Raw genomic sequence first — 57,671 nt, 5'->3', positions numbered from 1 at the left:
GCTTTTGACAATTGCTCTTGAGACAATTGACATAAAAAATAAGATTGATCCTTATTCACATCTTTTCCTGCTAATAATTGATAAACCTCTGATCCGTTTTTTTCTAAAGTTCCTTTTCTGCAATAATGACCTGTTGCCACATAATCAGCTCCTAAATCCAATGCAATTTTCATAAATACATCAAACTTAATCTCTCTATTACATAAAACATCTGGATTCGGTGTACGTCCCATTTCATATTCACGGAACATATAATCTACAATAAGATCTTTATATTGCTCACTTAAATCTACAACTTGAAAAGGGATCCCTAATTTTTCAGCAACAATCATTGCGTCATTACTATCTTCTAGCCATGGACATTCATTGGATATTGTTACGGAGTCATCATGCCAATTCTTCATAAATAAGCCAATAACTTCGTACCCTTGTTTCTGCAACAAATAGGCCGCTACACTACTATCTACTCCTCCGGAAAGTCCAACAACTACACGTTTCATTTACTTCAAAATTTAAGACTGCAAAGATACGGAATAGTATTTGAATAAAAGCCTATGTTTAAAAGCCTAAAAAAGCTATAAGGAAACTATTTTTTTTGCTTTCTTGCATTTATCTCCTCCATGCTAATTGGCTTTTTCACTACTTTTTTATTCGGTTCTTCAAACCCTGCCAATTCTCCATCAATGTAAAATTCCCAACGACCAACGCGTTTCCCATGATCATAATGCCCCGTTTCTCTAATAACACCAGTATTATGATAATAATATATTTTACCATGGATTTTTCCTTGAACATAAGGAACTTTTTCGATCAATTTTCCTTGATCTGTATAACGAAGACTTTCCCCATCCAATAAGCCATTTTTATAATGACTTACCTCTGTTAACGTACCATCTTGATAGTAAATCTTTTTTTCTCCAGAAAGTTTATCATTTTTATAATTTTCTTCAAGAATGACGCGTTTGCCGGTACCATCATAATAAAGCCACTTTCCTGTTCGTTGTCTACCGATCATACCTCCTACGCTTTGTAGAACTCCTGTGTCTGTAAAAAACTGAACCTTACATACTGGATTTTGACTTTCGTATGTTTTAATTATTGATGGTCTACTTGAATAAGCCTCTGTATAAAATTTAAAAACCCCAACTTCTTTCCCATGAACAAACTGCCCCTTATAGCGGAGATTACCATTAGAATATTTTTTCATCCAAACACCCGTCTTTTTCCCATTAGCATCTAATTGGTTTATGGATTGTTGAGCTGTAACTCTTGGAAAAACAACCAACACAAAAAATAGTAATAATAAGTAGCGAAACATTTTAAAAAAATTAATGCATAATTTTAAACAATAGTTCTTTCAATAAATCATTTTGCGAAATAGAAGCTCCTACTCCCTTGCTCTTTACATCTGCATCTCGCAAGAAACCAATAACCTGAGACACTTTTCTCATCGGATAATTTCTTGAAGCACTAACATAATCATCAACAAAATAAGGGCTTACCCCCAAATTCTTAGCTACATTAGCTTTGGATTTATCTTGCAAACCATGATACATTAACAATTGAGTAAAATAACTATTCAATAAAGAAACAGTCATCACCGTAGGGTTACTTTTGGGATTATTGGAAAAATAATTTATAATCTGATTTGCCTTTACCACATTTCTATTTCCAACAGCTTTTCTAAGTTCAAAATTATTAAAGTCTTTACTGATTCCAATATTTTCCTCAATATGTTCAGGATTAATGATAGTACCTTCAGGCAAAATCAAAACAAGTTTATCCAACTCATTGCTTATTTTACTCAAATCAGTCCCTAAAAACTCAACCAACATTTGAGCAGCTTTGGGTTCCATCTGGTAATTTTTACCATTTAATACTTTTCGGATCCAATCTGCTACTTGGTTCTCGTATAACTTTTTACTTTCAAACACTACCCCAACTTTTGAGGCAATTTTATTTAACTTTTTTCGCTTGTCTAACGTTTTATATTTATAGTTGATCACAAGCACCGTGGTAGGCTGATAATTCTCTACATAGGAAACTAGTTTTTCAATCGTTCTAGAAAGATCTTGAGCTTCTTTCACAATAATCACAGTTTTCTCTGCCATCATTGGGAAACGTTTTGCCTGCGATACAATTTCATCAACGGTAACATCTCTTCCATACAAAACCATTTGATTGAAACCACGCTCTTCCTCTGTCAAAACATTATTTTCAATATAATCTGATATTTTATCAATGTAATAAGACTCTTCACCCATTAAAATATAAACAGGCTTGGCATTACCACTTTTTATATCTGATACAATTTGATTTACCTCATTCATGCGTGTCTATTTTTTAGAAAAAGCATTTCGCCTTTCCTATAAAAAACTTAGTTTTGTTTTATGACAATTTTAAACTTGCCTCCTTGCAAATTCAAATTCAAAAGTAGCGAAAATAAGCGATTCATTTTTGATAACCTTCGAAAAAAATATATCGTTTTAACCCCTGAAGAATGGGTACGTCAACATTTCGTTTCTTTCTTGATTAACGAAAAAAAATACCCTGAATCCATCATGTCCGTTGAAAAGCAACTGACGGTAAATGGACTAAAAAAAAGAACAGATATTTTAATTTTCAACAAACAAGGATTGCCTGAAATTATTGTAGAATGCAAAGCCCCCTCTGTTGAAATTACCCAAAGCACTTTTGATCAAATTGCAAGATACAACCTAAAATTAAACGCGAATTATTTGGTAGTTACCAATGGTCTTTCACATTTTTATTGTCAAATCGACCCTATTAAAGAGGCTTATACTTTTTTAAAAGACATACCTTCCTACAAATAATACATTTCTAATTCTTTTAACTAAGTTGCATGTAACAATACTCGCTTTTTTAAAGTATGTTTGCATTCAACTTTTGAAACAATCGCTATTTGCCTTTCGGGCAACTTATTAAGAATGAAAATCGCTGTAGTCATATTAAACTGGAATGGTAAAAAATTACTAGAAGAGTTTTTGCCATCAATAATAAAACACAGTGAGGGTGCCTCTATTTATATAGCAGACAATGCTTCTACTGACGATTCTGTTTCATTTATCAAGCAGAACTTCCCTACTGTTCAGGTGGTTTCTAATGCAGAAAACGGTGGATTTGCAAAGGGATATAACGATGCTCTTCAGTATATTGATGCACCTATCTATGCTCTTGTGAACTCTGATGTTTCTGTAACAGAAAATTGGTTGGTTCCAATCCAGAAAGAGTTTAAAAAAAACACAAATACAGGAATTATTCAACCTAAAATTCTAGATTACAAAAACAAAAAAAAGTTTGAATATGCTGGTGCCGCAGGTGGATTCTTAGATATTCTTGGTTATCCCTATTGTAGAGGAAGGATTTTCAATTCTTTAGAAAAAGACAAAGGTCAATACAACGACACCATAAATATTAATTGGGCTTCTGGAGCTTGTTTTTTTATTAAATCTGAAATCTACCATCGATTAAATGGTTTTGACGAAGATTATTTTGCCCATCAAGAAGAAATTGATTTATGTTGGAGAACGAGCAATTTGGGCTACGATATTAAATATGTTGGAGCTTCTGCTGTTTATCATGTGGGAGGCGCTACCTTAAGCGAAGCGAACTCCTACAAGACATTTTTAAATTTCAGAAACAGTTTGTACTCTCTATTAAAAAACTTACCCTCCAACAAAGTTATTTTATTTATTTTTATCAGAATGGTACTAGATGCTGTTGCTGGTATTCGGTTTACCCTGCAAGGAAGACCAATCCATATGATTGCGATTATTAAATCGCATATCAGTTTTTACAGTAATCTAAAAAAAATGATTGCCAAAAGAACCTTCAAACACAACAATTTAAAATACTACAATACCACAAGTATTGTATGGAGTCATTTTGTTCTAAACATAAGAAAATCAAAAAACCTTTAGAACCACTGACATAATTCTCAGTTACTTTTTATTATTGCTATGATTAAAAAAATTGCTCTGCTATTGCTACTGGGCTTGAATACCCAACTCTATTCTCAATCGAACTTCTTGGTTCTTGATAATGCGTCAAAAAAAGTTGATTATTCTCTTAAAACTTCTGACCAAATAGCGACTGCTCTTACCAAAAATTTAAAGACGGATCGTGAAAAAGCAAGAGCGATTTACATATGGATTACTCATAATATTTCTTATGATTATCAAATGTTAAAAAGCCGTCCTAAATACACAGGCTCAAAAGATATTGTAAATTATGTTTTAAATAAAAGATCAGGAGTTTGCCAGCACTATGCAGATTTATTTTTGGACATGACAAAGTCTATAGGTTTAAATACTTTTATTTTATCTGGCTACACAAGAAACTACAAAGGAGAAATCGCCGATGTAAGCCATGCATGGAATGCCATTAAGATTGATTCAGAATACTATTTTATCGATACAACTTGGTCAGCAGGTTACATTAAAGAAGATAGATATGTCAGACATTTTAGAGATAAATATTTTTTAATCAAACCCGAAAATTTCATAAAAACACACATACCTTTCGATCCAATTTGGCAATTTCTAGACAACCCTATAAGACAAATAGAGTTCAAGGAAAAAAACTTTGACAAACTAAATGAAAAGGGGGATTATCCATTTGAGGAAATCATAAAAAAGAATAAATTACTTGAGACCGATGTACAACTTGAACAATTGAATCTAAGAATTATTGAATGTGGAGTTACCAACCAAATGACTAAAGATAGATTAGCAAATCAATTAAACACTATTGCCACTATAAAATTCAACAAAGTCGCTGATACCTTAAATTATGCTATCGATAATTTCAATGAATATGTTTTCTCCAAAAACAACAGATTTAAAACACCTAAATTAAGCGACTCTGAAATCGAGCAATTGCTTAACAACTCGAGTAAAGGCTTTCATAAAAGCGAACAACTTCTTTTTGAAATCACTTCAACAAATCCAAAGCTAAACAAACTGATTAATTTTGAAAAAGACAGACTTCCTATGTTGATTCAAAACACCAATCAAGAGAAAGAATTTGTCAAAAAATATTTAAAAACATGGAAACCTCTCAGAAAAACTTTGTTTAAAAGTCAAGGGTACAGCAAAATCCCAAACGCAAAAATCAACCCGTTATTTTAGCATCCTATGCTTAAAGCACCTCTAAACTTCCTTTTCCTTCTCGAATCACTTCCGGCTCATCTCCTGTTAAATCAATCACTGTAGATGCATGATTATCTCCATATCCTCCATCAATAACCACATCTACTTTAGATTGCCATTTTTCATATATTAGCTCAGGATCTGTTGTGTATTCTAACACTTCATCCTCATCATGAATAGAGGTTGAAACAATAGGGTTCCCTAACAAAGAAACCAATTCAATTGCAATTGCATTATCTGGTACCCTTATACCAACGGTCTTTTTATTTTTAAAAGCATTCGGCAACGTTTTACTCCCAGGCAATACAAAAGTATAAGCTCCAGGCAATGCTCTTTTCAACAACTTAAACGTAGAAGAATCAATCTGTTTTACATAATCAGAAAGATTACTAAGATCCTTACAAATAAAAGAAAAATTAGATTTTTCTAATTTCACACCTTTTATCTGAGCTATTTTTTGGAGAGCACTTTTGTTTGTTATATCACATCCCAAACCGTAAACAGTATCGGTTGGATATATAATCAATCCACCTTTTCTTAAAACATCTACCGCTTTTTGTATTTGTCTTGGATTGATATTTTCCTCATATATTTTTATTAACTCAGGCATTTGTCTCTTGTGTATTTACCACAAAAGTAATGATAAAAAACTATCTTCGTAGTACATTAGGATTATTCAACTTGCTAAAACTAGTACCTCATTGGACGAAAAAACAACCAACAATTTACAATACCTAGGTTATCTTGATACCCCTTCAATTTTTACAAAAGAAAACAATCCATTTGAGCAGGAAATATTCCAAATTTCTAAAACCACAGAAACTCCGAAATTTAACATCAGTAAATCTTTAATGCTAGGTAAAAGAGTCGAAGTTTTTTTTCATTCAGAAATTACAACTACCAATCTTTACACCATTTGTTATGAAAATATTCAAATTCAAAAAGAAAAAAGAACTATAGGTGAACTAGATATAATTTTACAGAACAAAAATACTAATCATTTATTCCATGTAGAAATCGCCTATAAATTCTATTTATTCGATCCCAATATTTTAGGGTCTAATCTTGATCAATGGATTGGTCCTAACCGGCACGACAATCTTTCAAAAAAAATCCACAAACTTAGTTCTCACCAATTCCCATTGCTTTTCAAAGAAGAAACTAAAGAAAAAATAAAGCTTAATATTTCATCCATTCGACAAGCTATATTTTTCAAAGCACAACTATTCATTCCCTTTTCATTTGAAATCAAAGAATTTCCAGAGATAAACTCCAATGCAATCTGTGGTATTTATATTTCAATAAAAGATTTCAAGTCTAACCCGTATATAGATTCAACCTTCAACATACCTAGTAAACAAGATTGGTTGGTTCATCCAAAAAACAACAGTAGCTGGCATTCATTTTCTGATATACTTAAAGAAATAAAAGTTCAAATCAACCTAAAAAAAAGTCCCTTAATCTGGAGAAAAGACAACAAAAACAACACACATAAACTCTTTATTACTTGGTGGTGATTTATAAACAGAATCTTAATAAATATTTTAGACTACTAACAGGAACTATTTAGGTCAAAAGTTTATATTTGCTCTTCAAATTTTTAACTATAAATCAAACAACTATGTGGTACGAATGTAAAATAAAATATAGCAGAATTGACGAGGATGATAGAGTAAAAACATTCAACCAGCCCTATTTATTTGATGCAATGTCTTTTACAGAAGCTGAAGCAAGAGTAAATGAGGAAATGGCTCAATACATTTCAACAGAGTTTAAAATTACAAATATCAAGGTTGCTAACTTTGCAGAAATTTGTCCAAATGAAGCGGGAGATAGATGGTTTAAATGTAAATTATCTTGTATCACGATAGATGAAGAAAAAGGATCAGAAAAAAGAGCGAATTCATACATCTTAGTGCAAGCAAATGATGTAAAAGATGCTTATGATGTTTTGGCAGCAAGCTTAACAGATACCGTAAGTAATTATGAAATCCCAAGTGTTGTTGAATCTCCTATTCTTGATGTATTCCCATACTATGATGGTGAAGAAGAAGCTCCGTTAAATGAAGAAGTACCTGAAAACCTTCGTCCGATTGAACCAAGTGATTCATTTGAAGAAATCAGTAACGAAACTGAAAGCGAAGAATTAGAAGAAGAAATCGAAGAGGAAGTAGAAGAATAACAATCTTCAACTTTTAACTATAAAAAAAGCCACTCAATCATTTGAGTGGCTTTTTGTTTTATAAGCATTCTCTTCTTACCAGAACATAGCATACAATGCTACAAGTACAATCATAATAGCAAAAGAACCAATATTAAATAATGGCGAAGTATTAAATACACCTTTACTCAAATCAATTCCTTTAGAATCATCTTGACCTTTATTTTGCATAAAACTAATAGCAATAATAATCGCCATTGTTACTAAGGTTGTCAATCCCATTTGATCCATCCAAGGCATACTTGTCATCTTAAACAATACTGCAACTGGAATAGATAATAAAGCTCCCCAGATAGCTGCTTTGTTCGTTGTTTTTTTCCAAAACAATCCTAACATAAAAACAGCCAAAATTCCTGGACTCACAATTCCTGTATACTCTTGGATAAATTGGAATGCTTGATCAATACCTCCTAACAATGGAGCCATCACAGCTGCAATAGCCAAAGCAACAGCTGCAGAAATACGTCCTACATTTACTGTAGTCTTATCGTTCGCCTCTTTATTTATATATTGCTTGTAAATATCCATTGTAAAAATGGTAGATGTTGAATTCAACATAGACGCCAAAGAAGATACAATTGCGGCTGCTAATGCTGCAAATGCAATTCCTTTTAATCCTGTTGGTAAAAATTGTAACAACCATGGATATGCTTTATCTGCAGCATCAAGGCTTGGCATATTTAATTTACCAACTTCTCCCAAACTTGCCATTAACGCAGGGTCATTTACAATTACGTAAGCCGCTATTCCAGGAATCACAACAATAAAAGGAATGATTAACTTTAATGCAGCTGCCAATAGAATACCTTTTTGAGATTCTTTTAATGATTTAGCAGCCAAAGTACGCTGTATGATATACTGATTGAATCCCCAGTAATACAAGTTTGCCACCCATAATCCTCCAACCAAAACTCCAATTCCAGGTAAGTTTGCATATTGCGGATTACTTTCTTCTAAGATCATATTAAATCTATCCGGAGCTGCCTCATATACGGCCAACATTCCTTGCCATGCTCCTTCTCCTCCAGAAACGGTATTCAATGCTAAATAAGTAGTAATCAGACCACCCAAAACCAAGAAAACAACCTGGATAATATCCGTCCAAGCAACAGCCGATAATCCTCCATATAAAGAGTATGCCGCAGCAAAAAGAGACAAACCAATTACGGCATAAATCATGTCTATACCAATAATAGTCTCAATAGCCAAACCTCCTAAATACAAAACAGAAGCTAAGTTGACAAATACATACAATCCAATCCAGAAAACTGCAAGAATTGTTTTTAAGTTGGTAGAAAATCTTTTTTCAACAAATTCTGGAATTGTATACAATCCTTTTTCAATGAAAATCGGTAAAAAATATTTTCCTACGATAATAAGTGTTAAAGCTGCCATCCATTCATAGGATGCAATAGCCAACCCTAAGGCAAATCCTGAACCCGACATCCCAATAAATTGTTCCGCTGAAATGTTTGCCGCAATTAATGATGTACCAATAGCCCACCACGGTAGTGATTTACTTGCTAAAAAGTAATCTTCTGCATTTTTTTGATGTCCATCTTTATCTCTTGAAACCCATAATCCTACTCCTAGAATTAAAATGGCATAAGCTACAAAAATGAAGTAATCCCAAAAATGAAATCCTGTTGTCATAATATATAATTTAAGTTAGTGTTTAAGCGGCACTAATATATCATTTTTATTTCTCTTAACAACATATGTTTATGATTACAATAAAAAAGAGCTAGTAAAATTAATTACTAGCTCTTTTTTATCTTGTGTTTTTAAGTTTTAACTAAAATACACATAAATTCCGACTACTATCACTAAAATAACAATACTAACTGGTTTTAATATACTCCAAGGCTTGATATCTACCTGCTCTGTATACTCCTGTACAAAATCAACTTCTCTCGGTTTTAACTTACCAATAATAAGCATGATGATGATATTCAACACAAATAAGATTGCCATCACATGTAAAAAATGAGGATAAGCGGTACTTTCTACCATCGCTAATTCTAGCGCATCAGAAACCCCAGAGGCCTTTGCATCAGCAACAGCAGAGCTCACCATCATAGGCTTGATAATAAACTGACTTATAGAATACAATACAACTCCTGAAAACAATCCAACTTTTGCAGCAATTGCAGGAACTCTTTTTGTTAAGTATCCAACCACAATAATTGTAAAAATAGGAATCGAGTAACATCCATTCACTTCTTGTAGGTATGCAAACAACCCTCCTGATGCTTTAATCAACCATGGGGCAATGCACATAGCAGCAATTGCTAAAAAGATACCAAAAGTTTTACCAACCTTAACCACCTTTGCATCAGAGGCCTCTGTGTTAATATGAGCTTTATAAATATCTAACCCGAATAAAGTTACAGAACTATTCAATCCTCCGTTAAATGAACTTAAAATTGCACCAAATAATACAGCAGCAAAGAAACCTACCATACTCGCTGGTAAAACTTGCTTCACTAATAATGGGTATGCCTGATCTTTATTAATAGCATCTCCTGCTGCAAAAAAGTTAAAACTCTCTGGGTGCTGTGCCATATAAAAAGCAATCATTCCTGGTAAAACCAACATTAAAGGTCCCAAGATTTTCAAGAATGCTGCATACAACAATCCTTTTTGCCCTTCTGCTAAATTTTTAGCACCTAAAGCCCTTTGAATAATTGCTTGGTTTGTTCCCCAGTAAAATAACTGAACTAACATCATACCTGTAAATATTGTTCCGAAAGGCACTGATGCATCAGGACCTCCTAAAGAATTTAGTTTTCCTAACGGTTTAGAATAAGATACTAAAACATCCAATCCTTCTCCAATACTACCTGAACCGATAGCCATCAACCCAAAAACAGGAATAGCCAAACCACCTATTAAAAGTCCAACTGCATTGATAGAATCTGAAACAGCTACCGCTTTCAACCCTCCAAACACAGCGTAAAAAACACCAATCGTTCCAATTGCAAAAACCGTAATATACAACCCTGTAAACTCATCTACTCCAAGCATTTGAGGCACATCAAACATTGTATTCACTGCCAACGCTCCAGAATACAAAACAATAGGTAACAATACAACTACATACCCTGATAAAAACAATCCTGAAACTAAGGTTTTTGTCAATTTATCATACCTGCTTTCCAAAAACTGAGGAACGGTAGTAATCCCACCTTTTAGATACCTTGGCAACAAAAATACAGCAGTCACAACCATGGCTATCGCCGCTAAGGTTTCCCATGCCATTACCAATATTCCTTCATCAAATGCAGCTCCATTTAACCCTACAATTTGCTCAGTTGATAGATTCGTAAGTAACAAAGAACCAGCAATTACAGGACCTGTTAAACTACGACCTCCTAAAAAGTAGCCATCAGCTGATTGTTTGTTCTTCCTTGTTGCCAAGTAAGCTATTATGGCTACCAAAGCAGTAAAGCCAATAAATGAAATAATTCCCATGATAATTTAATAATTTAATTCTATTTCTAATTTTTTGTGGCGCTAAATTATAATATTTATCGAAAAAATCTTCTCAAAAAAAACCAACTCACGCAAACCTTGTAGTAATAAATGTAACAAACACAGTTATATTAGATTTTTATCTCTGAGAATAAAGAAAAAAAAGCTATATTTAGACCAATCTAATAAAAAGCTAACAGCCTTGTTTCAAAAGTATAGTACCCCAACCTATCTCATCATTCTTTTATTTGGTTTAAACTCATTATTTGCTAAGAATAGCGACCCAAACACTGACATCATACACCCCACTTTCAACTATATGTCTTTTGTATTTAAAGGAAGTATGATTGATAAAATTATTCACAAAAAGGTCACACAAAGAGAGATGCATACCGTTTCTTCAAAAATAAACAATTCAAAACCGCATGCTACAAATAAAGCAGCTGGCGTTTTTGCCTTTGATTTTGCTACAGATGTCAATTGGGATGGGGCAAGTGCTACAGACCTAATGACAGCCATAGAGGGCCCTGGTGTTACCCTTACTTCACCTGTTATTGCCTTTGGTTCAAACGGCCAATATGGGACTTTTACCAACGGAAACGATATTGGTTTATCAGTGAGTGACGGAATTATCCTGACTTCAGGTAGTGTCGCCAATTCATTCAATGCTTCAAGTTCAGGGAATACTAGTAACAGTTATGCCACAAACCTTCCTTCTGACAATGCAGAACATTCTGATTTTATTCAACTAGCAAGTGATGGAGCTGGTGGTTTCCGAAGTATGAATGATCCAATGATTTTAACTTTTGATGCTGAGTTAGATTATGACGCAACCGTTCTTACGATCGATTATCAATTTGCTTCTGAGGAATATAATGAATATGCATGTACTAGTTTTAATGATGTCTTTGGCTATTTTGTAACCTATTATGAAGAGGATGAGTTTGGGGTAAGAACCTATGGTACAACTGAAAATATCGCTTTAGTTCCAGGAACCATTAATCCGGTATCTATTGCAACTATTAACGATGGAAATGAAACTTATGTTGCGGGGGCTAATGAAGGTGACCCTGACATCTGTGACAATAGACAAGCTAGTTATTTTATAAACAACCCTGCACCTCAAAGCCCGGCTACAGAGAGTGATATTCAAATCCAATATGATGGAATTACAACAAAAATTAGAGCTTCCGCAACTGGATTGGTACCTGGGGGTAAATATGAGGTGAAATTTGCAATCGCAGATGTTTCTGACAGCGCCTATGATTCAGCAATATTTATAAAATTAATCAGTGGTTTCCCGGATACTGATGATGATGGTGTAGCAGATGATGCTGATATCGATAGTGATAATGACGGAATCTATGACATTATAGAAGATGCAAACTTAGACTCAGACAACAATCCTCTAAGTAACCCAACCGACACTGACAGCGATGGTATTCCTAATTATCTAGATCTAGACTCTGACGGTGATGGAATCCCAGATAATGTAGAAGCCCAGACCACTATAAATTATATTGAACCACTCGGAACTTATAGCTTAGATGGTGTTGATGATGCATATACAGCTACCGGCGGACTAACCCCTATTAATACCGATAACACGGATAACCCCGACTATCTTGATTTAAACTCAGATAATCAAGGTGCAGATGATACTACTGAGGCGGGAATCGTTTCATTAAACACAAATGTAGGGACCAATGGGTTAGCTAACAGCCCAGATTATCCCGATACATATACTGATGTAAATGGATCTATAGATATCCCATCAGACCTTCCTGATGATGATGGAGATAAGCTTGCAGGTGGTGATGTTGATTACAGGGACGCCACTAACAGTGGTGACAATGATAACGATGGAATAGATGACATCGATGATATTGACGATGATAATGATGGAATATTGGACACCACTGAAAGTAGTCCATGTACAGGAAGTTTGAACTATGAATTTTATGATGGTTCTTATTCTCCGTCTGTAGACAACATTCCATCAACAGGAAGTCTACAAACAGGGACAGTATCTGATTTTGATGTAACCTCATTACAAGCACTAATAACTCCAGACGATAATGAAACTTTTGGTATACGATATACGGGTTATATAAATATTTTCACCTCTGAGACATACACATTTTCTACCACATCGGATGATGGTTCCAAATTGTATATCGGAGGTATTGAGGTGGTAACCAATGATGGGAACCATGCCCCTAGAAAGGAAACAGGAACAATAGCCTTAACTCCGGGTATTTATACTTTTGAAGTTTTGTTTTATGAAAACTTAATTGGAGAAGAGCTATCTGTAACTTATTCATCATCTAGCATTACAGAAACAAATATTCCTTTTTCAGTCTTATTTGTAAATTGTGATGAAGATAATGATGGGATCCAAAACTTTTTAGATTTGGACTCAGATAATGACGGAATACCTGATAACCTAGAAGCCCAACCCACTAGTAGCTATATCACTCCTTTAGGAACATATAATTCAGTTGGATTAGATGATGCCTACACTGGAACAAATGGATTAACACCACACAACACAACGAATGCTACAGCGGAAGACTACCTCAACACAGACTCTGATAGTGAAGGCGCAGACGACACAGTAGAAGCCGGTTTATCGGATCTTTTAACAGGAGTAATTGGAACTAATGGATTGGACACTTACATCTACCCTTCTAACGATTATTTAGATGTAAATGGTATCATCGATAACTTGACTGGTTTTCCTGATTCTGATAGTGATTTAAATTCTGGAGGTGATGTAGATTTCAGAGATGAATTAATTGACATTACTGCAGGTATAGGAAATACATTATGGCTAAGAGCTGATATCGGAGTAATTGGAGGAACCGAAGTCACCTCATGGCAAGATCAAAGTGACACAAATAACAATGACATTTTTACGGATGATAATAATTTTACTGGAAGTGGCGGATCAGAGCCTAATTCTACACAAAACCTTTTGAATTTCAATCCAGTAATCACATTTACTCCTGGAAATAATGATCGAATGACGATTACAAGTGCAAATATGAATCCTAGAACGATGTATATTGTTTACAACGACGTTTCAACAGCTTCTTGGACAACTCCTTTCACTAATTTAAGTAATAATATTGGTCACGGTCATTCTGACGACACTCAAGTTTTTAACACAACATACACACCAAACGATGTACGCAACAGTGACTTAAACTTTGTAAACGGCTTAAATACAGATTTAAAAACCCATGCTAGACCTGATAATTTTGAATTACATTCTAGAATTTTCGATAGCAATTTATCAAATAACACAACAAATTATTTTATCGGTAGAGATAGAGGGATTGATAATAGAACCATTGAAGGTAGTATTGCTGAAATAATGTTGTTTACTAGTGAACATACGTATGAAGAGAGACAACTAATTGAATCTTATTTAGGGATTAAGTATGGCTTTACGTTAGATCAAACAGACCATAGTAATTCTTCGATAATAGAAGGAAACTACATCTTATCCAATGGCTCAACAATAGTTTGGAATTATCAATCCAACATAGCTTATCACAATAATGTTGCTGGAATCGGTAGAGATGATACTCGTAATTTTAGTCAAAAACAATCAAAATCAATTAATGATGGTGCCCTAATAACCATTGGAAAAACCACCATCGCTGATAGCAACGCTGCAAATAACAACTCTTTTAGTACGGATAAAGATTTTTTGATGTGGGGAAATAACGCAGAAGTTATCACAAACACTACCGTAGCCTCATCTATTCTCTGCAGCACAGCAAACAGAATGTCTCGTATTTGGAAGGTAGTAGAAACAGGAGATGTTGAAACCGTTAAAATTGCAGCCGACGAAACAACTATTAGAAACACACTCAACTCAGACCAAATAGCTATTATCATTGCAGATGATCCAACATTTACTACTAATGTGGAATATGTATCTCTAAGTAGTGAAAACATTAATGGAACAAGCCAACTGACAGGAACTTATGATTTTGATGGAACTAAATATTTTACATTTACCGAAATTACAGGTATCACTTGGGATGGAGCCTCGGAAACTTGGTCAGGAGGATCTAACGGAGGTACACCAGACGATACAGACAACGACTCTCCAGGTAACCTTTTAACTATCGATTCAAATGGAGGTAAAGATGCTATCCTTTCTGCTGATGTTGAAGTTGGATGTTTATGGATTAAACCAGGATCTACTCTAAGTGTAACTTCTGGTCATTATCTTCATGTTGCCAATGAATTGCAACTTGACGGAGATTTAAAAATGATTGGTGATGCTCAATTAATCCAAACACACACTGGTAGCTCAATGGTTTCAGGACTAGGTAAGTTCTACATAGAACAGACTGCTACTGCTGCAACGGTATATCAATACAACTATCTTACTTCCCCAGTAGCAACGTTAGGTCAAATAGACAATTTTACAGTAGGTGATGTTTTAAAAGACGGAACAACACCAATTACACCAAGTACTTTCCCAGATGATATTGTATTTAAATCCTACAACTCAGCAAGTGATTTAGATGGTAGTTTAAAAACAGAAGACACTCCATTAACGCTAGCTAATTATTGGATTTATAGTTACCTTAACGGACTCAGTTCAACTTCTTGGATTCAACAAAAAGAAACAGGTACATTTGAGTCAGGAGAAGCATTTATTTTAAAAAGTCCAGGTGCTCCACAAAACTACACGTTTGTTGGAACACCTCACGATGGTGATTATACAACCCCTATTAGCGCTCAACATAATTCATTAATAGGTAACCCTTATCCATCACCTCTTAATGTTGAAGCATTTTTTCAAGACAACAACCCGGTAGGTGAAAATGCAATTATTTCAACATTATATTTTTGGCAACAATCTGACGGTTCACATGCACAAGGATCTTATCAAGGAGGATATGCGACAAGAACCGCAACCATGGGAACAAGTGCTACTGTTGAAAGCGCAGCCCCAGGTGGAATAGGAGCAGGAACAGACCAACCGAAAGATTATATCCCTGTGGGTCAAGGTTTCTTTGTAAAAGGTGCCGAAACAGCTGGAACAATTACCTTTAAAAACTCCCAAAGACTGCATGCAAATGGAACTGCAGAACATATAGCTGTTGACGGAACGAATTCAATATTTTTCAAAGGAAAAACGACACAACCAAAAACAAAAGAAAATAAAATCGTAGGTATAAAACTTGGTTTTGAGTACACCAATAACGATGGGCTTCTTTTACATAGACAAATTGCCGTAACCTTTGATGAAAGAAATAGCTTCGACTACGATCCGGGTTACGACAGTCAAGTTTTTGATTTAGATGGTACTGATGCTTATTTCCAATTTAACGACGCTAGACAAGCTTATGTAATCGCCGGGATTGAAGAAATATCAGAAGACCTTGAAGTTCCTTTAACAATTAACATGAATTACTCAGGTAAATGTTATTTAATGTTAGATGAAAATTTGAATGTAGAATACCCTATATTTCTTAAAGACCACCTGAATAACACCTACTCTAATATCACAGACAATAATTTGATTTCATTAGAATTGGAAACTGGTAAATATTCAGATAGATTCTCAATTGTTTTCAAAGAAAACGAAGCACTATCTAATGAAGACAATGTAACGATCGAAGGTTTATTTGTACACTATGACTCGGATTCACAACTCATAAAAATAGAGAAGCCAAATTCTTTAAACATACAAGAAATAGAATTAATTAATACGCTTGGAGTTGTTATAGAGAGCTATAAAGATTTATCTCAAATACCAACCGATAAAATTACCAAAGGAGTATATATTATAAGACTTAATACATCCAAGGGAATTGCTTCTCAAAAGATTCCTCTTTATTAATACTGTGAAAAACAACTTTACAGGCGAATATCTGACAGATATTCGCCTGTTTTTTTCGATTATATTCAACACCATATAAAATACTTTATTTGTAACTTTGCATACACCTAAAACAACAGGTTATGTCAGAAGAAGTAATTAAAGAGAATAAAGTTACAAAACCAAAATGGCTACGCGTTAAATTGCCAGTAGGAAAAAAATACACGGAATTAAGGGGCCTAGTTGACAAATATAAATTAAACACAATCTGTGCCAGCGGAAGTTGTCCTAATATGGGAGAATGCTGGGGAGAAGGTACTGCTACCTTCATGATCTTAGGAAATGTTTGTACTAGATCTTGTGGATTTTGTGGAGTTAAAACAGGACGACCTGAAACAGTCGAATGGGATGAACCGGAAAAAGTTGCAAGATCTATTAAAATCATGAAAATTAAGCATGCCGTTATTACTTCTGTCGACAGAGATGATTTAAAAGACGGTGGCTCTATAATCTGGGAAGAAACTATTCAAGCGATCAGAAGGGCAAACCCGAATACAACTCTAGAAACTCTTATTCCTGATTTTCAAGGAATAGAAAAAAACATTGACCGCTTGTTAAGAGCAGCACCTGAAGTTATTTCGCATAATTTAGAAACGGTTAGAAGATTGACACGCGAGGTACGTATTCAAGCAAAATATGATCGTAGTTTGGAAGTTTTAAAATACCTAAAAGATAATGGTCAAAGAAGAACAAAATCTGGAATCATGTTAGGTTTGGGTGAAACCGAGGAAGAAGTGATCGAAACTTTGAAAGATTTAGCAAAAGCGAAAGTAGATGTTGTTACGATTGGACAATACTTGCAACCGAGTAAAAAACATTTACCCGTAAAAGAATTTATTACACCAGAACAATTTAAAAAATACGAAACTATAGGTTTAGAACTTGGTTTTAAACACGTTGAAAGTAGTGCTTTGGTACGTTCATCTTACAAAGCGCAAAAACACATTAACTAAATTTGTTTTTTTGGCACGGTAATTGCAACACTCTTTTCGAAGGGAGTGGTTACCTTTCATTTCATAAATTAAGTTTGGTTAGTAAAAAAGCTCTGATTTCTAAATCAGAGCTTTTTTGTATTTTTTACTATCTTATCATTTTAAAAACCATGCCTTTGAGAAACTGTTTCGCTTTATATTTTTTGATACTTCTATTCTGTTTGGTTAACAACTCTCACATTCAAGCACAAAAATCTTTTTCGAAAGAATTCGGGCTGATCAGCGATAATGATCTTTACACCTCTACCTATTACGATCGATACTACACCAATGGGACCTTTTTATACTTCAGGTACCTTAGTAAGAAGTCCAAACTCAAAAAAATTCATGAATTTAGAATCGGTCAGCAAATGTATACACCTCAATTTGCAAATTCACATTTCCCAGAAGCAATAGATCGCCCTTATGCTGGCTATGCGTTTGCCCAATACAGTCAACTATTTTTTTCGGATAAAAATTATGGATTAAAATCTACCTTAGAGCTCGGTGTACTAGGCCCATCCGCAATGGCTCAAGACCTACAAAACATAATTCATAACCTATATGGCTTTTCTCCTGCAGAAGGATGGCAATATCAAATTGAAAATACACTAGGAATTGGTATGGAGTTTTTATTTTTAAAATCCTTTAGTAAAAAAGTCAAAAAGCGATTCGATTTTACATCAACAACTTCCTTAAAGCTAGGAACCATATTTTCTGAAATAAACACAAATATCTATAGTAGAATCAACCTTTTTAACCGTCCTCTTAACAATTACGCAAACAGTTCACTATTTGCAAGCAACCTAAATAAGGTAGATAAAAATCAAAAAAACGAGCTATTTTTATTTATCAAACCTCAAATTGGATATGCACTTTACAACGCAACCATCCAAGGAAGTCTTTTCAACGACAATAGCCCTATCACTTATGGCATCAATTCAATTATCTATGAATTAGAATTTGGATTGAGATACAGCATAAAAAGATTTGATCTTTCTTACTCTGTGATCAAATATTCAAAAAAAACAGAAACGATTGAAGCAAACACAAACACTTATGGAAGTATTCAAATTTCCTATAAATTCAATTAAAGCTCCTCTATATCTTCATTCTGAAAGCCTAACAAATATAATTTTGTTTTTGCTCTTGTAATTGCCGTATACAACCACCTCCAATAATCAACACTTTGTCCATCCGGTAAATATGGTTTTTCTATAAAAACAGTATCCCACTGCCCACCTTGAGATTTATGGCAGGTCATTGCATAAGAATATTTTACTTGAATAGCATTAAAATATTTATTTTGCTTAATCTCTAAAAGCTTTTTGTATTTTGATTTGATATCCTCATAATCCTTACCCACCTCCTGATACAACCTATTTGATTCTTCATAAGACAAAGAAGGACTCTCTGACATCAATGTATCTAATAAAAGAACTGTTTCCACAGGAGGATGCGATGGATAATCTATCAAACGTATTTTTACTTCAGCAAAACGAAAACCGTACAATTCTTTTGTGTTAAAAATTTCTAACACTTCAAAGGTATCTCCATTTGCCAAAAAACTAATTTCCGCTGAATCTTTTAACCAAAAATAATTATTCTTAACAGCCATAATATGATCGCCAATAGAAATCTCATTTTCTTTATCTAAAATTCTAGTTCTTATTTGTTGGTTGTATTGATTTGCTCTTTTATTAGACCTTACAACAATGGCTGTTTCATCAATGCCATGTTGATCGTAAGAGGTATGAATCGCATCTTGAATATCATAACTATCAATTAACCTAACCACATCTGGATATTCCAAATTAAATTGAAAATCAGCAAAACTATCATTACTAATAAACATTCTTAACTGGGTTGCATTTACCAAAATCCCAGAGTTTTTATGTTGACGCATTACCTCTTCTAATTCAATCAACGAAACAGATTTACTGTAATGAAAACTTAAATTATCTTCATCCAAAGCGGGACTAACTTCCAATTTAACAGGAGGTAATTGAGCCGTATCTCCGATTAAAATCATTTTACAATTTTTACCAGAATATACATAATCCATTAAGTCATCTAACAACGAACCGTTATCAAACAACTTAGAATTACTAGGTGCATCTGGAACCATAGACGCTTCATCAACAAAAAATACAGTATTCGTATGTTTATTTACCTGTCTTGTAAATTCTACGCCACCGTTTGATGTTTTTTTAGGATGGTATATTTTTTTATGAATTGTAAAGGCCTGCTTTTTAGAATATAATGAAATTACTTTTGCGGCTCTACCTGTAGGTGCCAACAAAACTGGTTTTTGACCAATTTTCCATAAATTATTTACCAGCGTACTTATTGTGGATGTTTTACCTGTTCCCGCATAACCTTTCAATAAAAAAACAGCATCAGAATCTTTGGAAAAAAGAAATTCAGACAACATCATTAAGAGCTCATTTTGAGTACTTGTGGGCTCAAAAGGAAAGGTTTTTATCAATTCTTTGTAAAAATTGGAAGAGGTTTTAATCATAGGGTCAAAAAAAAGCAAAGATAGGGATTGATTTGTCCTTAAAAATTTTTATGGTTCAAAAAAAATTGTAGATTTGTCTAATTCAATTTTTAAAACTTAAATCACAATGATAATTACTTTAATTGCAGGGATTGCAGTAGCAGTTTTGTTAGCCATCCTTATTATGAAATTCATTCCTTTAAAACTTCAGTGGCTTGTTTCAATTGTACTACTTGGTGTAGCAGGATATTTAGGTTATTCTATCTATGATAGTATTATGGGACCAATTCGTTTTAACATTGAAAAAAAGGTACGATATGCAAAAGTAATTGAGAATTTAAGAATGATTCGTGATGCACAAGATGCTCATAAAACGATTACAGGTAAATTCGAGAGAAATGGAGAGAAACTTATTAAGTTTTTAGATTCAGCTGAATTTGCTATTACTAATACTCACAACGAAATCAAACAAGTTAACAAAGGAACTAAATGGCAACCAATTATGGTTGAGGTTGAGGAAAAAGTAACGGATACTACCGGATATGAATCTGTTAAAGAAACAGTTTTCAAAGGTAGAGACTATACTCAAATGCTTAAAGTACCTGACACTAACGAAGAATTTAAAATTACAGTTGGTTACATCACTAAAGTAGCAGGATTAGAAGTTCCTGTATTTATTGCCAAAGTTGATAAAGCAGTAATTTTAGAAGGTTTAGACCCACACTTGGTAAGACAAGAAAAAGAAGCTATTGGTGGTGACGAGGTAAAAGGTCCATTTTTATCTGTAGGTTCATTAGAAGAAGTTAATTCAAACGGAAACTGGCCTCCTTTTTATGACAAAAAGGGTAAATAATATCATTTGTAAATCAGTTGAAAACACTGATTTAAAAGAAACTCAATTGTCCATCCAAATTAATTTGGATGGATTTTCTTTTTGCGTCTATTCGCCACTAAAAAATCAAACTATTGTTTTTCAGTCTTTTGAATTTGAAAGCAAAGCGCTTACTCCAGAAACGCTACTTAAAAACATAGAAGCGATTTATGAGGAGAATGAATTTCTTAAGCAAGATTATAAAAAGATAGAAGTTATACATCAAAATGAATTGGCAACCTTAGTACCCGATTCTCTGTTCGACGAAAACAACCTAAAATCTTATTTAAACCATACGGTAAAGGTTTTACCAATAGATTTTATTTGTGCCGATAAACTGAGTAGTATAGACGCAAATACCGTTTATATTCCTTTTGTAAATATTAATAACTTCCTATTTAATATATACGGTTCATTTGAATACTTTCATAGTTTTACCAAACTAATAGAAAGCACAAGCAAATTACACACATCCAATAATTCTGATAAAATTTACATCCATGTAAATGAAAGAAATTTTGAATTGGTAGCCTATAAACAGGATCAACTACAAGTTGTTAATAGATTCGAATTTCAAACCGCCGAAGATTTTATTTACTATATTCTTTTTACTGCAGAACAATTAAAATTTGACACAGAAAAATTGCATTTGATATTAATGGGTAGTATCGAGAAAGAATCGGAATTATTTTCCATTCTTTATACTTACATCAGAAACATTTCATTTCACAAAGCTAAAAACCTACCAAATACTGCCGAGTTTGCTAGCCTGTCTAAACACAACCACAGCTTACTTTTTAACTAATTTGAAATAATTAACAGATTCATTAAACATGAGAATCATTTCCGGAAAACACAAAGGAAGACGTCTAAGTGCTCCTAAAAATCTGCCTGTAAGACCTACGACTGACATGGCTAAAGAATCTCTTTTTAACATCCTAAACAACACGTATTATTTTGAAGATTTAGAAGTCTTAGATCTTTTTAGCGGGACCGGAAACATTAGTTTTGAATTTGCTTCTAGGGGAACAGAAAAAATAACCTCGGTTGACAAACACTATGGATGTATCAAATATATCAACGAAGTTTGTAAAGATTTTGACTTTGATATCAATACTGTAAAAAGTGATGTCTACAAATTTATTGACAAGACGAAGATCAAAGCCGATATTATATTTGCAGATCCTCCTTATAATTTTTCTGATGAAGACTTCTCTAAAATTGCAACTGTTATTTTTGAAAAGGACTTGTTAAACGAAGATGGTTTATTAATCATTGAGCACTCAAAACAAACAAAACTAGACAACCACCCTAATTTCTCCTATGAAAAAAGATACGGTGGGAATGTCTTCAGTTTTTTTGAAAAAGATTCATAAAAAAAAGAGAGCTAGTTAGCTCTCTTTTTTTTATAACTCTTGTCCCCAAAGGTATTTATAATCACAACTTTTGTTGCTTTCATTTATCTTAACAAAGGTTTCAACAACATGATCATTGTACCACTTTTCCATAGCATCCTCTTGCTTTTTTTGCAACGTCATTTGCTGTATCTTCACGTAATCCCTTGTAAAATCTGCTGTATGAGCTTCTCTCTTTTCTCTTAAAACAATTAACTTGAACATCTTTAAACCTTCTCTCGTTTCGTCATAGAAAGGCTCTGTAATATCTCCTACTTTCAAAGAACTAACTCTCCCATACAAACTAGGATCCATTCTGGTCAATTCAAAATTAGAATCATTAGTCTGAGGGTTGATAATAATCCCTTTATTTTGACGTGTTCCTTTGTCTTGAGAGTACTTTAAAACCGCTTTTTCAAAGGTCAACTCATCTGCTAAAATACTATCTCTTATTTGTGTAATTTTCTCTTCTGCCTCTTTCAACTTTTCTTGTGTTACTTTTGGCTGAATTAAAATATGACGTACATCCAACTCCTGACCTTTTATCTTTTCAAGATGAATAATATGATATCCAAAATCAGATTTGAAAGGCTCTGAAATTTCACCTTCATCCAGACTAAAGGCAACCTCCTTAAACTCCTTTACAAACTGACTTTCTCTAGTTAAGGTATATTTTCCTCCATTTTGAGTAACCCCGGGATCCTCTGAATATAATACTGCTTTCATACGCATACTAGACCCATTTAAAATATCTTGACGTATTCCTTTTAACTTCTCGATAACCTCTTGATTTTCTTTCTCAGATGGCTTTATATGCATCACTATTTGGGCCATTTCTATTTCAGCTCCAAATTGAGGCAAATTATTTTGAGACTCCAAACTTCTAAAATATACACGAACCTCTTCAGGAGTTACATTCACCTCTGAAACCACATTCTGTTTTTCTCTCTGTATCAATGTATTTTCTCTCTCAATACGAAGCAATTCTTTTCTCAAATCATCTTCATCATCAAAACCATACATTTTATATACCTTTTCTATAGAACCTAATTGTTGTTTTAAATAAGCGATATTTCGTTCTACACCAGATTCAATTTCAGCATCAGAGACAATCACACTATCAACAACAGCATGATGTGCTAGCAATTTCTGTAACATAATTTGCTCAAGCATCTCACAATCAGACATTGTAATCTTCCCTTCACTATTATTATAAACCTCTTGCTTGAATTTTTCAACATCCGATTCTAATACAATATTTTCTCCTACCACTACGGCAACACCATCCACTTTAATTTTTTGAGCCTGTAAAACCAGCACACAAAAAAGAATTGGTAAAAGTGATATTATTCTTTTTATCATCTTAATAAATTTCAAATTGTTTATTTTTCATGGCATCGTCTACCAACACTTCCTCTACTTTATGAATCATCTGTAACTTTCGCTGCTGCACGACCATCTGCTCAATAGTGTTAGACACGTAGCGTAAAGGTGCTATTTCATTTCTATTCAAAACATCTTTAATATAAATATAATACAGATCTCCCTCGTAGCTTTTTGCAATAAATTTCTTAGGTCTAAGCACCGTTGTATTAGAATAATTTTTCAAGACCGGTAACTTTCGTTGCACATCTTTATATCGAAACCATAAAGAATCGCTTAAGAAGGCATTCTGCATTTTATCTGTCTGTTCATCTAAAATAAACAAATCATTCATTGACTTAGACAAAAGCAAACGCTTGTATTTCGCTTTATTTTTATCATTTGGTTTTAAAGCAATATACTTAAACTTCACCAACTCTTCGTTTATTCTAAAACTTGCTTTATTCTCCTCATAATATTTCTTCAAATCGTCATGAGAAACAACCGTATCCAATTCTTTTAGAACTAAGGCTTTTTTAAATGAGTTGATAAATAAATCTTCACGATAACGAGAGACCAACAATTCTAAATTCTCATTCTGACTTGGCATATTAACTTCTGCCTTTTGCAACAATAATTTTTTCTTAGCCCATGCCAAAATTAAATTATTTGCAACTTCTGCACTATCCTTTTTAGCAACATCATGTGGAAAAACAAGTTCTAAATCTTCTTGATAAAACTTATGGTCATACACCTTAGCTATCAACTTAGAATCCTTATTTTTTTGCGTGGACTGAAAGAAGTCACAACTAGAAAAAACTACAATTAACGATATGTAATAAATATATTTACTCACTGTAAATTTCCATTTGAGAAGCAAGTTTCTTCACGGTCCTTTTATAAATTTTCACTTCATGTTTGGCTCTTAAACCCGCCAACCAGTCTTCTTGAATTTGGTTTTGGAAATCACTTATAACCTTCCCTTTTATATCATCAAATTCTTGCTGTACAGCTTCTTCTTTTTCAAATATTTTTACAATAACAGAATAATCACCTTGCTGATATACATTTGTCTCACCAACAACAAAATTCACCTCTTTAGGAAAAATTGCATTAGTTTTCTCAAAAGAACCAGACTTGATCAAAACACCTTCTTTCTTCTCAACCGCCATAGTAACTTTTGCAATAGAATCTGAATCAGAAACTAATTCCTTCAAAGCCTCTACCTGCTCAGAAATTTTAGTACTCACAACAACCGCATTAAATGATTCTGGCTTGATATAATCTGCTTTGTGAGATTTATAAAACTCTTGTAAACCAATAGTATCGTTTTGAGCAGCATCCCAAATTTTTTCTTTCATCAAATCAAATAACAAAAGTCCATTTTTATACTCTTGAAACAAATTTTTAAATTCCTCATCTGTTTCCTCTAAATGCACTTTATAATACTCTAAAATCTCCTGATCCAAAAAAGGATTAAAATTTTGCATTGCAGTACGATCTCTTCTATTCATTATATAATTAGAAAAATCTTTTTGCGTTAAAGTATCATTTTGAATTTTAATCAACCAAGTATTCAAAGAGTCTACAACTACAAAACTAGGGTTTTCAAATTCCTTTTTTGCAGTTTCATTTATTTCAATGGTATATTCCTTCTTTAATCTTAGAACTACAGGATTTGACAATGTTTTAGACCTACTATCTTTTTTAGTTTTCTGAAGCAATTCCTCTTTCACTTCTTCAAAACTACTTACTGGATAATGGTTTAAATATTTTACTATATGCCAACCATATGCCGTTTTAAAAGGCTTAGAATATTTATTTTCTGGTGTCAAAGCAAAACTAATCTCTCCAAATGGAGGTGGCAACGAACCAACACCAAATCTATTTAACTTCCCTCCGTTTACAGAAGATCTTTTATCATCAGAATATTTTTTTGCCAACTCTTCAAAACTTGTACCTGACAAAAGCTCATCATATACTTTATTTATTGTAGATGTTCCAGGTGCGGTAGTATCCCTAATCATTATATGCGCTACTTCCATCTCTCCCATAGATTCTCTTACATCAACAACCTTTAAGAAATGATATCCAAACTGCGTTCTAAAAACCTCAGACAACTCTCCTTTTGGAGTATTAAAGGCAGCACTTTCAAAAGGGTATACCATTCTAAAAGCAGAAAAATAACCTAAATCACCCGCATTTGTTTTAGCACTTGGATCCTCTGACTTCTCTTTGGCTACAGCATCAAAGTCAGCTCCATCAATAATACTTTGTCTGATCGCAGTGATTTTTTCATAAGCAGCTATCGTATCCGTAGCGTTTTTATCAACTCTTATTAAAATATGACTTGCACGTATTTCTGACAAAGTTCTATCATAAGCTTCTAAAACTAGGCTATCAATTAAACTATCATCATTCAAATATGGCAACACCAACTGATTTCTATACCGTGCCACCTCTTCAATATAAGAACCTATGGTGTCCATTTGAAGCTCTTCTGCCTCCATCAACTTTAACTTATAGTCAACAAAAAGCTGAACATCCTCATCTATACTCGGGGTTTCACCTTGGATTTTTAAATTTTTATTTTTCCCAAACAATCGTTCAAATTCGGAAGCATATACTTTTTCCTTGTCAATTTTCAATAAAACTTTATCTCTATTTTTCTGTGCTATCACAGAAGATCCTATCAATAAAAAAAAGGCAATGGTTTTAATTTTCTTAAGCATAAATTTTTTCATATTTTAAACAAACAATAGGTGGTAAATCTATTCTATTTTCAATCTTGCAAGTTATTCTATGGTTACGTCTTTTTGTGTTAAAAGTATCACAAAGAAATAATACCTTCAATTCCTGAAACTTCTTTGTATTTAGCAATTACCTCATCAGAACTTTTCACAACTTTAGTAATTGAAACACTTACGTATTTGTTTGTCTTTGAATTTTTGGTATTTATCACTACTCCTGGTAAATCAAATACATCTTTCACCTCTTTCAATTGGTTTTTAGTAGTTGGAACTATAAACTTAAATAGATATTTTGACGGAAAAGTGGATGCGTTATCCAAACTTTCTTTTAACTTATCGTAAAATTCTGATTGCTTACTCATTATTCTAGTATTTTCTAAACGATTTCTTCTCTTATTTTAAAGAACACAAAATTACACATTATCGATGACTTGTGAAATGTTGATTTTGTTTATTTTAATACGCTCCAATACAAAGATTACAGCTTTGTTAAGTAACGTTTCAAGTGTAAAAATAGTATGTTTGCAACATGCAGAAAAAAATCATAATTACTGGTGGTCCGAGTACAGGAAAATCAAGCATCATCAATGCTCTTATCTCAAAAGGACAACATTGCATGCCTGAAATTTCTAGGGAGGTTATATTAGAGGCCAGAGAAAAAGGCATTGAACATTTATTCCTAGATTCTCCTATTATGTTTAGTGAAATTTTGCTAAAAAAAAGAATTGAACAATTTTTCAATGCTGATAAAAACGAAACTGAAATTGTTTTTTTTGACAGAGGTGTCATTGACATCATTGCATATCTAAATTTTGCAGACTCCAAACACAAAATAAATTTTAATGATTTTTTAAACAAGCATTCGTATGATCTTGTTTTTATATGTCCCCCATGGAAAAAAATACACACCACGGACAACGAACGCTATGAATCCTTTGATGAAGCAAAAAAAATCCATTCAGAATTATTAAAAAGCTATCAAGATTATGGCTACAAGGTTATTGAAATCCCATTAGACAGCATCGAAAACAGATTAGATTTTATTCTAAAAAACATCAATTAAAAAAACTTTCGTATTTTTAATTATATACATTACGAGGACTGAATACTACTAAAAACATATTAAAAAAATACTGGGGTTTTAATTCCTTTAGACCTTTACAAGAGGAAATAGTCTCTACCGTTTTAGCTAAAAAAAACTGTATTGCCCTGCTCCCTACTGGAGGCGGAAAATCCATTTGCTATCAAGTTCCTGCCTTAGCTCAAGAAGGGGTTTGTTTAGTTATTTCTCCACTACTAGCCTTGATGCAAGATCAAGTTGAAAGTCTACATAGAAAAAAAATTAAAGCGGTTGCGTTAAACAAACCAATGTCGCAAAACGACACGATTATTCTTTTTGACAACATCCAGTTTAACAATATAAAATTTCTATATCTATCTCCAGAAAAACTGCAAACCACATTTATTCAAGAAAAAATAAAACAACTGAATATTTCTTTAGTTGCCATAGACGAAGCGCATTGTATATCTGAATGGGGACACGATTTTAGACCTTCCTACTTAGAACTAAAAATCCTAAAAGAATTATGTCCGGATGCAAATACAATTGCCTTAACTGCTTCTGCCACACCAAAAGTTTTGGAAGACATGTCAAAACAATTAGAAATTGATACGCCACAAATTTTTCAAAAATCATTTAAGAGAGAAAATTTAGCCTATCAAATATTTGAAGTTGAAGATAAAATTTTTAAGATAAAACAAATCCTCACAAAAATAAATGCACCAACTATCATTTATACGAATACAAGAAGAGAGACTAAAAAAATAAGCGATGTTTTAAACACTCAAGGTTTTAAAACCACTTTTTATCATGGGGGACTTAGCAACAATGAAAAACAACTTGCCTATACCAACTGGTTTACAGAAAAAACACCAACAATAATTGCAACCAATGCTTTTGGAATGGGAATCGACAAACCAAATATCCGTGTTGTTATTCATCTAAAAATCCCTAACAGTATAGAGAATTATTTACAAGAAGCAGGTAGGGCTGGAAGAGATGGTAAAAAAGCTTTTGCCGTAATGTTACTTCAAAAAAACGATGTTAATTTATTTAAGAAAAACCATACAGAACAAGAAGTTACAATTGATTATTTAAAAAAGATTTATTTTCAATTGAACCAATTTTACACCATTTCCATAGGTGAACTTCCATTAGAAGAATTCAGCTTTGAAATAAATAAATTTTGCAATACTTATAAGTTACCCTACACTAAAACATATAACGCCTTGAAAACACTAGCTACCCATCAAATAGTTTCGTTTTCAGAAGGACTTCAAAAAAAAACCAGTTTAAAATTTATAACCTCTAGTGATACAGTTTTAAATTACACCCAACAATACCCTTCAGTTGATAAATTCATCACCACAATTCTACGTTCATTTGGCGGGATTTTTGAAAACACTGTTCAAGTGAATGAATACAACTTAGCAAAAAAACTAAACCTTCCCATACAACAGGTTTTAAAACACTTTGAGAAACTAGCTAAAGATGGAATCATCAATTATTATCCTGCTAGTAATTCTGCAAATTTAAAATTTTTAGTTGCTCGAGATGATGATAGAACAATCAACACCATTGCAAAAGCCATATCAAGATTACAACATAACAAAGACTTTAAGGCTTCTGCAATTGCTACATTTGTAGAAAACACAAACAAATGCAGAAGCGTGCAACTCCTCAACTACTTTAAAGAAACTAAAACAGAAAACTGCGGCATTTGTGATGTATGTTTAAAGAATAAAACTAGAACCCCAGAAAAAAACCTTGCCCAGCACATTTTAACCCTACTTTATTCGAGTAATGCTACAACATCTAGAGAACTCGTTTTAAAACTTACACAATATCAAGAAATTGACATTTTAAACACGTTAGGACAACTAGTAGAACAAAATCTAGTTGCACTAAATGACTTAGGATATTATGATATCTCTCACAAACAATAAGTCAATCAAACTTCAATTTTGCAATTAGAACTCTATATTTGCAACATTAGAAATTATCATTCCAATAATTCATACCATGAAAGATTTAAAAATCGTTTTTATGGGTACTCCAGATTTTGCGGTGGCCATATTAGACAAGTTACTTACAGAAAACTATAATATAGTAGGAGTTATTACCGCTCCAGACAGACCCGCAGGAAGAGGAAGAAAACTAAATGAATCTGCTGTCAAGAAGTTTGCCTTACTGAATGATTTACCAGTTCTACAACCAACAAATTTAAAAGACCCTTTATTTTTAGAGGAATTAAAAGACCTTAATGCAGACTTGCAAATTATTGTTGCCTTTAGAATGCTGCCCGAAGCTGTTTGGAACATGCCTAAACTAGGAACTTTTAATTTGCACGCCTCTTTATTACCTGACTACAGAGGAGCAGCACCCATCAACTGGGCAATTATCAATGGTGAAACAAAAACTGGAGTTTCCACTTTTTTCCTAGACGATAAAATTGACACGGGTGCAATCATCCTTCAAAAAGAAACAGACATAGCGGAAGATGAAACGGTAGGGATATTACATGATAAATTAATGCACCTTGGAAGTGATCTTGTGATAGATACTTTAAAACTAATCGAATCAGGCAAAGTAACAACAACGGTTCAACCAGAAAAAATCACAAAAGCTGCCTATAAAATCCATACTGACACTTGTAAGATAGACTGGACAAAACCTTTAAACGAGATTTACAATCTTATTCGAGGATTGAACCCTTACCCTGCTGCTTGGACAAACTTCATAAACGACTCAAAGGAATCAAAATTGAAAATTTATGATGTAGAGAAAGAATTTGAACAACACAACGAAGAAATAGGATCCATAATAACCGATAAAAAATCCCTAAAAATAGCGACTAAAGATGGCTATCTAAAAGTCTTAGACCTGCAATTATCAGGGAAAAAGCGCATGGATTCAGCTAGTTTACTTAACGGTTATACCTTTGAAAAAGGAGCCAAAGCACAGTAGGACTGATAAAAAACTGAAGAAATAGTGTAAAAAAGACAGGTGTTATTAACAATTACCCCTCTTTTATTAACAAAGTAAGGTATTTTTATGTCCAACACTTGCACGAACCCTTATTCCTGCTATATTTGTTAAGACAAAACAAAAAATATAAAACCAATTTTTAATTTTTAAAACTATAATTATGAACAAATCAGAATTAATTAGTGAAATGGCTGCTGACGCAGGAATCTCAAAAGCTGCTGCTAAAGCTGCATTAGAATCTTTAACTGATAACGTAACTAAAACTTTAAAAGGTGGAGGTAAAGTTGCTTTAGTTGGATGGGGAACTTGGTCTGTATCTAAAAGAGAAGCTAGAGAAGGTAGAAATCCTCAAACTGGAGCTACTATTCAAATCGCTGCTAAAAACATCGTTAAGTTTAAAGCAGGAGCTGGATTAAGCGACTCAGTAAACTAATTATAAGAAAATATCTTATCAAAAACTTCCTTGGTTTTCTAAGGAAGTTTTTTTTGTTCCATATTTTCACTATCTTCATATCTAAACCCAAGCATAAATGGACTCATTAGCACCTCATAAAGGGAGACTTTTAGTTGCAGAACCATCTATTTTAAATGATAGTTCTTTCAATCGATCTGTAGTACTACTTACGGAACATTCTCAAGATAGCTCAATTGGTTTTATCCTTAATAAACCACTATCCTATACCCTACGTGATTTAATACCAGATATTGATTGTGATTTTATCGTTTATCAAGGTGGGCCGGTTGAACAAGACAACCTCTATTTTATACATCAAATACCAGAACACATCCCTAACAGCATAGAGGTTGGTAATGGCATTTACTGGGGCGGTAATTTTAATTCTTTAGTAGACTTACTGAATAACAAAAAGATCGACAACAGTAGCATACGTTTTTTCCTTGGCTACTCGGGATGGTCATCCAATCAACTACTAGATGAAATGGACACCAACTCTTGGTTTTGCATAGAAAACAGTTATCCTAATATTTTAAAAGAAAAAAACAATTCGTTTTGGAAAAATCATCTTCTTGAAATCGGTGGCAAATACACGCTTTGGGCAAACGCACCATCAGACCCAAAACTAAATTAAGTTTTAGGCAAAGCTTTAAAAGCTTTTGCTATTCTACTCCCCACTGAAGTTTCAAAATTCTTCTTTCTATATTTAGTTACTGACTGAACACCTACAATGGCATTCGAAACAAAAACCTCATCCGCTTTTTGTAAATCAAAAGGCGAAATAGACTCTTCTTTTAGCTCAAAGGTCTCATCTTTTTCAATAATCTCGATAATTTTCTTTCTAGCAACACCTTTGATACATCCATCTAATAATTTTGGTGTTCTGATCACACCGTCTTTTATTAAAAAGATATTGGCATTTGTTGTTTCAACAAGCATTTTATCCTCATTAATCAAGACACAAGCATCTAAATCGTTCTCTTTGGCATAAATACTAGCTACAACATTCAATAATCTGTTAGAAGACTTTAGAGTAGATAACAATCCTGAGTTTAAATAATGGTCTTTATATAAATCTATCTCATAGGAAGTTTTAACCTCTGCAACCGTATCAAACGCTTCAATAAGAAATTCAATTTCATTCGTTTGGGGTGTATATAATCCACCTTCTTTTCTATAAACAGTGCATTTTACTTTAGTTACAACATCCTCTCCCACTAGTTTCACAAGATTCTGGATTTGTTTTTCTAAATAATCTAGGGTCAACTTCATAGGAATTTCCATACGTATCATACGCATCGAAGCCATCAATCTAAAATAATGATCTTCTAAAAAACATATCTCCCCTTCCTCAATTCTAATTGTTTCAAATAAAGAATCTCCATAGGCAAACCCTCTATTATTTTTAGAAAGATGAAAAGTTTCTTTCTCAATAAGTGCACCGTTATAATTAACCATTTTCTTTTTTTTAGAGCGACAAATTTAAACAAAAAAAACGCCTTGAACAGAAGTTCAAGGCGTTAATATTTTTTCTAACAAGCTCTATGCCCCAATTGTTGACTTTAGATCTCCTATTTGATTTTCCCAAAGTAATTTAGCTTCTTCCATTTCATCTTCTTCCGCAAAATCAGTAACAATCAAAGAAACATCCTTAGTAATAGCATCAATCTGAATTTTAAACTCAAAATAAGAATCTGGATCTTCATCTTCAACCCACTTATATCTGGTTCTTTCATCTGTTTTATCAACTAAACGCTTTGCTTGCTCTTCAGCTCCATCCCATATAAAAGTATACATCGGACCTCTTGAATTTACATTATCAGCAAACCACTCTCCCAGCGCTGAAGGCGAAGAGAAATATTGATACAACATTGTTGGCGAAGCATGAATTGGAAATTCTAATTCAAATTTAATCTTACTCATATTTATACATCTTATGTTCACAATGTATGCTATTTTTTCAATAAAAAAAAATAATTTTAAAAGGTGATATTTTTTTTATTTTTTCCTTGCAATAACTCAAATTTATTCTATATTTGCACCCGCAAAAGGCGTGGTAGCTCAGATGGTTAGAGCGTCGGATTCATAACCCGGAGGTCAGCAGTTCAATTCTGCTTCACGCTACTAAAAAACTCTCAAGATTTCTTGAGAGTTTTTTTTATTTACAAAAAATTCATCTTCTAAAACAGATTGCTTACAATCAATTATTTAGTTTTTTACCCAACACAAAAAAACAGTATTGGAATGTCAAAAAGAGTAAACTCTAGAATCATTTCAATAAAAGAAACTTACTCTTAAAAACAGAAAAACAACTTATATAACAGATTTCAATTCGAAAAGTAAAACCTTCTTAAAACAAAAAAGCCTCTCTAAACAGAGAAGCTTTTTATTTGTACAGGCGGAGAGACTCGAACTCTCACACCTCGCGGCACTAGATCCTAAGTCTAGCGTGTCTACCAATTCCACCACGCCTGCAGCATAATTGCGATTGCAAATATACACAATACTAGTAAACTTCAAAGCAGTTCTCTCCTTTTTTCTTATTTTTGAGAAACATTTTTTTTTAGCCTATGAAAAACAGAAAACAATACATTGATAACCAAAAAGATAGATTTATATCAGAATTATTTGATCTTTTAAAACTTCCTTCTATTAGCGCAGACGCTGCATACAATCAAGATGTTTTGGACACTGCAACCCTTGTAAAGAGTCAACTTGAGCAAGTGGGCTGTGACAATGTTGAAATATGTGACACACCAGGTTATCCCGTTGTTTATGCTGAAAAAATTATAAATCCTGAACTCCCAACTATCCTTGTTTATGGTCATTACGACGTACAGCCTGCCGATCCGATAGAGCTATGGAACTCTCCCCCATTTGACCCTGTGATAAAAAAAACAGAAATCCATCCTGAGGGTGCTATTTTCGCAAGAGGTGCATGTGACGACAAGGGACAAATGTTTATGCATATCAAAGCATTTGAATACATGATTCAACATGAAGAACTACCTTGTAATGTAAAGTTCATGATCGAAGGAGAAGAAGAAATAGGATCGCCGAGCTTAGAATGGTTTGTAAAAGAACATGCAACAAAATTAGAAAATGATATTATCCTAATTTCTGATACAGGAATGATCTCGAATACACAACCATCCATCACCACTGGATTACGTGGACTTTCTTATATGGAAGTTTCAATAACTGGACCCAATAGAGATTTACACTCTGGTTTATACGGAGGTGCGGTAGCAAACCCAATCAACATATTAACACAAATGATTGCTAAACTGCAGGATAAAGATAACCGAATTACAATTCCTGGTTTCTACAATAAGGTAGAAGAGCTTTCTAAAGAGGAAAGAACTGAAATGGCCAAAGCACCTTTTTCTTTGGAGCACTATAAAAAAGCACTTGACATAAATGACATACACGGTGAAACAGGATACTCTACGAACGAAAGAAATTCCATTCGTCCTACTCTAGACGTGAATGGAATTTGGGGTGGATATATCGGAGAAGGTGCCAAAACAGTAATTCCATCAGAAGCTCATGCGAAAATATCAATGCGTCTTGTCCCTGGACAAAATCACGAACAAATCTCTGAATCGTTCACTACTTACTTCAAAAGCTTAGCTCCAAAATCTGTTAAGATAAAAGTGACCCCTCATCACGGAGGTCACCCATACGTAACACCAATTGATTCGATTGGATATCTAGCAGCAAAAAAAGCATATCAAGATACATTTAACACAGAACCAATACCACAAAGATCTGGAGGTAGTATACCAATTGTAGCTTTATTTGAAAAGGAACTAAACAGTAAATCTATCCTTATGGGATTTGGGCTTGACAGTGATGCTATACATTCTCCCAACGAACATTTTGGAGTATTCAACTTTCTAAAAGGGATAGAAACCATCCCTTTATTCTATAAATACTTTACAGAACTAAACAATCAGAAAGTTTAAATTTTAATCACTTTAGTATTTACCCCGTTACTAGCTCTTAGAAAATAAACCCCAGAATTTAAGCCGGAGATATCAATCCTATTACCAGGAGCAAAATAGCCAACTAGTTTACCTGTAAAGTCAAAAATTGAAACTGAATCAGTCTTTTTAAGTCCTGAAACTTTTAACACACCGGTAGTTGGATTTGGATAAACATTTTTCTGTTCTCCGTCTATGATATTCGTCCCCAAAATAGAACTTGTTTCTTGCACGAGATCATCAAAATAATAAACATCTGCTGCAACTAAATTAACACCTGCACTAAATTCAATATCAATTCTTGACACATAACCATCCGCAACAACCAAACCAGAAGTATCAAACTCAACAACACTCCACTGCGTCATAGACCCTTCTGTAAAACTAGACGTCACAGCCGCCTGTTTCACTCCACCAATCCATAAATATAAATTTATATCACCTGATACTATTGGAGAAAGAAACTTGAAATGGAAGTACTTCCCAAGAACATCATTCCAAGTAGTACCACCACCGTTTAATTGAATAAAGGGATACGCCCAAGACCCTACATTACTATTCACGGTAAATTGAGCAACTTTGAGTCCAGTATCATTTCCAGTAGTCCCTGTAGGGTTATCAACAACCGTGGCTGTTGTCTGCCCTGTTCCTTGCTGACCTAAAACATATACATAAGCAGGATCAGTATCTTCAAAATCAACCGTCCATTGCGCTTGAGTTGTACAAAAAATAAAAAGCAATAAAATAAAAAGTAATTTTGTCTTCATAAATAAAGTTTTATATTATTAAAAGACAATAAGATAGGTGAAAATATTATGAGTTCCTATCAAATATAAATTTTTACCATTTTTCGCCAATATCTGGCTTTATGCGCTTCTTCATCCCACTCATATAAGCAATGACTTATATTTTTAGATTTAAGAATGCCACTCAAAAGAAAATTACTAGCTAAAAACAAATCCTCTTTTCCTATTGCAAGAACTATATCCATACGTCTAAGTTCCTTCAAAATCAGAGGATCATGCAAATTTTTTAAATATTGATTTGGCATATTAAAATACACCTCTGTATCATGATAACCACTTAATAAATCCTGAAAATAACCTTTGGACTCAGTCAAATCATAACGCCCACTCATACCCACCACCTTACAAAATAAATGAGGATGCCTCATGGCAATATTTACCGCATGATAAGCCCCCAAACTACAACCCGCAGAAATCAAATGAGAACTAGAATTCAACTTATCACTTAACGGAACCACCTCTCTTATTATATACTTCTCATATTGAGTATGTCTAAAAATTCTATAGCCGGGGTGACTAAAATTATTATAAAAAGACTCTAAATCGACGCTATCAACACAATATAACTGTAAAAAACCTTGTTCTATTTTATCCGACAAAGATTCAACAACATTCCAATTTTCATAATCATAAAATCTCCCCATACGAGGCGGAAAAAAAAGCACTTTAGTTCCAGAATGGCCAAAAACAAGCAATTCCATTTCTTTTTCTAAATTGGGACTATACCATTTATGATATTCTCTTTTCATAGCATATATCTAGAATAATTTGGATTACATCACATTTTTACTTTAATTTTCTCAGGAAATATTTCTTTTTTCTCTTTCAACTTTTGAGCCCAAAGTTGGTATCCTTTTTTGCTCAAATGCAACCCATCTTCTATAAAATATTTACCATCAGGATAACCATTAGCATCAAGCATATCATCATAAATGTTTACAAAATGAAAATTCTCGTCCTTTAAACAAATTTCTTTAATATTACTATTTGTATATCTAATACTATCGGACAAATACCATCTACTAATACTTGGTTTAATAGAAATATAGGTACAAGGAATATTTCCGTATTTATCCCTAATTTTCGCAAGTAGATTTTCAAAAAAAAGAACCACCTCTTCAGGGTGTCGATTGTCGCCTAAATCATTATCGCCTGCATATACTATAAACGCCTCAGGCTTTTTGATGTTTTCAAATACTCGATCAAAAAACCAAGTACATGCTCCTAAAGTAGATCCACCAAAACCCAAATTAATCGGCTTATACTCTTTAAAAATATTTGTCAAATTATCCCACAACCTAAACGAAGAACTCCCATAAAATATCATTTTTGGATCTTCATCCAGCAATGCAATTTCTCTCTCCAACCTTTCTAAATCTTCATGATACCAAAACACAAGTCAACTCTTTTAAATATTATTTTAAATGTATTAAAAACATCTCAATAACATCAGAACTTAAGTTAATAATTTTGATTTCTACAAATTAAATTCTTTGCGCATTTTTTTAGTCATACTACTCACTACCAAATCATAGGAATGATCTATCAACTCATACAAAAAAGCATCTTGTAAATTGGTATACTCAACCGTTATCCAATGCCTTTTATTCATATGATATCCTGGTTTTATTTGCTCATAGGAATCCTGTAAATCCAATGATTTTTCTGGATCACATTTTAAATTTACAGAGGCAGGTAGCTTTTCTAATCCCGTTAATGCAAACATCTTATTAGCTACTTTAAACACCAATGTTACCTCATCAAATGGAAACTCCTCGGTTACTTGTGGCTTAGACAAACAATAATCTCTTAGTTTTTCAACATTCATAAAAAAACATGTTTTGATAATATATAATAAAAATGAACTATCTAAACTTAAAACCCTAAACTAGCCTTCTTTTTCCTAGCATGTTTAAATATCGTTCGCAAACTAAAATACAATATAAAAGACATGGGGATCACAACACAAACCCAACCAACAAAGGCATGCAAAAACGCTTTAGAGAAAGACTGCAATGTCTTCCAAAAACTAACATCAAAACTCCTTTGTAAAGTTTCAAAAGTAAACGGCACAACTGTCTCTCCCATTATTTCTAACCCAATTTTCATAAGCGGAATAAACAATATAAATCGCAATGGCTCTATCAAAAAATTAACCGCAATCATGATACTCAAATTTAACCGTAATGGAACCGTAATCATGGTAAATATCAATATGGTAATTCCATATATTGGAAAAAGAGTCAACATAACTGCTAAGGATATACTCAATGCCAATTGATGAGGTGTCAATCCTTTTTTTAAGGCAGTTTTTAATCTGTGTATGTTTTTTTTAAAATATTTCATAACAATTCCGAACAAGTATTCTGTCCTGATTCTCCTCCTTTACTTACAAATTAATCCTGAATAAAAAATAACTGAGAGGCGATACCATCTACTAAAAACTTACCTTTTTGAGTTGTTTTTAAAATTCCTGCTTCAACCTCTAAGGTAGCATCTTTTATAAAAACATCCGCTTGATTTAAAAGGTAATCATAAAAAGTCAACCCAAAATCGTTCTTAACCTGTTCTAAGCTTACCCCATAAATAGTTCTCAAACCAATCATCACTGTTTCATTAAACATATCACAAACTGACAACACCTCTTTTTCAAAATATTCCTCACCAGATTGTACTGATTTTATATATTTTGAATTATTTGAGACATTCCAAAAGCGCTTTTGATCATAATAAGAATGAGCGGAAGGACCAACTCCTAAATAACAATCTCCTTTCCAATACGAAGAATTATGTTCCGAAAAATAACCAGGTTTTCCAAAATTAGAAATCTCATAATGCACAAAACCATTTTTCTTAGCCTGAAAAACTAGAGAGTTGAAATGTTTTAAAGCCAATGCCTCATCCAAAGGCGGATACACTTTGTTTTTAATAAAACTCGCCAAGGCAGTTTTTTCCTCAACCGTCAAAGCATAACAAGAAATATGATTTATCCCTAAATCAAAAACAGTATCCATATTTTGCTGCCAGCGCTCCTCTGTTAAACCGGGAATTCCATAAATTAAATCTACGGTAATATTACCAAAATACTTTGATGCTTCTTCCAAACAAGTTTTAGCTTCCATTGAATTGTGTGCTCTATTCATCATTTTTAAATCCTCCTCAAAAAAAGACTGCACACCAATACTCAATCTATTCACCCTTGACACAGAAAGCTCCTTTATTGCTCCTAAATTTAAATCATCAGGATTTGCTTCTAACGTAATTTCTGGAGTTTCACAAACAGAAAAATTCTCAAAAACCACTTCTAACATAGCATCTATTTCCTGCTGCAACAATAAACTAGGTGTTCCACCACCAAAATAAATTGTTTTTACCTCCTGATCTTTGAAATCCTTAGACCTATCCTTTAGTTCTTTATGAATTGCTCCCAACATTGCTTCTTTATTCTTCAAAGATGTAGAAAAATGAAAATCACAATAATGACAAGCCTGCTTACAAAAAGGGATGTGAATATATATGCCGGCCATTAATTAATTTTATATCGAATATTTTCTTTCTCCATGCGACTAAAAAACTCTGGGGATGCATTGATTTTCATTCCTCTACTTGGCATTGTCAAATCAATTTTTTCTCTTTGTTCTCGTATGGTAAAAGATAATTTTTGTTTCCCAGCTATAGAATAATCCGACAACACTTCATACAAAAACCGAACATATTCTTCTGTTACTTCGTTCATGTTTAACTGCACTGTTATTTTCTCACATTTCTCGTCCATAACATCATGAAGTAACATGAAATTAGTAAACTTCAATCTCGGTTCCCCCTGAACACCCGTTTCTTTATTTGTCCATCCCGGTTGTAAAACAGCGTTGATATACAAAAAGGTATTCTCTGTTAAAAACGGTCTGAATTGCAAGTATTCATTTCCAAAAATTCTAAACTCATGACTATCTCCATAATCCTCTACCGTAAAAGTTGCCCAGCCTTTACCCATTTTTGAAACCCGATGCTCTACTCCTGTTAAAATAGCACCAATACTTAATTTATGTCCCAAATATTTAGTTAAATCTCCTTTAAAAGCAGCCAAAGTTGTATTACAAAAACGCATTTCATTTTTGAAATCATCTAATGGATGTGCAGAGATATACATTCCTGTTACCTCTTTTTCTCGAGCCAACAATTCCATAGTTCCCCAAGTATCACAACCCGGAATATCTGGCTCTGGGAAAGTTACCGCAGAAGCTTCTCCAAATAAAGATACCTGAGATGAATTTTGACTTTCTTGGTACTTATTCCCAAACTTTAAGGCTTTCTCAAGAAAAGTAGCTCCTTTCTCATCTTGTACATAATATTGTGCTCTATGAGTACTCTTAAACGAATCAAAACCTCCGGCCAATATCAAACCTTCAACAGCTTTCTTTCCTGCAACTCTTAAATCTATTCTTTTTACAACATCAAAAATGGAAGTATAATTTCCATTTTCTTTTCTTTCTCTAATAATTTCTTCTACAGCAGCCCCTCCTACTCCTTTGATCGCCCCCATACCAAAACGGATTGCTCCTTCTTCATTAACAGAGAATTTCAGATACGACTCATTGATATCAGGACCTAACACGGTTAAACCTCCACGTTTACACTCTTCCATAAAAAAGGCAACCTGTTTGATATCATTCATATTATTCGTAAGCACGGCAGCCATATATTCTGCTGGGTAATGTGCTTTTAAATATGCAGTCTGATAAGCAATCCATGCATAACATGTAGAGTGAGATTTATTAAAAGCATAAGATGCAAAAGCCTCCCAATCCTTCCATATTTTCTCTAAAGCTTTTTCATCATGTCCTCTTTCAGCGGCCTGGTTGACAAATAACGGTTTCATCTTAGCTAGCACCGCAATCTGTTTTTTACCCATCGCCTTACGCAGGGTATCTGCTTGACCTTTTGTAAAGCCAGCTAGATCTTGAGAAAGCAACATTACTTGCTCTTGATACACTGTAATACCATAGGTTTCTGCCAAACGATTCTTGTACTCTTCAGCAGGCAAATCATATAATATCTCCTCTACACCATGTTTACGATTGATAAAACTAGGTATATACTCCAAAGGTCCTGGTCTATACAAGGCGTTCATTGCAATTAAATCCGCAAAAACTGTCGGCTTCAATTCACGCATATATTTTTGCATCCCAGGAGATTCATACTGAAATATACCAACCGTTTCTCCTCTTTGGAAAAGTTCATATGTTTTTACATCATCTATAGGAAAAGACTCAGGATCTAAATCTACATTATGACGTGCTTTGACAATTTTACAAGTATGTTTGATTAAGGTAAGGGTCTTCAGACCCAAAAAGTCCATTTTTAACAGACCGGCATCCTCTACCACCGAGTTATCAAACTGGGTGACATACATATCCGAATCTTTTGCCACCGAAACGGGTACGTACTTTGTTATATCATCTGGTGTAATGATTACCCCACAAGCATGAATACCCGTATTCCGAACGGATCCCTCTAATATTCTAGCTTTATTAACAGTTTCAGCAGTCAAATCGTTTCCATCTGAAATACGCTTCAACTCATTAACCATTTCAATTTCTTCAGAGCGTAATTTATCCGCTAATGCCTTATCATCCAGTCCAAAAATCTTTTTCAATTTCATTCCTGGAATAAGTTTCGCTACTCTATCCGCCTCATATAATGGTAAATCTAAAACTCGCGCTGTATCTCTAATAGATGATTTTGCGGCCATGGTACCATAGGTAATAATCTGTGCTACCTGATTCGCTCCATACTTATCAATTACATAATCAATAACACGTCCACGTCCCTCATCATCAAAATCAATATCAATATCGGGCATGGAAATACGTTCTGGATTCAAGAAACGCTCAAAAAGCAAATCATACTTTATTGGATCAATATTGGTAATCCATAAACAATAAGCAGCAACCGAACCTGCGGCAGACCCACGTCCTGGCCCCACTGAAACTCCCATATCCCGAGCCGCTCTAATAAAATCTTCAACAATCAAGAAATAACCTGGATATCCGGTTTTCTCAATAACATCTAATTCTAAATCTAAGCGTTCTTTTATCTCTGGTGTAATTTCTCCATAACGCTTCTTTGCTCCTTCATACACAAGGTGTCCAAGAAAATTATTTTCACCCCGCTTTCCACCATCCTCAAGATCTTTCTTGTCTTGAAATTGCTCCGGAATATCAAACGCAGGCAACAATACATCACTTGCAAGCGTAAATGGTGTAATCTTACCTACCAATTCCTCGATATTAGTTATAGCTTCAGGAATATCAGCAAACAATTCTTTCATCTCATCCGGAGACTTGAAATAATACTCATCATTTGGCAACCCAAATCTATAACCCCTTCCTCTTCCTTTTGGAGTAGCTTGCTTTTCACCATCCTTTACACACAATAAAATATCATGTGCATTTGCATCTTCCTTACTTATATAAAAGGTATTATTCGTTGCAACAGTCTTTACATTATACTGTTCTGCAAACTTTAACAATACCTTGTTCACAACATTTTCATCCTCTTGACCGTGACGCATTAATTCAATATAAAGGTCATCTCCAAATTGCTCCTTCCACCAAACTAAAGCTTCTTCTGCCTGTTTTTCACCAACATTTAATATCTTACTAGGTACTTCACCTAATAAACTACCTGTAAGCACAATTACATCCTCTTTGTATTTCTCAATGATATTCCTATCTATACGAGGTACATAATAGAAACCATCCACAAAGGCCGTAGAAGACATTTTTGCCAAGTTTTGATATCCATTTCTATTCTTTGCCAAAAGAACAACTTGATATCCATTATCTTTTTGAGACTTGTCTAAATGATTTTTACAAACATTAAATTCGCAACCAACAATAGGAACTAAGTCTTTTCCTTCAAATGTTTCTCCTGCCTCTTCAGCTTCTTCTCTTTTTGCTTTAAGACCTTTATTATATTTATCAACCGCATTCGTAAAATGAAAAGCAGCCATCATATTTGCCGTATCCGTCATGGCGACAGCAGACATATTATACTTACCCGCTGTATTTACTAAGGCTCCTATTTCTATAGTAGATTGCAATATCGAATATTGCGTGTGATTATGTAAATGTCCGAAAGACACATTCTTTAACTGTTCAAGACTTTCCTTTACATTAACCCCTTTCCCTGCAGCTCCTTCTTGTTCAGACTGCCGTTTTCTTATCTTATCACTTTCTTGTTTAAGATTTAAGTGCTTCAATCCAATTACCTCAATGGGGTTTGGATTCTGTTTTTTAAAATCAACAAAATATTCCGGCGTTACATCAAGTTGCTCTTTTGTAAAACGCTCTCTCCTTAGCAATTCAAAAAAGCATCGAGTTGTTGCTTCAACATCAGCTGTTGCGTTATGAGCTTCACCAAAACCAACTCCAAACAAATAATTGTGCAGCTCCGTTAGGGTTGGTAGCTTAAACTTCCCCCCTCTACCTCCAGGAATCTGACACATCGCAGCAGTTACTTCTGTACAGGTATCTAAAATCCCTAAGCTGTTTTTATCATCTTCCTTTAAATCATCAATAAACATTGCTCTATTGGCTGGAGCTTTGGTACTAAAGTTGTAGTCTTCTAAATTAAAGCTATCAAATTCAAATGCCTTAAAATTAGGTTGTATTCCAGCACGAATAAATTCAGCTCCCATTATGTTAACATCAAATGTTACATTTTGCCCAACCAAAAACTTCGTATGCTCTAATACTTTATTAAAGCGCTCTAGCCCTTCTTTCAAAGTGATTCCTTGCTCTTGTGCTAATTCTGTTGATATACCATGAATTTTCTCAGAATCAAAAGGAATATTGAATCCTTCTGGTTGCACCATAAAATTATCATGCTCTACCACATTCCCTAAATCATCATGCAATTGCCAAGCAATTTGTATACATCTAGGCCAATTTTCGATATCGGTCATAGGAGCCTTATAACTCTTTGGTAACCCGGTAGTTTCAGTGTCAAATATTAAATACATAAAAGTATGGTGTGCTCTGTGATTAAGAAGGTTTAAAAGTACAAATATTTATTGACCAACCGTTTGAATTTTATCAACAATGGCTACTCAAAAATTCAAACAAAAAAAATAGGGTCAGACTATATCTGACCCTATTTTATATTTTTAATTTTTTTCTTGTAATTGGAAAAACTATTTCAAATCTTAAAACTTGTATGACCTATGTACTAAACTTAGATATACATATCTACTATAGCAATTTCTACATCGGTATTTTCTTATACCAATAACCCTCAACAAACTTAACACAAATGATTCCTTCGTTACACGATCATTAGAATTACACTGATAACATACCTTGCCTTTCATAAAACTAAAATAATATTGTTAGTAAAACCTTGAGAACAAATTTCTCCTCAAACATCTTGAAAGCAAAAATAAGACCTAAGCGCTCAAAAAAAATAAGATTCACTAAATACCAACCTATTTATTAACATATATTTACCAAAAACAATCAATTATTATCATTTGTTAATTACCAAATCAAACTTATCTAAACAAAATAAAAACAAATCAAAAAAAAGCAGTGTATCTAAACATTGCTTTTTTCTTTCAGAAATTATTTTTTAGCGTAAATATGAATTCAACATCCATATTGTTTTTTCCGTCTCAGTAATATAATCACTCATTAAGCTTGCTGTTCCTTCATCATCTGCATCCCCAGCGTCCGCTAAGATAGCACGCTCTTGACTAATTAATACGGCAAAATTTTTCAAAACTGTTTCAACTCCTTTTGTTCCATCAGTTACCCCCTTAGCCTCTTCAATTTTGGCGTTTTTTAAATAATCACTAAATGTATGAAGCGGCTCTCCTTCTAAAGTTAGTATCCTTTCCGCAATTTCATCAATTTTAATAACCGCATCATCATAAAACTCTTCAAATTTCAAGTGCAATTCAAAAAAATCTTTTCCCTTAATATTCCAGTGAAACCCTCTTACATTCTGATAAAACAATTGATAATCCGCTAATAATTGATTCAATTTAACAACCAACCCTTCTGCTTTTCCCTTTTCTATTCCAATACTATTTTTCATTATATTTTGTTTTAAATTATTTCTATTCTTTTTGATACTTCAAAGATCATCAAAACCAATACATAAAACAAATTGATAGTTTTTATTTTATCATCACTAAAAACTATTTTGTTTTAAACAAATTACTCTGCCTAGTCTCAAGAATATTGACTAAACTTGTAACAGATGATAGACATCAACTCAAAAATAATTGCTCATAGAGGGGCCTCATATGATGCTCCTGAAAACACTTTGCCAGCAATCACCCTTGCTTGGCAACAACATATAATTCGCGTAGAAATTGATGTTCATCTCACTAAAGATAATAGAATTGTTGCAATCCACGATGCAAACACGTCAAAAATTTCAGGTCAAAACTTTACTGTTAAAGAAGAAAACCTCAGCACATTAAAAACTCTAGATGTAGGGAATTGGAAAGCTGAAAAATGGGCAAACACAAGGATACCAAGCATCTCAGAAATTATAAAAATAATCCCCAAACATGGTATTCTCGTAATTGAAATTAAAAGTGACCATAGCATTATACCTTTTTTAATTACAGAAATAAAAAACGTCCATCACAGCAAAGTAGAATTTATCTGCTTTAATTATCAAACCTTAGCAATTATAAAACAAAAATTCCCAAATTCTAAATGTCTATGGCTTTTGGATTTAGATTACACATCCAATACAATATCAGAGATGCTTCCTCTTGATGAATACATTTCAAAAGCAAAGCTCGCTAATTTTGACGGCTTGAATCTATGGGCAGGTGCTATTGCTAATAAAAATTACATTCAAAAAATAAAAAATCATCATTTGCTAGTATATATATGGACTATCAATACAGCCCAAAAAGCATTACGATTTCTACAATTCGGAGCAGACGCAATTACAACAGATCGTCCCGTTTGGTTACAACAACAATTAGCACATCATAAACATGAATAAAAAAATAGAAAGCATCACTTGGGATGTTCTTATCATTGGAGGAGGAGCAACAGGTATTGGAGCTGCAATTGATTCCGCATCTAGAGGCTACAAAACACTTTTAGTTGAGCAAAGTGATTTTGGGAAAGGTACTTCTAGTAAAAGCACAAAACTTATTCATGGAGGTGTAAGATACTTGCAACAAGGGAATATTAGTTTAGTGATGGAGTCATTAAAAGAAAGAGCTATCTTAAAAAAGAATGCGCCGCACATTGTACATGATTTAGAGTTTATTGTACCAAATTACGATTGGTGGGAAGGCCCTTTCTACGGGATTGGTCTGAAATTATATGACCTACTGGCGCGTAAAGAAAGCTTTGGAGATTCTATATTTCTATCTAAACAAGAAACGATAAAACATCTACCTACGATAGAGCAAAAGAACCTGCAAGGAGGCGTATTATATCACGATGGACAGTTTGATGATACAAGACTATTAATTAGCATGATGCGTACTGCCGAAAACCATGGAGCCACTTTATTAAATTATACAAAATTCAACAACTTTACGAAGTCCAAAAACAAAATAAACGGTGGAACTATAGAGGACATTGAAACAGGAACTAAAACTAACATAACAGCAAAAGTCATCATAAATGCAACAGGTGTATATGCAGATAACATCAGAAGGAAAGACAATCTCAAAAGCACCAACATAATGAAGGGAAGTCAAGGCGTCCATATAGTTCTAGACAAGGAATTTCTGCCCGGAAACAAAGCCATTATGATACCTCATACCAAAGACGGAAGAGTACTATTTGCTGTTCCTTGGCATGAGAAACTATTAATCGGTACAACCGACACCCCCATTAACAAATACCCCTTGGATCCAACTGCTCAAGAAAATGAAATCGAATTTCTATTAAACCATGCGGCTCAATACCTAACCAAAAACCCAACAAAAAAAGATATCAAAAGTATTTTTACAGGTATCAGACCTTTAGCTAGCTCTGGAAACCCCAATAATACTTCAGAGATTTCAAGAGAACATCGAATTGAAGTGAGTGATAGTGGACTAGTGAGTATCATGGGAGGTAAATGGACTACCTATAGAAAGATGGCAAAAGATGTAATCAACACTGCTTCAACTTTAGTTTCGCTGCCAAGAATAAAGTCCCCTACCGCTACATTAAAACTACATGGTTACGATAAAAACGCTACGATTCATAAAGAATTAAGTGTCTACGGAACTGACGCCATAGAAATTAAAAAATTAATTCAAGAAAAGAAATCGTATCAAGACAAAATTCATCCAAAATACGAAATAACCAAAGGCCAAATCGTATTCTCTATTCGATACGAAAAAGCGAAAACCATTGAAGATTTACTAGCCCGAAGAACAAGGCTTCTATTCTTAGACGCACAGGCAAGTATCTCAGTGGCTCCAATCATAGCTCAACTATTAGCGACAGAACTCCACAAGCCAGACGGGTGGGCCCTGGAAGAAGTAAAACGTTTTGAACTTACTGCAAGAACATACTGCATCTAACACCCTAGACACACACAACACAACCACCTGAATTACAGAGCATTATTTTTTTATAAAATTTTACGTTGTATTGATAAAAAAGTGTATTTTTGCAGCTCATTAATAATCAAGGTCGAGAACCTTAAAATTTAAATTATGTCAGTAAAAATTAGACTACAAAGAAACGGTAAGAAAGGAAAACCATTTTACGCAATCGTAGCAGCAGATGCTCGTTCTAAAAGAGATGGTAAATTCTTAGCAAAATTAGGAACTTACAACCCAAACACAAATCCTGCAACTATCGATTTAGATGTTGATGGAGCTGTACAATGGTTACAAAACGGAGCACAACCTACAGATACTGCGAAAGCAATTTTATCTTACAAAGGTGCAATGTTGAAAAATCACTTGGTTGGTGGAGTTCGTAAAGGAGCTATTACTGAAGAGCAAGCTGAAGAAAAATTCAACGCATGGGTTGCTGAAAAAGAAGCAAGAATCCAAGCTAAAAAAGATGGATTATCTGCAGCAGAGGCAGAGGCTAAAGCAAAAGCTTTCGCAGCTGAACAAGCAGTAAACCAAAAAAGAATTGATGACGCTCAGGCTGCTGAAGATGCTTTAAAAGCTGAAGCAGCTGCTGCAGAAGCAGAAGCTGCTGCTCAAGCAACTGAAGAAGCTGCTCCAGAAGCAGATGCAACTGAAGAAAAAGCTGCTGAGTAAATCATTTTAGCGATATGCGTAAAGAAGATTGTTTTTATTTAGGCAGAATCGTTAGAAAACACAGTTTTAAGGGAGAAGTCGTTATCAAACTTGATACGGACGAACCTGAATTGTACCAAGAAATGGAATCAGTTTTTGTCAACCTTGGCAATAACTTGATTCCATTTTTTATTGAATCTTCATTGCTACAAAAAGGGAATCAACTACGCGTTAGATTTGAAACCATAGAAAATGAGGAAGATGCGGATGCTATTTTAAAGGCTGGGATTTACCTACCGCTTACCATGCTGCCGAAACTTACTGGAAAAAAATTCTACTTCCATGAAATAATTGGATTCCAAGTTGAAGATGAAAAGCACGGAGCTATTGGAACAATAACTGGTGTAAATGACACGACTGCTCAACCTTTGTTTGAAGTTGAATTTGGGACTGCACAAATGTTAATCCCTATGCTCGATGAATTTATCATAAAAGTAGATCGAGAAAACGAAATCATGTTTTTAAAAACACCGGAAGGTTTGGTGGACATGTACCTATAAAAACCTACAATTTTATTCCGTTACTGATGAGTAAACCTTTTCAATTCAAAGAATTCACAATTGAACAAGATCAATGTGCCATGAAAATTGGGACAGATGGTGTTTTACTAGGTGCCTGGGCTACGGTTACTGATGAATTTTCAGTACTAGATTTAGGAACAGGAACCGGAATAATAAGTTTGATGTTAGCACAGAGAAGCAACGCTCAGATAATTGAAGCCGTAGAAATAGATGGACCTGCTTTTGAACAAGCCGTTACTAATTTCGAAAACAGTAATTGGTCTGATAGGTTATTCTGTTACCATGCTTCTATACAAGAATATGCTCAAGAAATTGAGGATACTTATGATTTGATAATTTCTAATCCTCCATTTTTCACAGATTCAAATCCATCTGAAAATAGTGAACGAGCAACAGCACGGTATGAAGATGCCATGCCTTTTGAACATTTAACCTATGCTGCATCTAAATTATTAGACGACAATGGTAGATTTGCAGTAATTATACCTTTCAAAGAAGAGGAAAAATTTATTGGACTAGCAAAACAGCAAAGTCTACATTTAAATCGAATCTGTAGAGTTAAAGGAAACGAGAGCAGTCCAATCAAAAGAAGTCTACTAGAGTTTTCTTTAACAAAAAAGACTGTTATTGAAGAAACCCTCACTATAGAAATTGAAAGACATATCTATACCGAAGCTTATAAAAACTTGGTAAAAGATTTTTATTTAAAGATGTAAATTCCTGATACATCCATTTCTCAACGCCGTAGAGAAACACACAAGATTCAAATCTCTAAACTCCTGATTACCCTGCACGGATTACCCGCCGCAAACACATCGTTTGGAATATCTTTGGTAACAACACTTCCTGCTCCAATAACAACTCTATCTCCTATTGTTACACCAGGACAAATGACTGAGCTGCCTCCTAACCAAACATCTTCACCTATTGAAATCGGCTTAGCCGACTCCAAACCTGAAGCTCTTTCTTTATATGCGATAGGATGGGTAGCTGTATAAATTTGAACATTAGGACCTATTAACGTTCTTGCTCCTATTTCTATAGGCATTACATCTAACAACACACAATTGAAATTAAAATAAACTTTTGCTCCCAATTTAATATTGTAGCCATAATCACAAAAAAATGGTGGTTGTATTTCTATCTCCTCTTTTGCCTCGGGCAATAATGCAGCTAATATTTTTTTACGCAATTTCAAATCCTTCTCGCTAGAGTCATTAAATTCTTTTAATAACTCCCTTGCATTAATTCTTTCATAAACCAACTCACTATCCGCCGCATTGTACAATTCACCAAGCAACATTTTTTCTTTTTCAGATTTCATTTTTACAATTATTTATAAATAGTGAATACTTAGATTACTTCAAATAGACCTATTCATCTCCAACAGGCATACCTTCCTTTTTCCAGGCATTCATTCCCCCATCTAAATGATAAACCGACTTATAACCTTTATCCTTTAAAAATTTTACCGCTTTTCTACTTCGATTTCCCGACCTACAATACACATAAAGCTTTTTATCTTTTGGTAAATACATATATTGCTCTTCAAATTCGGGTCCTAGAATATTCAATACTTTTGCCCCTTTAATTTTTCCTGTGATCACTTCTTCCGGCGTTCTTACATCTAACAAAAAGCTATTTCCATTTCTTATTTGAATTGCAAATTCATTTACAGAAAGATCTACCTCTGATTGATCTACTTTTCTTTGACACCCCCCAAAAACAGTCCCTAGAATTATAAGTATTATCGTAAAATTATATTTCATTTCATCTATTTTAGATTCTAAATTTACATATTATTTTCTACCTTAATAAGAACTATTCACTCATTATTCATTCTTTTTTGATTCTAATAATTATAACATATCTTGCCATATATTTAGACAAAAACAGTGATGAGAAAAACCTTATTAATTACGACCGCAGTTCTGGGCACACTAACCATTATACTTGGTGCCTTTGGTGCTCATGCTTTGAAAGAAACTCTGTCTGATGACTCTTTAAAAAGTTTTGAAACTGCTGTACGTTATCAAATGTATCATGTATTAGTATTGTTATTTATAAACACTACTCAGATACTAACTGAGAAGATTAAAACCTACACCAGTTTTGCTTTATTAGCAGGAATATTTTTGTTTTCTGGTTCTATTTATGCAATCACCATAGGAGGTATTCCAGCAAAATCAATTTGGTTTATAACCCCGCTTGGAGGATTGGTTTTGATCGGATCATGGGTCACACTACTTGTTGGATTTATAAAATCTAAAACGGTTTAACTTTATATTTATATTCCACAAACTTGAAATAATTATAAAGTTTATAATCTACTTCTATACCGTAATCTATATTCACATCATAATCAATTTGTTGCTCGTATATATTAGGTGAATATCTTTGCGGATTTCTAGCTCTAATATTCCATTCTGTGACGTAAAATTTATTCTTCGTTCTATAAAACTCGTCAGAATAATACCATCTAGGTTTTGCAATACTATTTAAGTACGTTTGAAAACCTTGATCAATAATAATGATCTCATATTCTAAACTATCATTTGCAATTACAACCACCTCTTCAGAATCAACCTGAGAAGACACTTTCTCTTTTGTAGTTTTACATGAAACCATAAAGACCACAACACAGCAAAAACAGATATACCTCAGAACCATAATTCATTATTTTACAGCATAATTTACAAATTTCATCAGAGCTTAAAAAATTAAATTTATCACAAAGTTCCTATATTTGCTTGGACAGGAATTCAGGTTATGGCAAAAAAAATAAAAGATCCAGGTTTAGGATACATCTCTAACGAAAATGTACAGAGTTTTATTACTCCAGAAGGGGGATCAAATGTTCTTCACCTCAATAGATCCAGAAATTTTGATGACTTATACACCTATCTACTAGGACTGTCTTGGGGAGTATTTCTATTATTAGTGAGTCTTGGATTCATACTATTAAACACTTTTTTTGCCCTCATCTATTTATGGATAGGAATTGAAGAACTCACCATACCATCTGGTTATTGGTGGGAAAATTTTCTCAATGCTTTCAATTTTAGCGCTCAAACAATAACAACCGTAGGCTATGGTGCTATATCTCCTACTGGAATACTTAGCGGCGTAGTATCTTCTTTGGAAGCTTTAGCAGGCTTGATGAGTTTTTCTTTTATTACTGGTTTACTATATGGTAGATTTTCTAAACCAAAACCATCATTAAAATTCAGCAAATCTTTAGTAGTAAGAGATTTTGAAGAGGAAAGAGCACTCATGTTTAGACTCGCTAACAAACGAACCACTATCATGATTGAACCTGAAATCAAAGTTACTTTAACTATTACTGAAAAGGATAAAAAAGGAACGTTCAAAAGATCCTTTTTTCAATTGGAATTAGAACGTGACAAGGTCTCTTATTTACCAACCATGTGGACCATCGTTCACAAAATTGATAAAAACAGTCCTTTACACAAATACAGCAACAAGGAACTTTTAAAACTAAAAGCAAATATTTATATCTTGTTTCAATATCACGAGGAATCATATGCCCAAAAAGTATACAAGATGCACTCATATGCCTTTAACAACTTACTAGTTGACACCAAGTTTACCTCATCAGTAAAATTCAGTAAAGAGGGGCAAATCATTTTAGACCACGACCTGTTAAATCAAACAGAACCTGCAGATTAGTGTATTAAAATTCTCAGAACTATAAATACAAATATCACCACAACACAGGTTATTCCTACTTTGTAGCCTACATTTTTATAATGTAATTTATGACGCTGTATATCTTTTCTATAACTCCATATCATTAAAGCTACAAACGCTACAACAAAAAAACCGGCAAAAGCCAATTGACCACTACTAAACATAATTTTGTATTTTAGGCAAAAATAATCAAAACAATAAGGAAAATTATCTTTTTAACTACAAAAAGAACAATTTCAAAATCATACTTTAAAATGAAAAACAAAATAAAAGCAGTACAAGAATTTCACGAATCTTTTAAGCTTGGAATCAATGAGGCACCGATAGCAAATTTAGGAACAGCAAAAAACAAGTTACGATTCAATCTAATGGCTGAAGAAAATGAAGAATATTTAGAAGCCGCTGAGAACAATGATATTGTTGAAGTTGCAGATGCTTTGGGAGACATGCTTTATATATTATGTGGAACTATTTTAGAACATGGAATGCAACATAAAATTGAAGAAGTTTTTAACGAAATACAGCGAAGCAATATGAGTAAACTTGGTAAGGATGGAAAACCTATTTATCGTGAAGATGGAAAGGTGTTAAAAGGGCCAGACTATTTCAAACCAAATATCGAGGAAATCCTAAACTCTTAGTTTCTCAAAAAAATAACGAACATTCAACAAGGAAAACTCATAAATCAAATAGCTATCCTCACATTTCACTGCCATACATTCAGCATTTTTTGATCGAAATTCACAAGAACAAACAACCGAAAAAAACACTCCCTAAAAATAGTGAGTTTCAAAATATGACATAAATTAGGATTGCTGTAATTACAACAATCAAGTACCTTTGTTGCACCCCTAAGAATGTTTTTAAATGATGTAATTTTACATCTTTTAATCAAAAAAAACATAGTATGAATAATCCTATTTATTTTCAATCCATTGAGAAATGCATTGACTTTGACTGTAAACGAATTGCTAGAATCGTTGGGAAGATTGCTATGAAAAAGAACTTCTTACAGGTACATCTAGTTTTATAATTTTATTGTAAAACTAGATTACACAAAGTCTTTATTAAAAAAGCCTCCTCTATTTTCTTTTCTTTTCATCGAAAATTTACAAATAAGATAAGCCGTAGTGATTAAATTTCTTAATTCACATAATTCAACAGAAATAATTGATTCCTTATACAATTCTTCCGTTTCTTCGTAAATAAAGCTAAGTCTTTTTTCAGCACTTTTTAGTCGTCTATTAGACCTTACTATCCCAACATAATCACTCATTATTTTTTGCACAGCAGAACGACCATGTGTGATTAAAATATTCTCTTTATTTTGGGAGGTATTAGCAGTATCCCAATCAGGCACACTCTCATTTAAATCAATACTTTCTAATCTAGAAATACTTTTCACGTAACTACGCTGAGAGTACACTAGCGCCTCTAACAATGAATTAGAAGCCAATCTGTTTGCTCCATGCAACCCAGTGGAAGTACACTCTCCGCATGCAAATAAATTATCTATAGAAGTCTGACCATGAACATCCACTTTAATACCACCGCAAATATAATGTGCAGCCGTAACAACAGGTATCCATTTCTTTCTAATATCAATACCTAAACTCTTACATTTATCTAGGATATTTGGAAAATGCTTTTTGAATTTTTTATAATTTAAATGGGTGCAATCTAAAAACACATAATCATCTCCACTAGCTTTTAATTCCGTATCAATTGCTCGAGCAACAATATCTCTAGAAGCTAATTCTTCACGATCGTCGTATTTCTTCATAAAAAACTCACCCTTTGCAGTTCTCAATCTAGCTCCAAAACCTCTCACCGCTTCAGAAATTAAAAAAGCCGGTGACTCTTGTGGCAATTGATACAAAGCCGTTGGATGAAATTGAACAAACTCAACATCTTCTATTTCTGCTTTTGCACGATATGCCATTCCTATTCCATCACCCGTAGCAATTAACGGATTTGTAGTAGTAGTGTAGGCCTGTCCACTTCCTCCAGAAGCGATCATAGTCATTTTTGACACTATTGTTTTAACTTCATTGGCCCTTTTATCTAACACATAAGCTCCAAAACAAGTGATCCCAGATTTTTCATTTTGCAAATCAGGCTTTAAATGATGCTCTGTTATAAAATCTATTGCATAATGTTCCTCAAATATTTCAATATTCGAAGTTTTAGAAATCATTACTAACAAGGCACGCTCAATTTCGTAACCAGTAATGTCTTTATGATGTAAAATTCTGTTTTGAGAATGGCCACCTTCTTTACCTAAATCAAAGTCTCCTATATTATTCTCATCAAACTGAACTCCCCAATCAATCAATTCCTGAAGTCTATCCGGACCTTCCTCCACAACCATACGAACCACCTCTTCATCACAAAGTCCGTCACCAGCAATTAATGTATCTTGAATATGTTGCTCAAAAGAATCAATATTTAAATCATGAACCGTAGCGATCCCTCCTTGGGCGTACTTGGTATTTGATTCGCTTTTATCATCTTTAGTAACAATAATGACATTACTATTTTTATGATGATGTGCTACTCTTAATGCGTAGGTTAATCCTGCAATACCAGACCCTATTACAAGGTAATCAGTTTTGATCATTTTTTTTCTTTGAGAGATATTAAGTAGGTATCTATTAAGACAAATCTAACATTCTTTCGATTGGCAGTAATGCTTTTGCTGCCATTTCAGGAGCCACATCAACATCTGGCAATTCATGTTGCATACAGGTATACAATTTTTTCATCGTATTTAATTTCATGTAAGCACACTCACTACAAGCACAGGTATTATCTTCATCTGCAGGAGCTGGGATCAATACTTTATTAGGTACTTGCTTTATCATTTCATGTAATATTCCAGCTTCCGTAGCCACAATAAACTTTTCTTTTTTACTCTCCCTAGCATACTTCAACAAACCTGCAGTAGAACCAATAAAAGAAGCTGTTTTAAGAATATGTGCAGGAGACTCAGGATGCGCAATAATTTCAGCATCTGGGTGTTCTGCATGTAAATCCAATAATTTTTCAATTGAAAATGCTTCATGCACCATACAAGCCCCATCCCACAACAACATATCTCTACCTGTTTGTTTATTTAGGTAATCTCCTAAATTTTTATCTGGTGCGAAAATTATTTTCTGATCTTTAGGAAAAGATTCAATAATTTTAACCGCGTTTCCTGAAGTACAAACAACATCACTCATTGTTTTAATCTCAGCTGAACAGTTGATATAAGTTACCACTTTATGATCTGGATGCGCATCTGTAAATTTTTTAAAATCAGCTGGAGGACAAGAATCAGCTAAAGAACAACCTGCCTTTAAATCAGGAAGTAAAACCTTTTTTGTTGGATTTAAAATTTTTGCAGTTTCGGCCATAAAATGCACCCCTGCAAAAACAATAATATCAGCATCTGTCTTAGCAGCTTCTTGTGCTAATGCTAAACTATCACCAACAAAATCTGCAATATCTTGAATTGCATCTTCTTGATAATAATGTGCTAAAATAACAGCATTTTTCTCCTTCTTTAATCTCTGGATTTCTTTAACATAATCAATCTTTTCTGGAGTTTCAACATCCAAAAAACCTTTAGAAATCATGTTATTTTTAGCTTGTTCTAATGTAGTATTCATAATATTTATATCAAAAAGATAGGCACTTCTATATCCCAAAAAACTTGTGCAATTGAATTACACAAGTTTTATATTCATTTTATCACTGGACTATATTTCTCTAACCTTATATGTCCAACCGAATTTATCTTCGGCTTTTTTCGTTTGTATACTTGTAATTTTTTCTTTGAAAATCGAAGCATAATTATTTTCCGTTTTAGGCAACTCATAATCAGTCCCTCTAAAACTAAATCCTAAAATAGGATTGATTACCGCAGCAGTACCTGCTCCAAACATTTCTTTCAACGTTCCGTTTTTTGCGGCCTCTTCAATTTCATAAACAGAAATTGTTCTTACCTCTACTTCAATTCCTAAATCTTTGGCTAAAGTTAATACACTTTTACGTGTTACACCATCTAAAATTCTATCAGAAGTTGGAGCCGTAATTAACTTATCTCCTACTCTAAAGAAAACATTCATCGTTCCTGCTTCTTCCAAATTTTCATGCGTGCTTGCATCGGTCCAAACTACTTGCTGGTACCCCGCATCATTAGCCAATTTTGTTGGATAAAACTGTCCTGCATAATTTCCGGCACATTTTGCAAACCCTACACCACCACTTGCCGAACGGCTATAAGTATCAGCAAATAATACTCTAACCTCTCCACTGTAATAAGATTGCGCAGGAGAACATAAAATCATAAACTTATATTCTTTTGCAGGATTGGCAGAAACGCCAGACTCTGTTGCAATCACAAATGGGCGGATGTACAAAGAACTTCCTTCTTCTTTTTGAATCCACTCTTTTTCAATATTCAATAAAGTTTCTAAACCATCAAAGAACATTCCTTCTGGAAATTCAGGCATTGCCAATCTCACTGCTGATTTATTTAACCTTTTTTGGTTTTCATCGGGTCTAAACATCCAAATTTGATTTTTCTCATCTTTGTATGCTTTCATCCCTTCAAAGATAGCTTGACCATAATGAAAGACTTTTGCAGAAGGATCTAAAGAAATAGGACCATAAGGTCTAATTTTAATAGCTTGCCATTTACCATCTTTGTAATCACACTCTAACATGTGGTCTGTAAAGACGTTTCCAAAAGAAAGATTACTAAAATCTATTTGTGAGATTTTAGATTCTGCTACTTTTTGGATGTCGATTTCTGTTGTTTTGTCTAATATCATGATCTAAATTGTTTGTTATAAACAAGACTACAAAAATAACACTTTTATTGATAATAGGCATATTCTTCTATGAATTATCGCATCAAATTGACACATCATTTTTATGGAAACAAATAAAACATCAAAACTTTAGCAATCCTAAAAGCTTTAGGTATATTTGTTACCTAATTAATAATTCGTTTTGAAAAGAGAAATCATCATAACTTCTGACGGTTCCACAACCATACACATGCCTGAATGGGACGAACAGTACCACTCTAAACATGGTGCTATTCAAGAAGCTTATCATGTTTTTATTAAAAACGGATTAGAAACACATCAGAAAAAAGATTTATCAATTCTAGAAATTGGTTTTGGCACAGGGCTTAATTGCTTCATCACCTTGTTAGAGGCTGCCAAAAAAAACTT

General features: G+C 33.6%; 53 protein-coding genes and 2 tRNA genes (2 of these 55 only partly in view). 27 read left to right on the top strand and 28 right to left on the bottom strand.

Annotated elements, in window-relative coordinates; translation table 11 throughout:
• From mnmA to holA, 3 genes are all read right to left on the bottom strand, one after another.
• On the bottom strand, positions 1-500 hold the start of the coding sequence (gene mnmA / locus AC2DZ0_RS14630; protein WP_484642654.1) for a tRNA 2-thiouridine(34) synthase MnmA. The gene continues 688 nt to the left of window position 1, outside the view; only the first 500 of its 1,188 coding nucleotides appear in the window; the start codon lies at positions 498-500; the stop codon falls past the left edge of the window.
• A gap of 86 nt (positions 501-586) precedes the next feature.
• Positions 587-1,318, bottom strand: coding sequence for a toxin-antitoxin system YwqK family antitoxin (locus tag AC2DZ0_RS14625; RefSeq protein ID WP_484642652.1), 732 nt, complete (start codon positions 1,316-1,318; stop codon positions 587-589).
• A 10-nt stretch (positions 1,319-1,328) separates the two neighbouring features.
• Positions 1,329-2,330 (bottom strand): DNA polymerase III subunit delta, encoded by a 1,002-nt coding sequence (gene holA, locus AC2DZ0_RS14620; RefSeq protein WP_484642650.1) that lies wholly within the window; start codon positions 2,328-2,330, stop codon positions 1,329-1,331.
• 60 nt (positions 2,331-2,390) lie between these two features.
• Between holA and AC2DZ0_RS14615 the strand changes: the two genes are divergently transcribed.
• The 3 genes from AC2DZ0_RS14615 to AC2DZ0_RS14605 all read left to right on the top strand — a co-directional run bounded on the left by AC2DZ0_RS14615 (position 2,391) and on the right by AC2DZ0_RS14605 (position 5,150).
• Positions 2,391-2,834 carry a type I restriction enzyme HsdR N-terminal domain-containing protein gene (locus AC2DZ0_RS14615; RefSeq protein ID WP_484642648.1) on the top strand — a complete coding sequence of 148 codons (444 nt, stop codon included), beginning with the start codon at positions 2,391-2,393 and terminating at the stop codon, positions 2,832-2,834.
• 114 nt (positions 2,835-2,948) lie between these two features.
• Positions 2,949-3,941: a glycosyltransferase family 2 protein gene (locus AC2DZ0_RS14610; RefSeq protein WP_484642646.1), complete on the top strand. Its 993-nt coding sequence runs from the start codon at positions 2,949-2,951 to the stop codon at positions 3,939-3,941.
• Positions 3,942-3,980: 39 nt separating this feature from the next.
• On the top strand, positions 3,981-5,150 hold the full coding sequence (locus tag AC2DZ0_RS14605; RefSeq protein WP_484642644.1) for a transglutaminase domain-containing protein: 1,170 nt from the start codon (positions 3,981-3,983) through the stop codon (positions 5,148-5,150).
• A gap of 10 nt (positions 5,151-5,160) precedes the next feature.
• Here the strand turns inward: AC2DZ0_RS14605 and AC2DZ0_RS14600 are convergent, their stop codons facing one another.
• Positions 5,161-5,781 (bottom strand): L-threonylcarbamoyladenylate synthase, encoded by a 621-nt coding sequence (locus tag AC2DZ0_RS14600; RefSeq protein WP_484642642.1) that lies wholly within the window; start codon positions 5,779-5,781, stop codon positions 5,161-5,163.
• Positions 5,782-5,872: 91 nt separating this feature from the next.
• Between AC2DZ0_RS14600 and AC2DZ0_RS14595 the strand changes: the two genes are divergently transcribed.
• Together AC2DZ0_RS14595 and AC2DZ0_RS14590 are read left to right on the top strand one after the other, a co-directional pair.
• Positions 5,873-6,688 carry a DUF1853 family protein gene (locus AC2DZ0_RS14595; RefSeq protein ID WP_484642640.1) on the top strand — a complete coding sequence of 272 codons (816 nt, stop codon included), beginning with the start codon at positions 5,873-5,875 and terminating at the stop codon, positions 6,686-6,688.
• 104 nt (positions 6,689-6,792) lie between these two features.
• On the top strand, positions 6,793-7,353 hold the full coding sequence (locus tag AC2DZ0_RS14590; protein ID WP_484642638.1) for a DUF4494 domain-containing protein: 561 nt from the start codon (positions 6,793-6,795) through the stop codon (positions 7,351-7,353).
• Between the two features lie 75 nt (positions 7,354-7,428).
• Here AC2DZ0_RS14590 and AC2DZ0_RS14585 read toward each other — a convergent pair whose 3' ends face one another.
• Positions 7,429-9,045, bottom strand: a complete 1,617-nt coding sequence (locus AC2DZ0_RS14585; protein ID WP_484490794.1) for a sodium/sugar symporter — start codon at positions 9,043-9,045, stop codon at positions 7,429-7,431.
• A gap of 138 nt (positions 9,046-9,183) precedes the next feature.
• Positions 9,184-10,866 (bottom strand): solute:sodium symporter family transporter, encoded by a 1,683-nt coding sequence (locus AC2DZ0_RS14580; protein WP_484642636.1) that lies wholly within the window; start codon positions 10,864-10,866, stop codon positions 9,184-9,186.
• 202 nt (positions 10,867-11,068) lie between these two features.
• Here AC2DZ0_RS14580 and AC2DZ0_RS14575 point away from each other — a divergent pair, with 202 nt between their 5' ends.
• From AC2DZ0_RS14575 to AC2DZ0_RS14565, 3 genes are all read left to right on the top strand, one after another.
• Positions 11,069-16,738: a choice-of-anchor L domain-containing protein gene (locus AC2DZ0_RS14575; RefSeq protein WP_484642634.1), complete on the top strand. Its 5,670-nt coding sequence runs from the start codon at positions 11,069-11,071 to the stop codon at positions 16,736-16,738.
• Between the two features lie 122 nt (positions 16,739-16,860).
• Positions 16,861-17,730 carry a lipoyl synthase gene (gene lipA / locus AC2DZ0_RS14570; protein WP_484490791.1) on the top strand — a complete coding sequence of 290 codons (870 nt, stop codon included), beginning with the start codon at positions 16,861-16,863 and terminating at the stop codon, positions 17,728-17,730.
• 155 nt (positions 17,731-17,885) lie between these two features.
• Complete coding sequence (locus AC2DZ0_RS14565; RefSeq protein ID WP_484642632.1) at positions 17,886-18,842, top strand: lipid A deacylase LpxR family protein; 957 nt, start codon at positions 17,886-17,888, stop codon at positions 18,840-18,842.
• Here the strand turns inward: AC2DZ0_RS14565 and AC2DZ0_RS14560 are convergent.
• Entirely contained in the window at positions 18,839-20,269 is a 1,431-nt protein-coding gene (locus tag AC2DZ0_RS14560; RefSeq protein WP_484642630.1) for an ATP-dependent DNA helicase, read from the bottom strand. The two genes, AC2DZ0_RS14565 and AC2DZ0_RS14560, sit on opposite strands and share 4 nt — an antisense overlap.
• A 106-nt stretch (positions 20,270-20,375) precedes the next feature.
• Here AC2DZ0_RS14560 and AC2DZ0_RS14555 point away from each other — a divergent pair, with 106 nt between their 5' ends.
• From AC2DZ0_RS14555 to AC2DZ0_RS14545, 3 genes are read left to right on the top strand one after another with little or no spacing between them, the layout of a single operon-like run.
• On the top strand, positions 20,376-21,101 hold the full coding sequence (locus tag AC2DZ0_RS14555; RefSeq protein WP_484642629.1) for a hypothetical protein: 726 nt from the start codon (positions 20,376-20,378) through the stop codon (positions 21,099-21,101).
• Entirely contained in the window at positions 21,082-21,924 is an 843-nt protein-coding gene (locus AC2DZ0_RS14550) for a DUF3822 family protein (RefSeq protein ID WP_484642628.1), read from the top strand. The genes AC2DZ0_RS14555 and AC2DZ0_RS14550 overlap by 20 nt, the downstream gene beginning before the upstream one ends.
• Positions 21,925-21,952: 28 nt before the next feature.
• Positions 21,953-22,495: an RsmD family RNA methyltransferase gene (locus AC2DZ0_RS14545; protein WP_484642626.1), complete on the top strand. Its 543-nt coding sequence runs from the start codon at positions 21,953-21,955 to the stop codon at positions 22,493-22,495.
• Between the two features lie 30 nt (positions 22,496-22,525).
• Here the strand turns inward: AC2DZ0_RS14545 and AC2DZ0_RS14540 are convergent, their stop codons facing one another.
• The 4 genes from AC2DZ0_RS14540 to AC2DZ0_RS14525 form a co-directional block, all read right to left on the bottom strand.
• Positions 22,526-23,875 (bottom strand): peptidylprolyl isomerase, encoded by a 1,350-nt coding sequence (locus AC2DZ0_RS14540; protein WP_484490785.1) that lies wholly within the window; start codon positions 23,873-23,875, stop codon positions 22,526-22,528.
• Position 23,876: 1 nt separating this feature from the next.
• Positions 23,877-24,731 (bottom strand): peptidylprolyl isomerase, encoded by an 855-nt coding sequence (locus AC2DZ0_RS14535; RefSeq protein ID WP_484490784.1) that lies wholly within the window; start codon positions 24,729-24,731, stop codon positions 23,877-23,879.
• Complete coding sequence (locus AC2DZ0_RS14530; RefSeq protein ID WP_484642623.1) at positions 24,724-26,619, bottom strand: foldase protein PrsA; 1,896 nt, start codon at positions 26,617-26,619, stop codon at positions 24,724-24,726. Before AC2DZ0_RS14530 ends, AC2DZ0_RS14535 begins: the two co-directional genes overlap by 8 nt.
• Before the next feature lie 86 nt (positions 26,620-26,705).
• Positions 26,706-26,987, bottom strand: coding sequence for a DUF493 family protein (locus AC2DZ0_RS14525; protein WP_484490782.1), 282 nt, complete (start codon positions 26,985-26,987; stop codon positions 26,706-26,708).
• 167 nt (positions 26,988-27,154) lie between these two features.
• Here AC2DZ0_RS14525 and AC2DZ0_RS14520 point away from each other — a divergent pair, with 167 nt between their 5' ends.
• The 5 genes from AC2DZ0_RS14520 to AC2DZ0_RS14500 all read left to right on the top strand — a co-directional run bounded on the left by AC2DZ0_RS14520 (position 27,155) and on the right by AC2DZ0_RS14500 (position 31,761).
• Positions 27,155-27,688, top strand: coding sequence for an AAA family ATPase (locus tag AC2DZ0_RS14520; RefSeq protein WP_484642621.1), 534 nt, complete (start codon positions 27,155-27,157; stop codon positions 27,686-27,688).
• 38 nt (positions 27,689-27,726) lie between these two features.
• Positions 27,727-29,631 (top strand): RecQ family ATP-dependent DNA helicase, encoded by a 1,905-nt coding sequence (locus AC2DZ0_RS14515; RefSeq protein ID WP_484644841.1) that lies wholly within the window; start codon positions 27,727-27,729, stop codon positions 29,629-29,631.
• Positions 29,632-29,707: 76 nt separating this feature from the next.
• On the top strand, positions 29,708-30,652 hold the full coding sequence (gene fmt / locus AC2DZ0_RS14510; RefSeq protein WP_484642619.1) for a methionyl-tRNA formyltransferase: 945 nt from the start codon (positions 29,708-29,710) through the stop codon (positions 30,650-30,652).
• A 181-nt stretch (positions 30,653-30,833) separates the two neighbouring features.
• Positions 30,834-31,106: an HU family DNA-binding protein gene (locus tag AC2DZ0_RS14505; protein ID WP_300326038.1), complete on the top strand. Its 273-nt coding sequence runs from the start codon at positions 30,834-30,836 to the stop codon at positions 31,104-31,106.
• 97 nt (positions 31,107-31,203) lie between these two features.
• Positions 31,204-31,761: a YqgE/AlgH family protein gene (locus AC2DZ0_RS14500; RefSeq protein WP_484490779.1), complete on the top strand. Its 558-nt coding sequence runs from the start codon at positions 31,204-31,206 to the stop codon at positions 31,759-31,761.
• Here the strand turns inward: AC2DZ0_RS14500 and AC2DZ0_RS14495 are convergent.
• Entirely contained in the window at positions 31,758-32,585 is an 828-nt protein-coding gene (locus AC2DZ0_RS14495) for an aminotransferase class IV (protein WP_484642617.1), read from the bottom strand. The two genes, AC2DZ0_RS14500 and AC2DZ0_RS14495, sit on opposite strands and share 4 nt — an antisense overlap.
• Before the next feature lie 84 nt (positions 32,586-32,669).
• Complete coding sequence (locus AC2DZ0_RS14490) at positions 32,670-33,050, bottom strand: START-like domain-containing protein (RefSeq protein WP_484490777.1); 381 nt, start codon at positions 33,048-33,050, stop codon at positions 32,670-32,672.
• A gap of 127 nt (positions 33,051-33,177) precedes the next feature.
• Between AC2DZ0_RS14490 and AC2DZ0_RS14485 the strand changes: the two genes are divergently transcribed.
• A tRNA-Met gene (locus AC2DZ0_RS14485) sits at positions 33,178-33,251 on the top strand.
• Between the two features lie 269 nt (positions 33,252-33,520).
• Here AC2DZ0_RS14485 and AC2DZ0_RS14480 read toward each other — a convergent pair.
• Positions 33,521-33,602, bottom strand: a tRNA-Leu gene (locus AC2DZ0_RS14480).
• 95 nt (positions 33,603-33,697) lie between these two features.
• Between AC2DZ0_RS14480 and AC2DZ0_RS14475 the strand changes: the two genes are divergently transcribed.
• A complete protein-coding gene (locus AC2DZ0_RS14475) occupies positions 33,698-35,095 on the top strand; it encodes a dipeptidase (RefSeq protein WP_484642616.1) in 1,398 nt (465 codons plus the stop codon).
• On the opposite strand, the gene AC2DZ0_RS14470 is transcribed toward AC2DZ0_RS14475, so the two are convergent.
• From AC2DZ0_RS14470 to AC2DZ0_RS14435, 8 genes are all read right to left on the bottom strand, one after another.
• The gene (locus tag AC2DZ0_RS14470) at positions 35,092-35,880 is read right to left on the bottom strand and encodes a T9SS type A sorting domain-containing protein (RefSeq protein ID WP_484642614.1); all 789 of its coding nucleotides are present in this window, start codon (positions 35,878-35,880) and stop codon (positions 35,092-35,094) included. The two genes, AC2DZ0_RS14475 and AC2DZ0_RS14470, sit on opposite strands and share 4 nt — an antisense overlap.
• A gap of 59 nt (positions 35,881-35,939) precedes the next feature.
• A complete protein-coding gene (locus tag AC2DZ0_RS14465; RefSeq protein WP_484642612.1) occupies positions 35,940-36,668 on the bottom strand; it encodes an esterase family protein in 729 nt (242 codons plus the stop codon).
• 29 nt (positions 36,669-36,697) lie between these two features.
• A complete protein-coding gene (locus tag AC2DZ0_RS14460) occupies positions 36,698-37,315 on the bottom strand; it encodes a GDSL-type esterase/lipase family protein (protein WP_484642611.1) in 618 nt (205 codons plus the stop codon).
• Positions 37,316-37,396: 81 nt separating this feature from the next.
• Positions 37,397-37,747 carry an MmcQ/YjbR family DNA-binding protein gene (locus AC2DZ0_RS14455; protein WP_484642609.1) on the bottom strand — a complete coding sequence of 117 codons (351 nt, stop codon included), beginning with the start codon at positions 37,745-37,747 and terminating at the stop codon, positions 37,397-37,399.
• A 47-nt stretch (positions 37,748-37,794) separates the two neighbouring features.
• Positions 37,795-38,265 (bottom strand): DUF2062 domain-containing protein, encoded by a 471-nt coding sequence (locus tag AC2DZ0_RS14450; RefSeq protein ID WP_484642608.1) that lies wholly within the window; start codon positions 38,263-38,265, stop codon positions 37,795-37,797.
• A gap of 50 nt (positions 38,266-38,315) precedes the next feature.
• On the bottom strand, positions 38,316-39,446 hold the full coding sequence (gene hemW, locus AC2DZ0_RS14445) for a radical SAM family heme chaperone HemW (protein WP_484642607.1): 1,131 nt from the start codon (positions 39,444-39,446) through the stop codon (positions 38,316-38,318).
• Positions 39,446-43,945: a DNA polymerase III subunit alpha gene (gene dnaE / locus AC2DZ0_RS14440; RefSeq protein WP_484642606.1), complete on the bottom strand. Its 4,500-nt coding sequence runs from the start codon at positions 43,943-43,945 to the stop codon at positions 39,446-39,448. Before dnaE ends, hemW begins: the two co-directional genes overlap by 1 nt.
• Positions 43,946-44,550: 605 nt before the next feature.
• Complete coding sequence (locus tag AC2DZ0_RS14435; RefSeq protein ID WP_484642604.1) at positions 44,551-45,018, bottom strand: Dps family protein; 468 nt, start codon at positions 45,016-45,018, stop codon at positions 44,551-44,553.
• 165 nt (positions 45,019-45,183) lie between these two features.
• Here AC2DZ0_RS14435 and AC2DZ0_RS14430 point away from each other — a divergent pair, with 165 nt between their 5' ends.
• The 5 genes from AC2DZ0_RS14430 to AC2DZ0_RS14410 all read left to right on the top strand — a co-directional run bounded on the left by AC2DZ0_RS14430 (position 45,184) and on the right by AC2DZ0_RS14410 (position 49,448).
• The gene (locus AC2DZ0_RS14430; RefSeq protein ID WP_484642603.1) at positions 45,184-45,948 is read left to right on the top strand and encodes a glycerophosphodiester phosphodiesterase family protein; all 765 of its coding nucleotides are present in this window, start codon (positions 45,184-45,186) and stop codon (positions 45,946-45,948) included.
• Complete coding sequence (locus tag AC2DZ0_RS14425; protein ID WP_484642601.1) at positions 45,941-47,476, top strand: glycerol-3-phosphate dehydrogenase/oxidase; 1,536 nt, start codon at positions 45,941-45,943, stop codon at positions 47,474-47,476. The genes AC2DZ0_RS14430 and AC2DZ0_RS14425 overlap by 8 nt, the downstream gene beginning before the upstream one ends.
• 135 nt (positions 47,477-47,611) lie before the next feature.
• Positions 47,612-48,172: a 30S ribosomal protein S16 gene (locus AC2DZ0_RS14420; RefSeq protein ID WP_484642599.1), complete on the top strand. Its 561-nt coding sequence runs from the start codon at positions 47,612-47,614 to the stop codon at positions 48,170-48,172.
• Between the two features lie 14 nt (positions 48,173-48,186).
• Positions 48,187-48,711, top strand: a complete 525-nt coding sequence (rimM, locus tag AC2DZ0_RS14415; protein ID WP_484642597.1) for a ribosome maturation factor RimM — start codon at positions 48,187-48,189, stop codon at positions 48,709-48,711.
• 26 nt (positions 48,712-48,737) lie between these two features.
• A complete protein-coding gene (locus tag AC2DZ0_RS14410) occupies positions 48,738-49,448 on the top strand; it encodes a tRNA1(Val) (adenine(37)-N6)-methyltransferase (protein WP_484642596.1) in 711 nt (236 codons plus the stop codon).
• Positions 49,449-49,495: 47 nt separating this feature from the next.
• Here the strand turns inward: AC2DZ0_RS14410 and AC2DZ0_RS14405 are convergent, their stop codons facing one another.
• Positions 49,496-50,056, bottom strand: coding sequence for a sugar O-acetyltransferase (locus tag AC2DZ0_RS14405; protein ID WP_484642595.1), 561 nt, complete (start codon positions 50,054-50,056; stop codon positions 49,496-49,498).
• A 49-nt stretch (positions 50,057-50,105) separates the two neighbouring features.
• Positions 50,106-50,501: a rhodanese-like domain-containing protein gene (locus AC2DZ0_RS14400; RefSeq protein WP_484642593.1), complete on the bottom strand. Its 396-nt coding sequence runs from the start codon at positions 50,499-50,501 to the stop codon at positions 50,106-50,108.
• Between the two features lie 129 nt (positions 50,502-50,630).
• On the opposite strand from AC2DZ0_RS14400, the gene AC2DZ0_RS14395 reads away from it, so the two are divergent.
• Positions 50,631-51,011, top strand: coding sequence for a DUF423 domain-containing protein (locus AC2DZ0_RS14395; RefSeq protein ID WP_484642592.1), 381 nt, complete (start codon positions 50,631-50,633; stop codon positions 51,009-51,011).
• On the opposite strand, the gene AC2DZ0_RS14390 is transcribed toward AC2DZ0_RS14395, so the two are convergent.
• Positions 50,998-51,402: a DUF6146 family protein gene (locus tag AC2DZ0_RS14390; RefSeq protein WP_484490753.1), complete on the bottom strand. Its 405-nt coding sequence runs from the start codon at positions 51,400-51,402 to the stop codon at positions 50,998-51,000. The two genes, AC2DZ0_RS14395 and AC2DZ0_RS14390, sit on opposite strands and share 14 nt — an antisense overlap.
• Positions 51,403-51,501: 99 nt before the next feature.
• Between AC2DZ0_RS14390 and AC2DZ0_RS14385 the strand changes: the two genes are divergently transcribed.
• A complete protein-coding gene (locus AC2DZ0_RS14385; protein WP_484642590.1) occupies positions 51,502-52,422 on the top strand; it encodes an ion channel in 921 nt (306 codons plus the stop codon).
• Between the two features lie 275 nt (positions 52,423-52,697).
• Positions 52,698-53,084: a pyrophosphohydrolase domain-containing protein gene (locus AC2DZ0_RS14380; RefSeq protein ID WP_484490751.1), complete on the top strand. Its 387-nt coding sequence runs from the start codon at positions 52,698-52,700 to the stop codon at positions 53,082-53,084.
• A 410-nt stretch (positions 53,085-53,494) separates the two neighbouring features.
• Here the strand turns inward: AC2DZ0_RS14380 and nadB are convergent, their stop codons facing one another.
• The 3 genes from nadB to AC2DZ0_RS14365 all read right to left on the bottom strand — a co-directional run bounded on the left by nadB (position 53,495) and on the right by AC2DZ0_RS14365 (position 57,263).
• Entirely contained in the window at positions 53,495-55,063 is a 1,569-nt protein-coding gene (nadB, locus tag AC2DZ0_RS14375) for an L-aspartate oxidase (RefSeq protein ID WP_484490750.1), read from the bottom strand.
• Between the two features lie 34 nt (positions 55,064-55,097).
• Positions 55,098-56,096 (bottom strand): quinolinate synthase NadA, encoded by a 999-nt coding sequence (gene nadA, locus AC2DZ0_RS14370; RefSeq protein WP_484642587.1) that lies wholly within the window; start codon positions 56,094-56,096, stop codon positions 55,098-55,100.
• Positions 56,097-56,186: 90 nt separating this feature from the next.
• Positions 56,187-57,263, bottom strand: coding sequence for a branched-chain amino acid aminotransferase (locus AC2DZ0_RS14365; protein WP_484642586.1), 1,077 nt, complete (start codon positions 57,261-57,263; stop codon positions 56,187-56,189).
• A gap of 181 nt (positions 57,264-57,444) precedes the next feature.
• Between AC2DZ0_RS14365 and mnmC2 the strand changes: the two genes are divergently transcribed.
• Positions 57,445-57,671, top strand: the beginning of a protein-coding gene (mnmC2, locus tag AC2DZ0_RS14360; protein WP_484490747.1) for a tRNA (5-methylaminomethyl-2-thiouridine)(34)-methyltransferase MnmC2. 445 nt of this gene lie beyond the right edge of the window; 227 of the gene's 672 nt are visible here — the first part of the coding sequence; it begins with the start codon at positions 57,445-57,447; its stop codon lies off the right edge, out of view.

The organism is Flavicella sp. IMCC45668 (genome assembly GCF_057219105.1).
This window is presented reverse-complemented; position numbering and strand designations above follow the sequence as displayed.

Bases quoted from the DNA above. Each gene is read 5' to 3' on its own strand.
- AC2DZ0_RS14625 (WP_484642652.1), bottom strand. From the start codon at position 1,318: ATGTTTCGCTACTTATTATTACTATTTTTTGTGTTGGTTGTTTTTCCA.
- holA (WP_484642650.1), bottom strand. From the start codon at position 2,330: ATGAATGAGGTAAATCAAATTGTATCAGATATAAAAAGTGGTAATGCC.
- AC2DZ0_RS14615 (WP_484642648.1), top strand. From the start codon at position 2,391: ATGACAATTTTAAACTTGCCTCCTTGCAAATTCAAATTCAAAAGTAGC.
- AC2DZ0_RS14610 (WP_484642646.1), top strand. From the start codon at position 2,949: ATGAAAATCGCTGTAGTCATATTAAACTGGAATGGTAAAAAATTACTA.
- AC2DZ0_RS14605 (WP_484642644.1), top strand. From the start codon at position 3,981: ATGATTAAAAAAATTGCTCTGCTATTGCTACTGGGCTTGAATACCCAA.
- AC2DZ0_RS14600 (WP_484642642.1), bottom strand. From the start codon at position 5,781: ATGCCTGAGTTAATAAAAATATATGAGGAAAATATCAATCCAAGACAA.
- AC2DZ0_RS14590 (WP_484642638.1), top strand. From the start codon at position 6,793: ATGTGGTACGAATGTAAAATAAAATATAGCAGAATTGACGAGGATGAT.
- AC2DZ0_RS14585 (WP_484490794.1), bottom strand. From the start codon at position 9,045: ATGACAACAGGATTTCATTTTTGGGATTACTTCATTTTTGTAGCTTAT.
- AC2DZ0_RS14580 (WP_484642636.1), bottom strand. From the start codon at position 10,866: ATGGGAATTATTTCATTTATTGGCTTTACTGCTTTGGTAGCCATAATA.
- lipA (WP_484490791.1), top strand. From the start codon at position 16,861: ATGTCAGAAGAAGTAATTAAAGAGAATAAAGTTACAAAACCAAAATGG.
- AC2DZ0_RS14560 (WP_484642630.1), bottom strand. From the start codon at position 20,269: ATGATTAAAACCTCTTCCAATTTTTACAAAGAATTGATAAAAACCTTT.
- AC2DZ0_RS14555 (WP_484642629.1), top strand. From the start codon at position 20,376: ATGATAATTACTTTAATTGCAGGGATTGCAGTAGCAGTTTTGTTAGCC.
- AC2DZ0_RS14550 (WP_484642628.1), top strand. From the start codon at position 21,082: ATGACAAAAAGGGTAAATAATATCATTTGTAAATCAGTTGAAAACACT.
- AC2DZ0_RS14545 (WP_484642626.1), top strand. From the start codon at position 21,953: ATGAGAATCATTTCCGGAAAACACAAAGGAAGACGTCTAAGTGCTCCT.
- AC2DZ0_RS14540 (WP_484490785.1), bottom strand. From the start codon at position 23,875: ATGATAAAAAGAATAATATCACTTTTACCAATTCTTTTTTGTGTGCTG.
- AC2DZ0_RS14530 (WP_484642623.1), bottom strand. From the start codon at position 26,619: ATGAAAAAATTTATGCTTAAGAAAATTAAAACCATTGCCTTTTTTTTA.
- AC2DZ0_RS14525 (WP_484490782.1), bottom strand. From the start codon at position 26,987: ATGAGTAAGCAATCAGAATTTTACGATAAGTTAAAAGAAAGTTTGGAT.
- AC2DZ0_RS14520 (WP_484642621.1), top strand. From the start codon at position 27,155: ATGCAGAAAAAAATCATAATTACTGGTGGTCCGAGTACAGGAAAATCA.
- fmt (WP_484642619.1), top strand. From the start codon at position 29,708: ATGAAAGATTTAAAAATCGTTTTTATGGGTACTCCAGATTTTGCGGTG.
- AC2DZ0_RS14505 (WP_300326038.1), top strand. From the start codon at position 30,834: ATGAACAAATCAGAATTAATTAGTGAAATGGCTGCTGACGCAGGAATC.
- AC2DZ0_RS14500 (WP_484490779.1), top strand. From the start codon at position 31,204: ATGGACTCATTAGCACCTCATAAAGGGAGACTTTTAGTTGCAGAACCA.
- AC2DZ0_RS14495 (WP_484642617.1), bottom strand. From the start codon at position 32,585: ATGGTTAATTATAACGGTGCACTTATTGAGAAAGAAACTTTTCATCTT.
- AC2DZ0_RS14490 (WP_484490777.1), bottom strand. From the start codon at position 33,050: ATGAGTAAGATTAAATTTGAATTAGAATTTCCAATTCATGCTTCGCCA.
- AC2DZ0_RS14475 (WP_484642616.1), top strand. From the start codon at position 33,698: ATGAAAAACAGAAAACAATACATTGATAACCAAAAAGATAGATTTATA.
- AC2DZ0_RS14470 (WP_484642614.1), bottom strand. From the start codon at position 35,880: ATGAAGACAAAATTACTTTTTATTTTATTGCTTTTTATTTTTTGTACA.
- AC2DZ0_RS14465 (WP_484642612.1), bottom strand. From the start codon at position 36,668: ATGAAAAGAGAATATCATAAATGGTATAGTCCCAATTTAGAAAAAGAA.
- AC2DZ0_RS14455 (WP_484642609.1), bottom strand. From the start codon at position 37,747: ATGAATGTTGAAAAACTAAGAGATTATTGTTTGTCTAAGCCACAAGTA.
- AC2DZ0_RS14450 (WP_484642608.1), bottom strand. From the start codon at position 38,265: ATGAAATATTTTAAAAAAAACATACACAGATTAAAAACTGCCTTAAAA.
- hemW (WP_484642607.1), bottom strand. From the start codon at position 39,446: ATGGCCGGCATATATATTCACATCCCTTTTTGTAAGCAGGCTTGTCAT.
- dnaE (WP_484642606.1), bottom strand. From the start codon at position 43,945: ATGTATTTAATATTTGACACTGAAACTACCGGGTTACCAAAGAGTTAT.
- AC2DZ0_RS14435 (WP_484642604.1), bottom strand. From the start codon at position 45,018: ATGAAAAATAGTATTGGAATAGAAAAGGGAAAAGCAGAAGGGTTGGTT.
- AC2DZ0_RS14430 (WP_484642603.1), top strand. From the start codon at position 45,184: ATGATAGACATCAACTCAAAAATAATTGCTCATAGAGGGGCCTCATAT.
- AC2DZ0_RS14425 (WP_484642601.1), top strand. From the start codon at position 45,941: ATGAATAAAAAAATAGAAAGCATCACTTGGGATGTTCTTATCATTGGA.
- AC2DZ0_RS14420 (WP_484642599.1), top strand. From the start codon at position 47,612: ATGTCAGTAAAAATTAGACTACAAAGAAACGGTAAGAAAGGAAAACCA.
- rimM (WP_484642597.1), top strand. From the start codon at position 48,187: ATGCGTAAAGAAGATTGTTTTTATTTAGGCAGAATCGTTAGAAAACAC.
- AC2DZ0_RS14410 (WP_484642596.1), top strand. From the start codon at position 48,738: ATGAGTAAACCTTTTCAATTCAAAGAATTCACAATTGAACAAGATCAA.
- AC2DZ0_RS14405 (WP_484642595.1), bottom strand. From the start codon at position 50,056: ATGAAATCTGAAAAAGAAAAAATGTTGCTTGGTGAATTGTACAATGCG.
- AC2DZ0_RS14400 (WP_484642593.1), bottom strand. From the start codon at position 50,501: ATGAAATATAATTTTACGATAATACTTATAATTCTAGGGACTGTTTTT.
- AC2DZ0_RS14395 (WP_484642592.1), top strand. From the start codon at position 50,631: ATGAGAAAAACCTTATTAATTACGACCGCAGTTCTGGGCACACTAACC.
- AC2DZ0_RS14390 (WP_484490753.1), bottom strand. From the start codon at position 51,402: ATGGTTCTGAGGTATATCTGTTTTTGCTGTGTTGTGGTCTTTATGGTT.
- AC2DZ0_RS14385 (WP_484642590.1), top strand. From the start codon at position 51,502: ATGGCAAAAAAAATAAAAGATCCAGGTTTAGGATACATCTCTAACGAA.
- AC2DZ0_RS14380 (WP_484490751.1), top strand. From the start codon at position 52,698: ATGAAAAACAAAATAAAAGCAGTACAAGAATTTCACGAATCTTTTAAG.
- nadB (WP_484490750.1), bottom strand. From the start codon at position 55,063: ATGATCAAAACTGATTACCTTGTAATAGGGTCTGGTATTGCAGGATTA.
- nadA (WP_484642587.1), bottom strand. From the start codon at position 56,096: ATGAATACTACATTAGAACAAGCTAAAAATAACATGATTTCTAAAGGT.
- AC2DZ0_RS14365 (WP_484642586.1), bottom strand. From the start codon at position 57,263: ATGATATTAGACAAAACAACAGAAATCGACATCCAAAAAGTAGCAGAA.